Here is a 53,191-nt window from a genome sequence, read left to right as displayed (position 1 = left end):
ATCAGGAAATTTCATGGAAAATCAACCTAAGTTGAATAGCAGTAAAGAAGTCATCGCGTTTCTGGCCGAACGCTTCCCGCAGTGTTTTAGTGCTGAAGGCGAAGCGCGCCCACTGAAAATTGGCATTTTTCAGGATTTGGTAGAGCGTGTTGAGGGTGAAATGAACCTCAGCAAGACACAGCTCCGTTCTGCCTTACGTCTCTATACTTCCAGCTGGCGCTATCTGTATGGCGTAAAATTGGGCGCAACGCGTGTTGATCTCGACGGCAACCCATGTGGTGAGTTGGATGAGCAACATGTTGAACATGCTCGCAAACAGCTGGAAGAAGCTAAAGCTCGCGTTCAGGCGCAACGTGCAGAGCAACAGGCGAAAAAACGCGAAGCGGCCGCTGCTGCCGGCGAAAAAGAAGACGCACCGCGTCGCGAGCGTAAGCCGCGTCCTGCTCCGCGTCGTAAAGAAGAGGCTGAACGTAAACCTCGCGCTGAAAAACCAGCAGCCAAAGCACCGCGTGCTCCTCGTGAAGAACAGCATACCCCGGTATCTGATATTTCAGTGCTGACGGTAGGGCAGTCTTTGAAGGTGAAAGCAGGTAATAATGCGATGGATGCCACCGTATTAGAAATCACCAAAGATGGCGTCCGTGTACAGCTGAATTCGGGTATGTCTTTGATTGTACGCGCAGAACACCTGGTGTTCTGAAACGGAGGCCTGGCCTGGCATGAACACTTTTTTTAGGCTTACTGCGTTAGCTGGTCTGCTTGCATTAGCAGGCCAGGCACTTGCTGTAGAAGACATCACGCGTGCCGATCAAATCCCCGTTTTAAAGGAAGAAACCCAGCATGCGACGGTGAGTGAACGTGTAACATCACGTTTTACACGTTCACACTATCGCCAGTTCGATCTGGATCAGGCGTTTTCGGCAAAAATTTTTGACCGCTATCTGAATCTGCTCGACTACAGCCATAACGTGCTGTTGGCGAGCGATATCGAACAGTATGCAAAAAAGAAAACTGTCCTCGGCGATGAACTGCGCACGGGCAAGCTGGATGTCTTTTACGATCTTTATAATCTTGCGCAAAAACGCCGATTTGAACGATATCAGTACGCACTAAGCGTGCTGGCACGTCCAATGGATTTTACCGGTACCGACACCTTTAACCTCGACCGGAGCAAAGCTCCGTGGCCGAAGAGCGAAGCAGAGCTTAATGCGCTGTGGGACGGCAAAGTTAAATTTGACGAACTCAGCCTGAAGCTGACCGGTAAAACCGATGCGGAAATTCGCGAAACGCTGACGCGTCGCTATAAATTTGCCATTCGCCGTTTGGCGCAGACCAACAGTGAAGATGTGTTCTCACTGGCGATGACGGCTTTTGCTCGTGAAATAGACCCGCATACTAACTATCTTTCTCCGCGCAACACTGAACAGTTTAATACTGAAATGAGCTTGTCTCTGGAAGGTATTGGCGCAGTTCTGCAAATGGATGATGACTACACCGTTATTAACTCCATGGTAGCGGGCGGCCCGGCAGCCAAGAGTAAAGCGATAAGCGTTGGCGACCGTATTGTCGGCGTGGGCCAGACCGGAAAAGGCATGGTCGATGTGATTGGCTGGCGTCTGGATGACGTTGTAGCGCTGATCAAAGGACCTAAAGGCAGCAAAGTTCGCCTCGAAATCCTGCCTGCCGGTAAAGGCACCAAGACGCGCATTGTCACGCTAACGCGTGAACGCATTCGTCTCGAAGACCGCGCCGTTAAAATGTCCGTGAAAACCGTTGGCAAAGAGAAGGTCGGCGTACTGGATATTCCTGGCTTCTATGTTGGCCTGACGGATGACGTCAAAGTTCAGCTGCAGAAACTGGAAAAACAGAATGTCAGCAGCGTGATTATCGATCTGCGTACCAACGGCGGTGGCGCACTGACCGAAGCGGTCTCGCTTTCCGGTCTGTTCATTCCTTCCGGCCCGGTGGTACAGGTTCGTGACAATAACGGCAAAGTGCGTGAAGACAGCGATACCGACGGCGTGGTGTATTACAAAGGTCCGCTGGTGGTATTAGTTGATCGCTTCAGTGCCTCGGCATCGGAAATTTTTGCCGCGGCAATGCAGGATTATGGTCGTGCGCTGATCGTCGGTGAACCGACCTTTGGCAAGGGCACCGTACAGCAGTATCGTTCCCTGAACCGTATTTACGATCAGATGCTGCGTCCGGAATGGCCAGCGCTGGGTTCTGTTCAATACACGATCCAGAAATTCTACCGTGTAAATGGTGGCAGTACGCAGCGTAAGGGCGTTACGCCGGATATCATCATGCCGACAGGTAATGAAGAAACTGAAACCGGTGAGAAGTTTGAAGATAACGCGTTGCCGTGGGATAGCATTGATGCGGCGACCTATACCAAGTCTGATAACCTGACGCCGTTTGGACCTGAATTGCTAAAAGAGCACAATGCCCGTATTGCGAACGATCCTGAGTTCCAGTACATCATGAAGGACATTGCGCGATTCAATGCGATGAAGGATAAGCGCAGCATCGCTTCTCTGAATTACGCTCAGCGTGAGAAAGAGAATAACGAAGATGATGCACTGCGTCTGGCGCGCATCAACGATCGGTTTAAGCGAGAAGGCAAACCGTTGCTGAAGAAACTGGACGATCTGCCCAAAGATTACCAGGAGCCGGATCCGTATCTGGATGAAACGGTAAAAATCGCGCTCGACCTGGCGCATCTTGAAAAAGACAAGCCAGCGGAACAACCCGCGAACAGTCAATAACCTCCAACAGGCACAAGAAATTGTGCCTGTTTTTTTAACAAGCGCATGAAGACGTCAGTCTGATACGATAAAATGTAAAGTTGTGTCTTTCTGGTGACTTAGCACCTATGGATGCTTGAAAATAGCCATAAGACCCATACGATATGGGTAATCGCATAGTGCGTTTTGTTAAATTGAGGTTAAAAGAAAATTATGATGCGAATCGCGCTCTTCCTGCTGACGAACCTGGCTGTGATGGTCGTTTTCGGGCTGGTATTGAGCCTGACAGGGATTCAGTCAAGCAGCGTTCAAGGCTTGTTGATCATGGCACTGCTGTTTGGTTTTGGTGGTTCCTTCATTTCGCTGCTGATGTCCAAATGGATGGCGTTAAAGTCCGTTGGCGGGGAAGTGATCGAACAGCCCCGTAATGAAAGAGAACGCTGGCTGATGAATACGGTAGCGAATCAGGCCCGCCAGGCCGGTATTGCTATGCCGCAGGTTGCAATCTACCATGCGCCAGATATTAACGCGTTTGCTACCGGTGCGCGCCGGGATGCTTCGCTGGTGGCTGTGAGTACTGGCCTGTTGCAAAACATGAGCCCGGACGAAGCCGAAGCGGTTATCGCGCACGAGATCAGCCATATTGCCAATGGCGATATGGTGACCATGACCCTCATTCAGGGTGTGGTGAACACCTTCGTTATCTTTATTTCCCGTATTCTGGCGCAAATTGCCGCCGGGTTTATGGGCGGTAACCGCGATGAGGGCGAGGGCAGCAACGGCAACCCATTAATCTACTTTGCGGTGGCGACGGTGCTGGAACTGGTGTTTGGTATTCTGGCCAGCATCATTACCATGTGGTTCTCACGTCACCGTGAATTCCATGCGGATGCCGGTTCTGCCAAACTGGTCGGTCGTGAGAAGATGATCGCCGCGCTGCAGCGTCTGAAAACCAGCTATGAGCCGCAGGAAGCGACCAGCATGATGGCGTTCTGCATCAACGGTAAATCTAAATCGTTGAGTGAGCTGTTTATGACTCACCCGCCGTTGGATAAGCGTATTGAAGCGCTGCGTAGTGGGGAATACCTGAAGTAACCTGCGGAAGTCCAGAAGAAGCGCGTCGTCAGACGCGCTTTTTTTATGCCTGAACGCGCGGCTGCGTGATACGTAAGCCGCTCACTATGGCGGCAGCCGTTGCCAGTACACCCGCGGTTATTAGCGACATATGTGTTCCGCTGTCACCAAACTGATTGAGCATTAACGCCACCAGCGCCGCGCCGGTACTTTGCCCTAACAAGCGCGCGGTCCCCAGCATCCCGCTTGCTCCGCCGCTGCGTTCACGTGGTGCAGAGGTGATGATGGTGTGGTTATTCGGTGACTGGAATAGACCAAAGCCCGCGCCGCACAATATCATCGGCCAGATAATATTAAAATCGGAGGGCGCAGAGGGGAGTAGCACCAGGGCAAATAATCCGCTTGCCATCACGCCCATACCCAGTGCACCCAACAATCCCGCGTGGACGCGTTCGATAAGATATCCGGCCAGCGGCGCCATCACCATGGTTGCCAGCGGCCATGGGGTCAGTAGTAGTCCTGTTTCGACTTCGCTACGACCGAGCACGGTTTGTAGAAAGAAGGGCAGAGAAACCATCGCCAGCATTTGTGCGCTGAATGAACAGATTGACGTGCAAATCGAGAGTGAAAACAGCGGAATACGTAGCAGGTCAACCGGTAATAACGGTACCGGCAACGCCAGCTGGCGGCGGATAAAGAAAAAACCGACCACGATAAGCGCCACAAGCTCGGCACCAATCAGTTTTAGCGACTGTCCTTGCGCGAACCCACTGAGTGCTGTAATTAACAAGCCAAACGTTAAGGCATTCATTACCGCACTGGGCAGGTCAAAGCGTGGTTTATTGCTGCGGGATGAATTTGGTGGCAGAAAGCGCATGGCCAGCAGCAGGGCAATAATCCCCAGCGGGACGTTAATCAGAAACAGCCATTTCCAGGACGAGATAGAGAGGATCGCCGCGGCAATGGTGGGTCCTGCCGCTGAGGAGACCGCCACGATGAAGGAGTTGATTCCCATCCCCCGGCCAAGCTGACGCTGGGGATAAATAAGTCTAATTAAAGCTGTATTCACACTCATCAGCGCCGCACCGCCAAACCCCTGAGCCACACGAGCCAGAGTTAGCATTTGTAGCGAGTCTGATAAAGCACAGAACAGCGAGGCAAGCAGGAATACGACGAGACCACACTTATAAATGCGTCGATAGCCAAACATATCACCCAAAAAGGAGAGTGACAGCAGTGAAACGACAATGGCGATTTGATAGGCGTTAACGATCCAGATTGAGCTGGCGGGTGAAGCCTGAAGGTCGGTAGCAATCGTCGGAAGCGCCACGTTAGCTATTGCGCCGTCGAGTACTGCCATAGAGATGCCAATAACAATGGTTAAAATTGCACCATATCGCTGGGGCAATGGCAGGCCATCAGCCTGAATTTTTTCCATAAGGGGTCATTTTATCGGGAATGATGATGAGAATAATAATCTTAGCATTGATATACAGGCGTTAGGTCGCAGATTTGTAACTAAGTAAGCAAAGAGCGATTGCGAGGGCAGGTTCGTGAAATTATAATAAAAACCGGTTCTGATTTTTATAAAACACTCGTAATGAGGTGATAAATGGCAATCGCAGATCTGGATAAACAACCTGATTCTGTATCTTCCGTGCTGAAAGTTTTTGGCATCCTGCAGGCGCTGGGTGAAGAGCGCGAAATTGGTATTACCGAGCTGTCGCAACGCGTCATGATGTCAAAAAGCACCGTTTATCGCTTTTTGCAGACCATGAAAACGCTGGGTTATGTGGCACAAGAAGGAGAGTCAGAGAAATACTCTCTGACCCTGAAATTATTCGAGCTGGGTGCGCGCGCGTTACAAAACGTTGATCTGATCCGTAGTGCTGACATCCAGATGCGTGAACTTTCACGTTTGACCAAAGAGACCGTACACCTTGGTGCGCTGGATGAAGACAGTATCGTCTACATTCATAAAATCGACTCCATGTACAATCTGCGTATGTATTCCCGCGTCGGTCGTCGTAACCCATTGTACAGCACGGCTATTGGTAAAGTTCTTCTGGCATGGCGTGACCGCGAAGAAGTGAAGGAAATTCTTGGCGGCATCGAGTATAAACGCAGCACCGACCGTACTATCACGAATACTGATGAATTGCTGGTACTGTTAGATAAAGTGCGTGAACAGGGGTACGGCGAAGATAACGAAGAGCAGGAAGAAGGCCTGCGCTGCATCGGTGTTCCGGTGTTTGACCGTTTTGGCGTGGTGATCGCGGGCTTGAGTATTTCATTCCCGACGCTGCGCTTTTCGGAAGAACGTTTACACGAATATGTGGCGATGCTGCATACGGCAGCGCGTAAGATTTCTGAACAAATGGGCTATAACGACTATCCGTTCTAATCAGAAAAATTGCCTAAGTGCAAAACCCCAGGTATTGCGTACCTGGGGTTTTTTAATGAATAAAATTAGCGCTATTTTGCGCAAATAGCATAGAGAATGTACTACCGCTATCTTAACCGTTATCGATAACGACAGTACTTTTGCGTAATACAGGGCAATCTGAAAGGCCAATAAGGCCGCTGTTTGTGTGGACATATTGTGCGGTGCTGGTCCCGCGAGCGGTCAGATATTGGCATTGCAGACCCAGACCGGCCGCATTCTCTTTACTCCCAATCAAAACTCCATAGCCGCTCAGTAATAAACCGATCCAAACCAGAGCTAACAACACAATAGCGCGGATTATCAGACGCATTACAACCTCTTATCTTTTCTCGTTATTAGTAGATTAGCCTGTACATGGGCTGAAACAAGTCAATCATTCCTAAAAAGATGGAATGCCGTTACAGTTAACGCTGGGTTTAGGTAACGCATGATAATTTATAGACATAAGATGTAGAGTCGAAGAGTGGAGCTGGAGTGAAAAAAATACGCTGGGTGGTACTGATTGTTGTCGTGCTGGTATGCATATTGATGTGGGCGCAGGTGTTTAACATCATGTGCGATCAGGACGTACAATTTTTCAGCGGTATTTGTGCCATCAATAAATTTATTCCCTGGTAAGCGCATTTTTACAACAGTTGATTACCTTCTTGTGCGGCAGTGGTAAACTACGCTGTCTACATTGAGGTGGTGAAATGAACGAAGTTTTGAATTCTGGCGCGTTGAGTTTTGCGTCTTTAGCGGTATCGGTGGTGGTTTTGGTTGTTGGGCTTGTGTTGTGGTTTTTCATTAATCGGGCAAGTTCGCGTACTAACGAGCAGATAGAATTGCTTGAAGCATTGTTAGACCAGCAAAAAAGACAGAACGCATTACTCCGTCGCCTTTGTGAAGCTAACGAACCAGAAAAAGCGGCAGAACCTGCAGCGGTCACCGCGAAGGATGACGATGATGATATCATCCGCCTGGTAGCTGAGCGCTAAAAACAGTATGTCAGGATGAAGGTCTGCTGATGCTGTGCGCAGATACTTCATCCTGTCGTCAACATGTCAGATCATTTTCTTCTGCTCTGCCCGCGTAATTAGCGCTCCGGAGTCGCCTGTAATCTGAGTATTTTCAGATACTCTAACCAATTAATATCTTATGTCCGGTCTGTTATAAATATATTTTGCCATACGTTAAAAATATGATTATGTCATTTTTGTGATAACGATCGTCTTATTAACAGCGAAACGTTTCTCTTACTTTTTTTGTGCATTGTCATCATTCTTTCATTATTTTGGTGCAAAAACAGAAGGCGGATCTCATTTTTACGCTTGTGACATTTTATGCATTACTAAGCATAAAAAATGATATCCGCCAGACCCTGTGACAGATAACCTGGAACAACCGAAGCTATTGAGCTATGGTAGAAATGTCCCTGTGACGGTGCAAGCCTGACGGGGCAAGGGGAGAGAGGTGACAATATAACTCTGCTCGGTCTGGCGCATAACTGTGCAGTCGTTGTTTGATGAAAGACAGGATTTGTGCGACCGATCGAGACACGTTTAAAAATGGCTTGCCATTATTTACGTTGTATGTGATAACACGTTTTGGGTTAAACGAGGTACAGTTCTGTTTATGTGTGGCATTTTCAGTAAAGAAGTCCTGAGTAAACACGTTGACGTTGAATACCGCTTCTCTGCCGAACCTTATATTAGTGCCTCAAGCAGTAATGTCTCAGTTTTATCTATGTTATGCCCACGGGCGAAGAAAATACTCTAAGGAATTTTGCAAATGGCAAAGATTAAAGGTCAAGTTAAGTGGTTCAACGAGTCTAAAGGTTTTGGCTTCATTACTCCGGCTGATGGCAGCAAAGACGTGTTCGTACACTTCTCCGCTATCCAGGGTAACGGCTTCAAAACTCTGGCTGAAGGCCAGAACGTTGAGTTCGAAATTCAGGACGGCCAGAAAGGTCCGGCTGCTGTTAACGTAACAGCTATCTGATCGACACCACTGATTTGATGCGCTCATGCGCAACCATCTCAGATATAAAGCCTCGCTTATGCGGGGCTTTTTAATTCAAATTACGTCAAAATATTTCTGAAAGCCCATCCATTAGCGCTTTGTTGCAAAGGCGTGATGTTCGTAGCATAGTTTTCCCCGCATTCTCGCAGCATTTCTCGTTAAATCAGACACCTGAAAAACTATCATGCGGGAGTCCAGGTGAAAAAGAAAAACGACATAGATGCGCGCAATTTTACTCCCGTACGTTTTGCCCTGCTTTGTGTGGCGATATTATTAAGTCTGGGATTGCTGCTGGGTCGGGTGGCGTGGCTACAAATTGTCACGCCGACAACTCTGGTAAAACAGGAAGACATGCGTTCGTTACGCGAGGTAACCATAGCCTCGCCACGCGGAATGATTACCGACAGAGAAGGGCGACCGCTGGCGGTAAGTGTCCCGGTGAATGCCGTCTGGGCAGATCCTAAAACCATTATTAGCAAGGGTGGCGTGGGCTACAACGAACGTTGGCAGGCGTTAGCAAAGACTCTGAACATTTCGCTCAGTTCTCTGGCTGAGCGCGTTAACAGTAATCCTGCGGGACGCTTTATTTATCTGGCGCGCCAGATCTCACCTCAGCAGGCTGAGTGGGTCGATAACCTTAATCTTCCGGGGATCAATCTGCGTGAAGAATCCCGTCGCTTTTATCCCGCCGGACATGTTGCGGCTAATCTCATTGGTTTCACTAATATTGATGGCCAGGGTATTGAAGGTCTGGAGAAAAGCTTCAATAGCCAGTTGATGGGCAAACCCGGCTCCCGTCTGGTCCGTAAAGACAAATTTGGTCATGTCATCGAAAATATCACCGAAGTGATGCCGGTGCCTGCACACGAATTACAACTCAGTATTGATGAGCGTTTGCAGACGGTTACCGAAGACGCGCTGGATAATGCCGTGACGTGGAATAAAGCGGAGTCAGGGGCAGCTGTACTGGTCAATATCGCTACTGGCGAAATTCTCTCCATGGCAAGCTTCCCCGATTTTAACCCCAACAATCGTGACGGCGCGGTACTGGATGATTTTCGTAACCGTGCCATTAGCGACACCTTTGAACCCGGCTCAACCGTTAAGCCGCTGGTGATTATGACCGCGCTCCAGCAGGGGATTGTGCAACCGGACAGCGTAATTGATACCCATCCTTTTAATGTCGACGGACATCGTATTCGTGACGTCGGATTTTACCCTGAGCTGTCGCTTACCGGCATTTTGCAGAAATCAAGCGATACGGGTGTATCACACCTGTCGTTAGCTATGCCTGTGCAGAAATTGCTGGATACCTATAAGCGTTTTGGTTTTGGCGATCCAACCGGGTTGGGATTAACTGGTGAAAGCAGTGGTTTAATGCCCCAACGCCGCTACTGGAGCGATTTGGATCGCGCGACCTTCGCATTCGGTTATGGACTTATGGTGACGCCGCTCCAGTTGGCGCATGTCTACGCCACCATCGGTAGCTTTGGCATCTATCGGCCTCTTTCTATAACGCGTATTGATCCGCCGGTAATAGGAACGCGGGTGATGCCGGAGGCACTGGTTCATCAGGTTGAACATATGATGGAAAGCGTTGCGTTACCCGGCGGTGGGGGAACTAAGGCGGCGGTCAGGGATTATCGGGTTGCGGTAAAGACCGGGACGGCGAAAAAAATCGGTGATGATGGTAAATATGTTGATAAATACGTGGCCTATACGGCAGGCGTTGCGCCAGCGAGTGACCCGAAATTCGCGTTAGTCGTGGTTATTAATAATCCACAAAACGGTGCTTACTACGGGGGGGCTGTCTCCGCGCCGGTATTCAGCCAGATTATGGGAGATGTCCTGCGCCTGGAAAATGTTAAGCCAGACGGCATGCCTGCCGACTCCGATCATCTGCTGGTGATGCATGGCGACAGTGGATCCTCGCCAGCGCTGTAAGTTATTTTCCCGGGGCGCAATTCGCGTTACACTTGCGCCCTCAAATCACCTGCCGGAGTTGTCATGTCGTTTTCCTGTCCTCTTTGCCACCAGCCTCTTACTCAAACGAAAAACAGTTTTATTTGCCCTGAGCGGCACCAGTTTGACGTGGCGAAAGAAGGGTATGTCAACTTACTGCCAGTTCAGTATAAGCGGTCGCGCGATCCGGGTGACAGCGCTGAGATGATGCAGGCGCGCCGGGCGTTTCTTGATGCCGGACACTATCAACCACTGCGCGACGCGATTGTGAAGGTGCTCACAGAGAGGCCAGGTTCAGCGAACGCGGCGATTCTGGATATCGGCTGTGGAGAAGGGTATTACACCCATGCCTTTGCCGATACGCTGACTGGCGGCAAAACCGTTGGCCTCGACGTCTCTAAAGTGGCGATTAAGGCCGCAGCCCGCCGTTATCCGCAGGTCACCTTTTGCGTGGCTTCCAGCCATCGTCTGCCGTTTGCCGATGCGTCCATGGATGCCATCATCAGGATCTACGCGCCCTGTAAAGCGCAAGAGCTGGCTCGCGTGGTTAAACCGGGTGGATGGGTAATCACCGCCACACCAGGGCCGCGGCATTTAATGGAGCTGAAAGGGCTGATTTATGATGAGGTGCGTTTGCATGCGCCACATACCGAACAGCTGGAAGGTTTTGTTCTGCAGCAGAGTATTGCGCTGGGCTATCAGATGCAGCTCCAGGGCAGCGAAGCCGTTGCATTACTGCAAATGACACCGTTCGCCTGGCGGGCAAAACCGGAAGTGTGGGAAACGCTGGCAGGAAAGACGAAGTTTGACTGCCAGACAGATTTTAGTATTCATATCTGGCAGCGCCTGAATTAACCGTGGAAGTGTGCCCAGAGGATCTGGGCTCCGATACCAATCAGTACCACCCCGCCCAAAATTTCAGCTCGTTTGCCCAGCATCGGACCAATAAAACGACCGATCATCATGCCGAGCGTGGACATAATTAACGTGGCGCAGCCGATGGCCAGCGCAGTCGCAATGATGTTAACCTGCAGGAATGCCAGACCCACCCCGACGGCCATCGCATCGAGACTGGTGGCAATGGCGGTGGTGACCAGCAGCCAGAATCCATGACGGCGCTGCGGCTCTTCATCTTCATCACCGTTGTCGCGAAAACCTTCGATTATCATTCGCCCACCTAAGAAAATCAGCAGAATGAAAGCGATCCAGTGGTTCCACTCCAGTACAAATTTGCTGGCCAGCATACCCATACCCCAGCCAATCAGCGGGGTCAGGGTTTCAACTGCGCCGAAAATAAGACCGGTGCGCAGCGCTTCAGAAAATTTGGGTTTATGCAGAGTGGCACCTTTGCCAATTGACGCAGCGAAAGCATCCATCGACATGCCAAAAGCGAGAAGTACAGTAGCGGTGAGATTCATAACAGCGTCCTGACCGGGGTATCCATAAAACACATCACTGCCCCCAGTAACCATGCATACAGATTGAAAACACGAAATATATCGTGCCATTCAGGTATGCATTGCAGTTGATGTGCCTATGGTCTCGCCTGACTGAAACTGTATGTTCAGTCCGTACGCGCCACGTTTTTCAACGAGTATGTTGACACGTACATTTCCGGAGTCTGGAAATCGGCTACTCCCCAACGACGGGCGCAACCTTAACATATTTTGAGAATATAAAACAAGAAACAGGGAAATAATATTTGACTTTTAATTGAAAACGATTTTCATTTAGATTTATTTATAAATAGAACGTTAAAATAAATAACATTACGGGCGGGGTAATATAGCCTTAGCTATGTTTTGTTTTCATTAATATATGAAAAACATAGTTCAGGCTATCTTGTTAACTTACTGATTTGAAATAAGAAGCTTATATATTTTTTCGAGGTCGTCTATATTTCGTACGCGAACAAGCAATCTACGCTGTTCTAATTGCATCACCAGCACGCCGTCTTCTGATAAATTCATCTCTTTAATGCGGTTATATTCAATCCAGACGTTAGCAAAGAAAAAACCTTTTTGCTTGAAGATGATTTTCGGCGTACGGATCCAGAACAGATACAACCCCATCAACACCAGTGCACATAATAACCATGTGGTGAATTGCGCCCCGTGGCTGGTGACGTTGTTGTAGATAAGAATAGCTACCAGGCCAATGAAGATAACACTGTCAACACGGCTGCGAGGAAGCAGGGCGACCGTCAGCAGAGTAGGGCCATTACGGCGGGGCATGATGAACTGATCGTAAATGGCATACGCCAGCAGCGAAAAGATAAAAAGAACCAGCACCAGGTCCGTGATAGTCATGAATCCTCAACCCTCTAAATAGAAAAACCGGGGGCAAGCCCCCGGTGATGTACAACAGTCTTACAGGCCGAGCAGGCCGACAGCGTAGCCCGCGATACCGATGACGAAGAAGCCAACGATAATCCACAGCGGGTTCACTTTCTTACGCAGTAGCCACATACAAGCGAAAGTCAGCAGCAGAGGAACCAGGCCCGGCATCAGCTGGTCAAGGATAGTCTGCACGGTGGTAACGCGAGTCTGGCCATCCTGACCGGTGATAGTGGAGACCACCAACGGGATGTTCACGTGCGTCCACTTGTTAACCAATGCCCCCATGACAAACAGGCCGAGGATTGACGCCCCCTCAGTCAGTTTCTGCAGGAAGCCGCCGCCCATATCTTTAACGATATCGACACCTTTACGGTAGCCGTATGCCACACCGTAGTAACGGGTAGCCAGACGCACCAGGTTAAACAGGATGAAGAACAGCAGTGGCCCAAGCAGGCTGCCGCTCATCGCGATACCTGCACCAAGCGCGGCAAATACCGGACGTACGGTACCCCAGAAGATTGGATCGCCAACGCCTGCCAGCGGTCCCATCAGACCCACTTTGATACCGTTGATAGCACCATCGTCAATCTCTGCGCCGTTGGCACGCTGCTCTTCCATCGCCAGCGTAACGCCCAGCACAGGTGCGGCTACGTACGGATGGGTGTTAAAGAATTCCAGGTGACGCTTAATAGCCTGCTTACGTGCATCGTTGTTTTCCGGGTACAAACGGCGGATAGCCGGTACCATGGAGAAACAAAAACCCAGCGCCTGCATACGTTCGAAGTTCCATGAACCCTGAAACAGGTTAGAACGAATGAACACGCCACGAATGTCACTCGGAGTGAGTTTTTTCTCGGTGGTAGTTTTAGTCATATCAACCATTTCGCTCACCTGCTAGTCCAGTTCGTTATCAAGATCGTTGTTACCAGCTGCCTGAACTGGCGCACCGGCGACGCGGTTATATTTCGGGCTCAGCTGAATGTAGAGGATTGCCATCACAGCGCCAATCACACCCAGAGCAACCAGGTTGAAGTTAGTAAATGCCGCGGTGACGAAGCCGAGATAGAAGAACGGCATCAGGTAGCCCGCGCGCATCATATTGATGACCATCGCATAACCAACCACTACGATCATGCCACCTGCGATGTTCAGGCCGCCGGTGACGACTTCCGGAATGGCGTTGAGCATGCTCTGAACTTCACTGGTACCTACAGAAATCGCCACGATTACCGCCGGGATAGCGATACGCATAGCCTGCAGGAACAGTGAGGATACGTGCAGCCAGGAGAGCGCCGTCAGGTTGCCGTTTTCGGCTGCCTTATCCGCTGCGTGCTGGAATGCTACGGTGATGGTACGAACGATGATGGTCAGAACCTGGCCTGCTGCTGCCAGCGGGATAGCCAGCGCGATACCGGCACCAATACTTTGGTGACCCGCGATAACCAGAACGGTAGAGATAATTGACGCCAGTGCGGCATCTGGTGCAACCGCAGCACCGATGTTCATCCAGCCCAGGGCGATCATTTCCAGGGTACCACCGATGATAATACCGGTTTTCATATCCCCGAGAACGGCGCCAATAAGCGTACAGGCTACCAACGGACGGTGGAACTGAAATTCATCGAGTACCGACTCCATACCCGCGATACATGCGACGATGAACACCAGCACAATCTGAAGAGTGGTAATCTCCATTGTACTTCTCCTATTGCTATACAGACTTAAGTGTGAAAACTAAGTAAATGCCAGGGAATTATTTCGCCTTGGCAATCAAATCCATCATTTTCAGTTTCTGATCGGTTGAAACTTTACGCGCTTCGAGCTCAATACCGCGTTCGTTGAGTTTTTTGAAGGCTTCGATGTCTTTTTCATCAACAGAAATTGCGTTGTTTACCTGGGTTTTACCCTGACGGAAAGCCATACCGCCAATGTTTACAGAGGTAATTTTCACACCACCTTCAACGATACGTTCCACATCGGTCGGGTTGGTGAACAACAGCATCACACGCTCGCCTGCATATTTCGGGTTGTTGTAGACGCGGATCATTTTCGCGACATCAACCACATGCGCCGTCACACCCGGAGGTGCTACCTGAGTCAGCAACGTTTTACGCACGGTATCGGCGGCAACTTCATCGCTGACGACGATAATGCGCGTTACGTTGGTTTCTTTGGTCCAGCGAGTGGCTACCTGACCATGAATTAAACGGTCATCGATACGCGCCAGGCCGATCTGCATATAATCGTTGGGGCCCATCGGTTTCGCCGGTGCTGCTGCTTTGGGTGCCGCAACGGGGGCAGGAGCGGCTTTTTCCACTGGTTTCGCTTTCAGCGCTTTCACGCCTTCGCTACCGGTTTCAACGGCCAGTGCCACTAATTCATCGAAGCTCGGGTTGTCATCACGCGCCATGAAGGTCTCGACCAGCATGGGAATGTTCACACCGGCGATAACTTCGTAATGCTCTTTATCGACGACAATGCGGCTCGCAGCGTTAAACGGGCTGCCTCCCCATGTGTCAACGAGAAACAGCACGCCTTTACTGGTATCGAGTTTTGCCAACTGAGCGTTGTACTTTTCGATCAGCGTTTCGGCATTTTCACCTGGAACGAAATCGATCCAGCCGACATTTTCCTGCTCGCCTAACAGCATCTCTGCTGTCTTAAGTAACTGCTCTGCAGCCCAACCATGTGTGCCTATTACAATAGCAATGGTCACTTGCTACCTCCTTTATTATCGTTAACACATCAACGTGAAGATGTATTTGAATCGTCGTCCGCAATCGAATCGATTCAGATAAGGGTTACAAAGAAAAACCTATGATTTTCGTGAATTATTTTAGATATCGAAAAAAATATTTTATGTGATGAAGATCCGTAATTTAACTTCCGATGAAAAGAAATTTCGAAGGGTAAAATATCTCCGAAACAACTTATTGCAAAGGAAGGTAAATCTTTGCTAAAAACCGGTTGTCTCTGTTATGTTTAGCATCTGTTTAATTACTCAGGAGTATAGGGCAGTAGCCCACCATATGGATCGTCACCGACGTCATTTCACCCTCAGGCCGCTTTGCGCCTGTCAGATTGGCACTTTTTGCCACAAATTTTCTCTGCATAATGCTTTAACGCCTGAGATCCTCAGCGCGCAGTTTGGTCATTCCTTAAGCAGGAGCTTGTCATGGAATTATTAATGGACCCGCAGATTTGGGTGGGTTTGCTCACGCTTGTCGTTCTCGAAATTGTTCTGGGTATTGATAACCTGGTCTTCATTGCGATCCTGGCTGATAAGCTGCCGCCGAAACAGCGAGATAAAGCGCGTTTAATCGGTTTATCACTGGCACTGATTATGCGTCTGGGCTTGTTGTCCGTGATTTCGTGGATGGTGACGCTGACAAAGCCGCTGTTCACGGTAATGGACTATGCGTTCTCAGGGCGCGATCTGATTATGCTGCTGGGCGGTATCTTCCTCTTGTTCAAGGCTACGACAGAGCTGCATGAGCGGCTTGAAAACCGTGAACATGATACCGGGCAGACGAAAGGGTATGCGAGCTTTTGGGTTGTCGTAACGCAGATTGTCATCCTCGATGCGGTGTTCTCGCTGGATGCGGTGATTACTGCGGTCGGTATGGTCAACCATCTGCCGGTCATGATGGCGGCGGTCGTGATTGCTATGGCCGTGATGCTGCTGGCGTCCAAGCCGTTGACGCGATTTGTGAACCAACATCCGACGGTGGTGGTGCTGTGTCTGAGCTTCCTGTTGATGATTGGTCTGAGTCTGGTTGCCGAAGGGTTTGGCTTCCACATTCCGAAAGGCTATCTGTATGCGGCGATTGGCTTCTCGATCATTATCGAGTTGTTTAACCAGATTGCGCGTCGTAACTTTATTCGCCACCAGTCGACACTACCGCTGCGTGCACGGACTGCCGATGCAATCCTGCGTCTGATGGGGGGTAAACGTCAGGCCAGCGCGCAGATGGAATCCGACAATCCGGTACCTGTGCCCGTTCCGGAAGGCGCATTCGTGGAAGAAGAACGCTATATGATCAACGGCGTACTCTCCCTGGCCTCGCGTTCATTACGTGGCATTATGACGCCTCGTGGCGAGATTAGCTGGGTTGATGCGGACCTGAGCGTAGCGGAAATTCGTGAGCAATTGCTTTCGTCACCGCACAGCCTGTTCCCGGTATGTCGCGGTGAGCTGGACGAAATTATCGGTATCGTCCGTGCCAAAGAACTGCTGGTAGCGCTGGAAGAGGGTGTGGATGTGGCGGCGATTGCCTCTGCTTCTCCGGCTATCGTGGTCCCGGAAACGCTGGATCCGATCAATCTGTTAGGTGTTCTGCGTCGTGCCCGCGGCAGTTTCGTGATCGTCACTAACGAATTTGGTGTCGTGCAGGGGTTGGTTACTCCGCTGGACGTATTAGAAGCTATCGCCGGTGAGTTCCCGGATGCCGATGAAACGCCTGAAATTATTGCTGATGCAGGCGGTTGGTTGGTGAAAGGCGGTACCGATCTGCATGCGTTGCAACAGGCGCTGGACGTGGATACGCTGGTGAATGAAGACGAAGATATCGCGACGGTGGCAGGTTTAGTCATCGCGGCTAACGGTCATATTCCACGCGTCGGCGATGTTATCGAGGTTGCGCCGCTGAGCATTACGATTGTCGAAGCGAATGACTATCGTGTGGATTTAGTTCGCATTGTTAAAGAACAACCCGCTCACGACGAAGACGAGTAACCGGGCTAGCGAAACGGCATAACGGGCATACTATGTCGCCCGTTATGCCGGGCGGGCGGCGGGGTGCTGCCCGCCAGCCATTTTGGAAAATCGCGGAGCGGCATTGGCTTCGCATACAGAAAACCTTGCAATAAATGTACACCGTGCCGGCGCAAATGCTGTGCCTGCGCCTGCGTTTCAACCCCTTCTGCCACCAGTTCTATATTCAGTCTTTTTCCCAGCGCGATGATGATGTCTGTAACGGTTGAGTTCACGGCATCGGTACCGATCGCAGAAGTAAATGATTTATCAATTTTCAGTACATCCGGGCGGAGTTTTTCCAGCCAGGAGAGCGAGCTGTTGCCGGTGCCAAAATCGTCAATCGCCAGTTTTACGCCAAGGCGATTTAGCTCGCGTACAATCCGATAATCCACATCCAGTAACGCATCTCGTTCGGTAAGTTCGATGACTAACTGCTGAATGGGATGCTGGCTAAACCAATACTGGTTGAGATCTTTTAACAGCGTGCCATGGCGAAAATGGCTGGCGGCGACATTGATCCCGATATGAAACTGACTGCTCATGGGGAATACGTGTCGCTGCTGAATGGTTTCTGCGATGACATGACGCGTCAGGGGCACGATCAGGTTGTGCTCCTCGGCGATGGGAATAAACACTTCGGGAGAGATCCAACCCTGACGCGGATTATTCCAGCGTAAAAGGATTTCCACCCCCATGCATTGCTGCGTTTGCGCATTGAGCAGCGGCTGGCAGAACAGCTCGAATTCTCGGGCGGCAAGGGCCAGATTAATCTCCCAGGAGAAACTCATTCTGTTGGCGGTTGCCAGCCACGCCAGGTACCCCATTAACAGACTGAGGATCACCGCCAGCGGCAGCTGTGTGGGCAGATGCTTAATCGCCAGTTCGCTGGCGCCCGGACCGGTAACGCTGATAGTAAACGGGAAATGCTGTGATGAAAGCTGGTAGCGTTTTTCATTCTTTAGCTCAGGTAGCGTATCGACAACACCTTGTCCGTAGAGCAGATGGCGATTGCCGACGCTTAAGCTGGCATGGGTGATTTGTGGCGGTTGGGGTTCAAGCAGCATCGACGACAATAAATCAATATTAACGATCTCCAGCACGCCATCTTCACCATCGGCAGAGGATGGATACCATTGCGCCAGAATCGGGCTGCCTTTAATTAGCGAATGGTCGGTAGACAGCAGCAGCTGCGGCTCCCGGCTGGGTAATTCAGGCTCCAGTTGACGAACAGGCACATTGCGATAACCAAAAATACTGGAGCAATACAGAATCCCGCTTTGAATAAGGCTGATAGAGCGTACCGTTTGCAGCCTGGCAGCATGCTTGCTCAGCGGTAAACGCGCAACTGAGCAGGGAAGACCAATCAATGGCAACAGCACATCGCGTCCGGTCTGTAGGGGCAAAAGTACATGATCCAACTCTTCAACGGCGTGGTTGGCAAAGGTTACGGTATTCCGATGATTTAAATTACGCTCCGAAATAAATCGGGCCGTTAAAGTGAGGATAAGCGTCAGTAGGGCACATAGTGTGCAAACAATTAAGCGATTCCGGCGATAGTTTTTAATGATCCGTTGTGCTGTATGCATGCGGGCCGCCCGATAAGCCGTTGGTCACAAAAGCCAAAAGCAACAGAGCAAGTGTAGTGGGGAAAATTACAGTAGACGAGGAAGGGGAGATAAATTCGCCCATCCGTCGCAGATGGGCGAAAATTAAGTATTAGTCACATTGAACTTTGATTGCCAGACCACCACGTGACGTTTCGCGGTATTTGGCGTTCATATCTTTACCCGTTTCGTACATGGTCTCAATGACTTTATCCAGCGAGACGCGTGGCGCACTGGTACGGCGCATTGCCATACGTGCGGCGTTAATCGCTTTCACGGAAGCAATGGCGTTACGTTCGATGCACGGAACCTGAACCTGACCGGCAACCGGGTCACAGGTTAAACCGAGGTTATGCTCCATACCGATTTCTGCCGCAACACACACCTGTTCAGGACTTGCACCCAGCAGTTCAGCCAGACCGGCAGCCGCCATGGAGCAGGCCACGCCCACTTCACCCTGACAACCTACTTCTGCGCCGGAGATTGAGGCGTTCATTTTGTACAGCGCGCCAATTGCACCGGCCGCCAGGAAATAGCGGGTGTAGATATCCGGGCTGACGGACTCAATGAAATGATCGTAATAAGCAAGGACCGCAGGCACGATACCGCAGGCACCGTTAGTTGGCGCAGTGACAACGCGACCACCCGCGGCGTTTTCTTCGTTAACAGCCAGCGCAAACATGTTCACCCAGTCGATTACGTTCATCGGATCGTTGGAGAGCTTGTCGCTGGAGACCAACATACGACGCAGGGCAGAGGCGCGACGCGGAACGCGTAGCGGACCTGGAAGCACACCTTCGGTGTTCATCCCACGATCGATACAGGCCTGCATGGTTTGCCAGACATGGCCAAAGTACTCTTCAATCTCTTTTTTGCTGTGCAGAGCAAGTTCGTTCTGCATCGCCATGCCAGAGAGAGACAGGCCGGTGCTGTTGCAGTATTCCAGCATTTCGGTCGCGGATTTGAACGGATAAGGGACGCTGACCTCGCCCGCGGTATCCTGACCAAAATGTTCTTCATCAACGATGAATCCACCGCCGATTGAGTAGTAGGTTTTGCTATAAATGACGGTTTCGCCATTGTACGCATGGATCTGCATGCCGTTTTCATGCAGCGGCAGGTTGCCGTTGTGAAAACGCATTCCGTCATTCTGCGGGAAATCCACTTCGTGTTGACCCTGCGCAAGCAGCAGGCGTCCACGCGTTTCTACGTCGCGGATAAATCCGGGAATGCTGTCAATGTCCACGGTAGCAGGCTCGTTGCCCGCCAGACCCATAATAATGGCGATATCGGTGTGGTGACCTTTACCCGTGAGCGACAGTGAACCATACACGTCGACGGCAACACGAGTAACGCTGTCCAGTAATCCTTTTTCGACCAGGTCATCGACGAACTGTTTACCCGCCTTCATAGGCCCTACGGTATGGGAAGATGAGGGACCAATCCCCACCTTAAACATGTCGAATAGACTAATCACGATAATACTCCTACAGGGCGACTGGGCTTTCCAGTAACGATGTTATAACTGCGCATAGTGTAAGAGGGAACGCGGCGATCGGCTTAACTATTCACATGAATTAAACTAATAGATAACCGCGGTTTTACTAATGTTGTGACCTGAGTTTCAAGTTGTCTATGGCGTGCGTAAAGATAAGTATAGTCAGGGCTTGACGCCAATTTGCAGAGCCAGCTCACGAATTATTCCGGCGGTCATTCCCCAGACGAAATATTGCTCATACCAGGAAAGCCAAACGCGGTGTGAATCACCACGGCGATAAATATCAAGCGGATGGTAACGCCCTAAATGCAGAGCCTGCGCCAGCGGCATTTCAAACACCGCGGAAACCTCATCTTCACTGGCGCGATACGGCAGATTAGGCGGGATAATGCCGACGACCGGGGTAACCTGGAAACCGGTGACGCTGTCGACCGGCGGCAGGACGCCGATCACCTCAACGCATGACGGCGGAATTGCCACTTCTTCATGCGCCTCGCGAAGGGCGGCGGCGATCAACGAGGCATCAGTGCTGTCCACCGCGCCGCCGGGAAAGGCGACCTGGCCGGCATGTTTGCGTAGATGAACGGATCGCTGGGTTAGCAGCAGACCCGGCTGTGGTCGGCGGACGACTGGGATCAGTACGGCCGCCTGACGCTGGTTTAACGCGGCATGAGTGACCTGCGGGCGCAGGAGTTGGAAGCGCGATAAAAAATCATCAAGCGTCAGGCTGCTGTATTCCACGTGTCAATTCTCCAGTTGGTGCAAAATACGATTCACTTTATCAAATGTTTCCTGATACTCCGCGTCTTCCTGACTGTCCGCCACAATGCCACCACCTGCGGAACAATAAATGTGTCCGTTTGTGGCCGTCAGGGTGCGAATGGTGATGCTGGTGTCCATATTGCCGCAAAAGCTCAGGTAACCAATGCTGCCACACCAGGCATTACGTCTGTGCGGCTCCAGCTCATCTATAATTTCCATCGCCCGCACCTTCGGCGCGCCGGTAATGGAGCCGCCGGGGAAGGCGGCGCGCAGCAGGTCGCTGGCGTGCAAAGATTCTGGCAGACGTGCGGTAATGGTGCTGACTAAATGATGAACGGCAGGGAACGGCTCGATCACAAACAGCTCCGGAACCTGTACCGAACCCGGCACGGCAACGCGACCGATGTCATTGCGCATTAAATCGACGATCATCAGGTTTTCCGCACGATCCTTCGGCGAATTCGCCAGCAGTTGGGCCTGCTCACGATCGGCATCAGCATCTTCACGTCTTGGCAGCGTCCCTTTAATAGGACGCGTCTGGATGTGCTGGTTTTCCAACAGAATAAACCGTTCGGGTGAAAGGCTGAGGATTGCGCCTTCCTCAAGACGAATGAACGCACTAAACGGCGCTCGATTAGCGTGATTGAGTCGTACAAATGCCAGCCACTCATCGCCCTGATAATGCGCCTGAAAACGCTGGGCGAGATTGACCTGATAACAGTCGCCGCTGTGCAGATAGCGCTGTACCTGGCGGAATTTTTCGCCATACTGCGCGCGACTCATATTGGATTGCCAGGCAGAGGTTAAGGCAAACGGTTCACGCGTTGGCGGTTGTTGTGCGTCGAGCCACTTCTGCCGCGCCTCGACATCGGTATGGCTGAGCAGGGATACGGTTTGCAACTGATGATCGACAATCAGCGCCCAGTCGTAAATGCCGACGGCCATATCCGGCAGGGCAATATCGCGCGTGGCAATCGTGGGCAGCGATTCAAATCTTCTGCCAAGATCGTAGCCAAACAGACCTAACGCGCCGCCCTGAAACGGCAGATTGGGGTGATTGCTCGGCTGAATCCCCCGTGCGCTGAGCGCTGAATGTAATACCGTCATTGGGTCATCAAGCGTGCGTACGGTTGCGTGTCCGTCATGGACAACGGTCTCTTCAGCGCGCGTAACCAGCGTGGCGACGGGATCCGCCACCAGAATATCAAAACGGTTATGTGGATGGTCAGCATGACCCGAATGCAACAGCATCGCCCAGGGGAGATGGCTTAAGGTCGAAAAATAGCGTTCAGCGGCGTCCTGACGCCAGGGTAAAGTGATTACAGCGGGAGATAACGTCTTCATCAGTCCTGACTCGTTGCTACTTTACTGGCTAACTGCCCGGTAGCATGAAATAATTAGCGCAGACAATTTAGCAGGAGTTAACAATGTTTGCAGGTTTACCTTCACTCAGTCATGAGCAGCAGCAAAAAGCGGTCGAGCGTATTCAGGAACTGATGTCGCAGGGGATGAGCAGCGGACAAGCGATTGCTCTGGTAGCTGAAGAGTTACGCGCCAGCCATACCGGCGAGCGGATCGTGGCGCGTTTCGAAGATGAAGACGAGTAACGTTGCTTAAACTGCAGCGATAATCTTGATCTCTACTTTGTATTTCGGGTTCATCAACCCGGCCTGGACCGTACAACGTACTGGCGCATGACCGGCAACGACCCACGCGTCCCAGGCTTTGTTCATCGCGGCAAAGTCACTTTTGTCTGCCAGAAAAAGGGTGGCATCAAGAATACGTGACTTGTTGCTGCCCTGTTTTTCCAGAACTGCGTCAATTTGCGCCAGCGTATTCGCCGTTTGTTCAAAGGCGTCAGCATCCAGGTTTTCCGGTACACCGGTGTAATACAACGTGTTGTTATGGATAACCACGTCGGACCAACGCGCTTCGGCATCAATGCGCACAATCGTCATAAATCATTCCTCATTTACGTTTTTCATAATGGCTTCAGGTTGCGCCAAGACTGCCATAATGTTGCGCCTACGTCACCTCTTCAACTGGCGAAAGACCCGCTGGCCTGACATAATCCCTGTTCAAATGAACAGGGGGCAGTGTGACGGACGATTTTGCAGCAGACGGTCAGTTGGCTAAAGCGATACCGGGTTTTAAACCGCGTGAACCACAGCGGCAGATGGCCTTCGCCGTTAGCCATGCCATTGAAAAATCACAGCCGCTTGTTGTCGAAGCCGGAACCGGAACGGGGAAAACCTACGCTTATCTTGCACCTGCGCTGCGTGCGGGTAAGAAAGTCATCGTCTCTACCGGTTCAAAAGCGTTGCAGGATCAGCTTTACAGCCGCGATCTCCCGACCGTCGCTAAAGCGCTTGAATTTACCGGCAAACTGGCGCTGCTGAAAGGGCGCTCCAACTATCTGTGTCTGGAACGGCGGCGACCTGCCGGTACAAACTTTAAGCGACGTCATCCTGCTGCGCTCCTGGTCAAATCAAACCCTTGATGGCGACATCAGTACCTGCGTCAGCGTGGCGGAGGATTCTCAAGCCTGGCCGCTGGTAACCAGCACTAACGACAATTGTCTGGGCAGCGACTGCCCACTGTACAAAGAGTGTTTTGTCGTCAAAGCGCGTAAAAAAGCGATGGATGCAGATGTGGTAGTGGTCAATCACCATCTGTTTCTCGCTGATATGGTGGTGAAAGAGAGCGGGTTTGGCGAACTGATCCCCGAAGCTGACGTGATGATTTTCGATGAAGCGCATCAGTTACCGGATATCGCCAGCCAGTATTTTGGTCAATCGCTCTCCAGTCGTCAGCTGTTAGACCTGGCGAAAGACATCACCATTGCCTATCGCACCGAGCTGAAAGACACTCAGCAGTTGCAGAAATGCGCCGACCGCCTGGCGCAAAGCGCCCAGGATTTCCGCCTGCAACTTGGCGAGCCGGGCTATCGCGGCAATCTGCGCGAACTGCTGGCTGACCAGCGCGTACAGCGCGCGTTTTTGCTGCTCGATGACACGCTGGAACTGTGTTACGACGTGGCGAAACTGTCTCTTGGGCGTTCGGCGTTGTTGGATGCCGCGTTTGAGCGCGCCACGCTTTATCGCACCCGTTTGAAGCGCCTGAAAGAGATTAACCAGCCAGGCTTCAGCTATTGGTATGAATGCACCTCCCGCCATTTCACCCTCGCGCTGACGCCGCTCACCGTGGCGGATAAATTCAAAGAAGTGATGGAACAAAAGCCGGGCTGCTGGATTTTTACCTCCGCGACGCTGTCGGTAAACGATGATCTTCATCATTTCACCGCGCGGCTGGGTATAGATGACGCCGAATCGATGCTGTTGCCGAGTCCTTTTGATTACACACGTCAGGCGTTGCTCTGCGTGCCGCGCAATCTTCCGCAAACCAACCAGCCGGGAGCCGCGCGCCAGTTAGCGTCTATGCTGCGTCCCATTATCGAAGCAAACAATGGTCGCTGCTTTATGCTGTGTACCTCACACGCGATGATGCGCGATCTGGCAGAACAATTTCGCGCCACCATGACGCTGCCGGTCCTGTTGCAGGGTGAAACCAGTAAAGGGCAACTGTTACAGCAGTTTGTCAGCGCAGGGAATGCGTTACTGGTTGCCACCAGCAGTTTCTGGGAGGGGGTAGACGTGCGTGGCGATACGCTGTCGCTGGTGATTATCGATAAACTGCCGTTCACTTCGCCGGATGACCCGCTGTTAAAAGCCCGGATGGAAGACTGTCGCCTGCGTGGCGGCGATCCCTTCGACGAGGTTCAACTCCCGGATGCGGTGATCACCCTGAAACAGGGGGTAGGGCGACTGATTCGTGACGCAGACGATCGCGGTGTGCTGGTAATTTGCGACAACCGCCTGGTGATGCGGCCCTATGGTGCTACCTTCCTGGCGAGTCTTCCGCCTGCGCCACGAACGCGTGACATTGCGCGCGCGGTTCGTTTTCTTGCCATACCATCGACTGAGTAATTTGTTACGGAGTGTGGTAAGATGCGCGCCAAATTTATTGATCTGATCACAAACACCCATGCGAATTCTGGCTATCGATACCGCCACAGAGGCGTGCTCTGTTGCCCTGTGGAATGACGGTACTATCAAGGCTCATTTCGAGCTTTGCCCACGAGAACATACCCAACGAATTTTACCGATGGTTCAGGAGATCCTGTCCGCTGGCGAATTAGCCTTATCCGATATCGATGCCCTGGCGTTTGGTCGCGGTCCCGGCAGTTTCACCGGCGTACGTATCGGAATTGGCATTGCTCAAGGGTTGGCGCTAGGCGCGAATTTACCGATGATCGGCGTCTCCACCCTGGCGACCATGGCGCAGGGGGCCTGGCGTAAGTCTGGCGCCACCCGCGTACTGGCGGCGATTGATGCGCGAATGGGCGAGGTTTACTGGGCCGAATACCAGCGTGATGAAAATGGCATCTGGCGCGGTGAAGAAACTGAAGCCGTGTTAACGCCTGAACAAGTACATGAACGCTTGCTGCAACTATCTGGCCAATGGGTCACTGTCGGGACGGGCTGGCCTGCCTGGCCTGAACTCGGTAAAGACAGTGGCCTGACGCTGAGCGATGGCGGTGTTCTGCTGCCGGCGGCTGAAGACATGCTGCCTGTCGCCACGCAAATGCTGGCTGCCGGTAAGACCGTGGCGGTTGAACATGCTGAACCGGTTTATTTACGTAACACCGTAGCGTGGAAGAAACTTCCCGGTAAAGAATGAATCTTAGTAGTACATCCCCGGTTAATTCGCGCAGTCGTCAGTGACCCGCATTGTGAGTTTCCCGGGGCAGGCGCTAAGAAGAGGGAGTCGCAATATGGCGGTGCAAAAGCAGGTAGTGAAAGGTGTGTTGGCGGGCGTATTGGCGTTAATGCTAAGTGGCTGCGTCACCATCCCGGATGCGATCAAAGGCTCAAGCCCTACGCCGCAGCAGGATCTGGTGCGGGTGATGAATGCGCCGCAGCTGTATGTCGGACAGGAAGCGCGCTTCGGCGGCAAAGTGGTGGATATTCAGAACCAGCAGGGGAAATCCCGTCTGGAAATCGCCACCGTGCCTCTCGATAGCGGTGCGCGACCCGTGCTGGGTGAAGCCTCTCGCGGGCGAATTTATGCTGATGTAAACGGCTTTCTCGACCCGGTGGATTTCCGGGGTCAACTGGTTACCGTCGTCGGTCCGATTAGCGGTACAGTGGACGGAAAAATTGGCAGTACGCCGTATAAATTCATGCTGATGCAGGTAACCGGTTATAAACGCTGGCATATTACTCAGCAGATTATTATGCCGCCTCAGCCGATCGACCCCTGGTTCTACGGTGCGCGTGGCTGGCCTTACGGTGGCTACGGCGGCTGGGGATGGTACAATCCCGGCCCGGCACAGGTTCAGACCATAGTAACCGAGTAACTCTTTGTTTTATTAGTAAAAGAAACAGCGGCTCGTCCGCTGTTTCTGCATTAACGTGGATATAAGAAAAATAAATAGTGACGTGCTTCGCAACCTTGTCGTTGTGTAATAAACAAACTGGTACGCTGAGTTAATATTATGTTAATAGTTTGTTTATTGCCTGGGGTTGTGATGACGACGAATATGCATTTTAGAGGTGATGTATTGAAAAAGGTTTGGCTTAACCGTTATCCCGCTGGTGTCCCTGCGGAGATCAATCCTGACCGTTATCAATCCCTGGTGGAACTCTTTGAACACTCAGTAAGGCGCTATGCCGATCAGCCCGCGTTTGTAAACATGGGGGAGGTGATGACCTTCCGCAAGCTTGAAGAGCGCAGCCGGGCGTTTGCGGCCTATTTGCAACAAGGGCTCGGGCTGAAAAAGGGCGATCGCGTCGCGCTGATGATGCCGAACCTGCTGCAATATCCGGTCGCCCTGTTTGGGATTTTACGTGCCGGCATGATTGTCGTGAACGTGAACCCCCTGTACACGCCTCGCGAGCTGGAACACCAGCTCAATGACAGCGGCGCGTCGGCGATTGTCATCGTGTCTAACTTTGCTCACACGCTGGAGAAGGTGGTCGATAAAACGTCGGTGCAACACGTGATCCTGACGCGTATGGGCGATCAACTTTCTACCGCCAAAGGGACGCTGGTTAACTTTGTCGTGAAGTACATTAAGCGCCTGGTGCCAAAATATCACCTGCCGGATGCCATCTCGTTTCGCAGTGCACTGCAAAACGGTTATCGCATGCAGTATGTGAAGCCCGAAGTGGTGTCGGAAGATCTGGCGTTCCTGCAATATACCGGCGGGACAACCGGTGTGGCGAAAGGCGCGATGCTCACGCACCGCAACATGCTGGCTAACCTTGAACAGGTTAACGCCACCTATGGACCGTTGCTGCATCCGGGTAAAGAGTTGGTGGTAACGGCCTTACCGCTGTATCACATTTTCGCGCTGACAATGAACTGCCTGCTGTTTATTGAGCTGGGTGGTCAAAACCTGCTGATTACTAATCCGCGTGATATTCCGGGACTGGTAAAAGAGCTGGCGAAATACCCCTTCACCGCGATGACCGGCGTCAACACGCTGTTTAACGCGCTGCTGAATAACAAAGAGTTCCAGCAACTGGATTTCTCCTCGCTACATCTTTCGGCAGGCGGCGGCATGCCGGTTCAACAGGCGGTGGCCGAGCGTTGGGTGAAGCTGACGGGTCAGTATCTGCTGGAAGGCTATGGCCTGACGGAGTGCGCCCCGCTGGTGAGTGTTAACCCTCACGATATCGACTATCACAGCGGCAGTATCGGTTTACCGGTTCCTTCCACCGAGGTCAAGCTGGTGGATGACGACGATAACGAAGTGCCGCCGGGAGAGCCGGGCGAACTGTGCGTGAAAGGTCCGCAGGTGATGCTGGGTTACTGGCAGCGACCGGATGCGACCGATGAAATTGTCAAAGACGGCTGGTTGCACACTGGCGATATTGCGGTGATGGATGATGAAGGCTTCCTGCGGATTGTCGATCGTAAGAAAGATATGATCCTGGTGTCAGGCTTTAACGTTTATCCGAATGAAATTGAAGACGTAGTGATGCAACATTCTGGCGTACAGGAAGTCGCTGCGGTTGGCGTTCCATCGGGCAGCAGCGGTGAGGCGGTAAAAATCTTCGTGGTGAAGAAAGATGCCTCATTAACCGAAGAAGCGCTGGTCACTTTTTGTCGTCGCCATCTGACGGGCTATAAAGTACCGAAGCTGGTGGAGTTTCGTGATGAGTTGCCAAAATCTAACGTTGGTAAGATTTTGCGACGAGAATTACGTGACGAAGCACGCGCCAAAGTGGACAATAAAGGCTGAGCGTTAAGTCAGCCAGCAGAAAACGCCGGGTAATCCGGCGTTTTTTTTGGCGTAAACCTAAGAGAGCACGATTTGAATTATCAAATGATCACTACGGACGACGCGTTGGCCACGCTGTGCGAAGCCGTCCGTGAATTTCCGGCGATAGCCCTGGATACCGAATTTGTTCGCACGCGTACCTATTATCCGCAGTTGGGGTTGATCCAGCTGTTTGATGGCAAACACGTTGCTCTGATTGACCCACAGGGGATCACTGACTGGTCACCACTACGCGATATTTTACGTGATACGGCGATAACCAAGTTTCTGCATGCCGGTAGTGAAGATCTGGAGGTGTTTCTCAATGCCTTTGGGGAACTCCCTCAGCCATTGATTGACACACAAATCCTCGCCGCTTTTTGCGGTCGTCCGCTGTCGTGGGGGTTTGCCGCGATGGTGGAAGAGTTTACCGGCATAGCCCTGGACAAAAGCGAATCCCGTACCGACTGGCTGGCCAGGCCGCTGACCGAGCGCCAGTGTGAATATGCGGTGGCTGACGTCTGGTATCTGTTACCGATCACCACAACGCTGATGGCTGAAACCGAAGCCAGCGGTTGGCTGCCCGCCGCGCTGGACGAATGTCGCTTAATGCAGCAGCGTCGCCAGGAGATTCTGGCACCCGAGGATGCCTGGCGCGAGATCACCAACGCCTGGCAACTGCGTACCCGTCAGTTGGCCTGTCTGCAACTGCTTGCCGACTGGCGGCTGCGTAAAGCGCGCGAGCGCGATCTGGCGGTAAACTTTGTGGTGCGTGAAGAACACTTATGGGCGGTGGCGCGTTATATGCCGGGCAGTCTGGGCGAACTGGACAGCCTGGGTCTTTCCGGCAGCGAAATTCGCTTCCACGGCAAGACGCTGATTTCCCTTGTCGAGAAAGCACAGGCTTTACCGGAAGCGTCGCTGCCGCAACCGCTACTGAATTTGATGGATATGCCAGGCTACCGCAAGGCGTTCAAAGCCATTAAGGCGCTGGTTGCCGAAGTCAGTGCGGAGCAAAATCTCAGCGTCGAGCTGCTGGCTTCACGCCGCCAGATCAACCAGTTGCTCAACTGGCACTGGAAATTAAAGCCGCAGCAATCCCTGCCTGAGCTGATTTCCGGCTGGCGTGGCGAACTGATGGCTGAGCGTCTCAACGCGCTGCTGTTGGAGTATCCGCAGTAAGCAAGCTAAAACGGGAGCCAGGTGCTCCCGTTTTTAATGGCACGGAGGTTAACCGCGCAGTGCCCGACTAATGGCCTCGCCAACCTGCTGTGTGGTGGCGTTACCTTTCATATCTGGCGTTTTCGGACCGCTGGCAATAACTTGCTCAATTGCCGCCAGAATGCCGTCGTGGGCGGCCTTATAGTTGGCATCACCGTTGCCAAGAAAGTCGAGCATCATCGCGCCAGCCCAGATTGTCGCGATTGGGTTGGCGATATTTTTACCGTAGATATCAGGGGCTGAACCATGTACCGGCTCGAACAGTGACGGAAAGGTGCGTTCCGGGTTTAAGTTGGCAGATGGCGCAATGCCAATTGTACCAGTACAGGCCGGACCGAGATCGGAGAGAATATCGCCAAACAGATTGGAAGCAACCACGACGTCAAAACGTTCCGGCTGCATCACAAAGCGGGCACAGAGAATATCAATATGCTGTTTATCCCAGCGGATCTCGGGATAGTTAGCCGCCATCGCTTCGACACGCTCGTCCCAGTAGGGCATGCTGATGGCAAGACCGTTTGATTTAGTCGCTGAAGTTAGCGTTTTGCGCGGGCGGCTTTGCGCCAGTTCAAAGGCGTAACGCAGTATACGGTCGACACCACGACGAGTGAAGACCGACTCCTGGATCACCATCTCGTGTTCGGTACCTTCGCTCACGCGTCCGCCGAGGGAAGAGTACTCCCCCTCGGTGTTCTCACGCACGACGTAGAAATCAATGTCGCCCGGCTTTTTGTCTGCCAGCGGACAAGGGACGCCGGGGAACAACCGCGCCGGGCGCAGGTTAACGTACTGATCGAATTCACGGCGAAACTTAAGCAGTGAACCCCAGAGTGAGATGTGGTCCGGGACGGTGTCCGGCCAGCCCACGGCACCAAAATAGATAGCATCGAAGGATTGCAACTGTTCACGCCAGTCATCCGGCATCATCTTGCCGTGATGTGCATAGTATTCGCAACTGGCCCATTCCATTTGTTCGAAGCTGAGCGACAAACCCCAGCGTTCGGCGGCTGCCTGTAACACATGAATGCCTTCAGGCAGGACTTCTTTACCAATGCCATCTCCGGGGATAGCGGCAATACGACAGGTTTTCTTCATAGCAGCTCTCACTTGTACGCCATCAAAATTGACTTTCCCCTCATCCTATAATTGACTGAACGATAGTTAATCCCCCTAACTGGTGAAACATAAAACACAGATCATGAATAATCTGCCGCTGTTAAATGATTTGCGCGTCTTTATGCTGGTTGCGCGTCGCGCGGGTTTTGCTGCCGTCGCCGAAGAGTTGGGTGTATCACCGGCTTATATCAGTAAGCGTGTAGCGATGCTGGAACTGACGCTGAACGTGGTGCTGTTACACCGGACAACACGGCGGGTGACCATCACAGAAGAGGGGGAGCGGATATACGAATGGGCGCAGCGGATCCTGCAGGATGTCGATCAGATGATGGATGAGCTGTCCGATGTCAGGCAGATCCCGCAAGGGATGTTACGTATTATCAGTAGCTTTGGTTTTGGCCGCCGGGTGGTGGCTCCTGCGTTGTCTGCGCTGGCGAAAGAGTACCCACAGCTGGAGCTGAGGTTCGATGTTGAAGACCGTCTGGTGGATCTGGTGAATGAGGGCGTCGATCTCGATATTCGTATCGGGGATGATATCGCACCTAATCTGATTGCCCGTAAACTGGCGACAAACTATCGCATTCTTTGCGCCTCGCCGGAGTTTGTGGCGCAGCATGGAATGCCGAAGCAACTGAACGATCTCTCTACTTTTCCCTGTCTGGTCATTAAAGAGCGTGACCATCCGTTTGGTATCTGGCAAATGCGCAATAAAGAGGGGACTCACTCAATTAAAGTCACGGGACCTCTGTCATCTAATCATGGCGAAGTGGTGCATCAATGGTGTCTTGACGGTCAGGGAATTGCTCTGCGTTCGTGGTGGGATGTCTGTAACAACATTGCCAGCGGACATCTGATACACATATTGCCTGAGTATTATCAACCAGCAAATATTTGGGCGGTTTATGTTTCACGTCTGGCAACGTCGGCAAAAATCCGTATTACCGTTGAGTATTTACGCCGCTATTTTGCCGAAAACTACCCGAAGTTTACTTTGGAATAAATGTGTTGCAGGTTGGCAAAGGACTGAAATTAAAAAAGGCAGAATACTCTGCCTTTTTTGCAATCATGACGCAGTTACACAAAAGGTTATTTAGACTCTTCTGCTTCCGGTAATGTCACGTTGAGTTCAAGGATCGAAATATCGCCGTCTTTTTGTTCAAGCTGTACGGTGACCATTTCTGGATCGATTTGTACATACTTGCAGATAACGTCGAGAATATCCTTCCTCAGCTGCGGTAAATAATGTGGCTCGGCGTCACTACGACGGCGTTCCGCAACAATAATCTGCAGTCGCTCTTTAGCGATGTTTGCTGTGCTCTTTTTCCGCGAGAGAAAAAAATCCAGTAATGCCATAACTTATCCTCCGAACAGGCGTTTGAGGAAACCTTTCTTCTCTTCTTCAATGAAGCGGAAAGGACGTTCTTCTCCCAACAGACGGTCTACGGTATCAGCATAGGCTTTACCGGCATCAGCATTGATGTCGAGAATAACCGGCTCACCCTGGTTAGACGCGCGCAGGACTGACTGATCTTCAGGAATCACGCCAACCAGCTTGATTCGCAGAATTTCCAGTACGTCTTCCATGCTCAGCATGTCACCTTTATTTACGCGGCCAGGGTTGTAGCGCGTAAGCAACAGATGTTCTTTAATCGGCTCTTCACTGTTTTCTGCGCGACGGGATTTCGACGCCAGAATACCCAGAATACGGTCAGAGTCACGTACAGAAGAGACTTCCGGGTTAGTGGTGATAATGGCTTCATCGGCAAAATACAGGGCCATCAGCGCGCCGGTTTCAATACCCGCCGGGGAATCGCAGACGATGAAGTCAAAGTCCATCGCTTTCAGATCGTCCAGAACTTTTGCGACGCCTTCACGGGTCAGCGCGTCTTTATCGCGGGTCTGTGAGGCCGGAAGAATAAAGAGATTCTCGGTACGCTTATCTTTGATTAACGCCTGATTTAACGACGCATCGCCCTGAATAACATTGACGAAGTCGTAAACGACGCGGCGTTCACAACCCATAATCAGATCAAGGTTACGCAGGCCGATATCAAAATCAATAACGACAGTTTTCTTTCCCTTCTGGGCCAAACCTGTAGCGATGGCCGCGCTGGAGGTGGTTTTGCCAACGCCCCCTTTACCCGAAGTAACAACAATAATGCGTGCCATAGAAATTCCTTGTTAAAAAGGGATCAATTCAACGGTTGAACTGTCAAAGCGTTCTCTGCTAATTGCAGACGAGCCGCTTTGCCATAAAATTCTGCTGGGATTTTATCACTCAGCCAATAAACACCTGCGATAGACACCAGTTCTGCCGTCAGATGGGTACAAAAAATTTGCGCTTCCCGGTCACCGCTTGCCCCTGCCAGCGCACGGCCTCTCATCATCCCATAAACATGAATATTGCCATCAGCGATAAGCTCTGCGCCCGCACTGACGTGGCTTGTAACAATCAGATCACATTGTGGAGCATAAATGCGCTGACCGGAACGAACCGGTACATTTATTAATCGTGTTTTTGTGACGGGAGTAACGTTTTGCGGCGGCGGGACGGGAACGGGAGCCTCAACAGGCGCGGGACGAAGAGCTTTTTCTTTACCTTCAGTCAGTAAAGGAAGTCCCATTTCGTCAATTTCAGCCTTTAATCGAGCGTCTTTGCATCCGCTAACGCCGATAATGCGCAAGCCGGTAGACGCGACAACTTCCTGCAGCGCCGACCAGTTTACCGGGCTTTCGAGACCACTCACGTTAATCACCACGGGAGCATGTTTTAAAAATGCAGGTGCCTGCGCGATTTTGTCTTCCAACGCCTGACGAATAACCTCGGGTTCTGCTTCATGTAAATGAACCACTGATAAGGTGAAGCTACTGCCTTTAAGCTCGATTGGCGTGTTTGACATCCTGGCCTTACTCAATTTGCTATTTATCATCCCCAGCGCGGGGTGATATTCCGAAGACTATAAGGCATGTTATAGTCAGTATTATATTGAGGCAAGCCACCATTCCGTGAATTCAGAGTAAAAGATATGTTTTGTGTGATCTACCGAAGCAGCAAACGTGACCAGACTTATTTATATGTCGAAAAAAAAGACGATTTCTCGCGAGTTCCTGAAGAACTGATGAAAGGATTTGGGCAGCCAACGCTGGCGATGATGCTGCCGCTTGATGGTCGAAAAAAACTGGTTAATGCCGATCTTGAAAAAGTAAAACAGGCGCTAACCGAGCAGGGCTATTATTTACAAATACCGCCACCGCCAGAAGATTTACTCAAACAACATCTGGCAGCGGCCAAACAAAATACATCAGACGCTAAACGTTAAACTGCATCCGGCAGCAGCACGTTCCATCGATGCAGTACCTGAAATCTATGACTACGTTAGGGGAAAGTAATGTATCAACATCACAACTGGCATGGTGCTCTGCTGGATTATCCGGTGAGTAAGGTGGTTTGTGTAGGCAGTAACTATGCCAACCATATAAAAGAGATGGGGGGAACCACCCCAGAAGAGCCGGTACTGTTTATCAAACCGGAAACTGCGCTGTGTGATTTGCGTCAACCGCTGGTGATCCCATCTGATTTGGGGGCGGTTCACCATGAGGTTGAGCTGGCCGTACTGATTGGCGCGACCTTGCGTCAGGCGACCGAAGAACATGTGCGTAAAGCCATTGCTGGCTATGGTGTAGCGCTGGATCTGACTCTGCGCGATATTCAGGGCAAAATGAAGAAAGCCGGGCAGCCGTGGGAAAAAGCCAAGGGTTTTGATAACTCTTGTCCGCTGTCAGGATTTATCCCTGTGGCAGAATTTGATGGTGATCCGCAGGATACGATGCTCGGCCTGACGGTAAACGGCGAAACGCGCCAGCACGGCTCGACGGCAGATATGATCCATCCCATTGTTCCTTTGATTGCCTATATGAGCCGTTTCTTTACGCTCAAAGCGGGCGATGTTGTGCTGACGGGTACGCCAGCAGGCGTTGGGCCGTTAAGCAGTGGTGATGAACTGGCTATCAGTTTCCACGGACAAACTCTGACCACCCGCGTGCTGTAATCTCTGCTTGCCGCCTTTTTGGGCGGCAAAACTTGCATCAGCGTGCCAGACTGGTTATAAGGTGCAGCTTTATTACGATAGCGGATACCCTGATGAGCGACATACCTTTCTGGCAAAGTAAAACCCTTGATGAAATGACCGATGCCGAGTGGGAGTCATTATGTGATGGGTGTGGTCAATGCTGCCTGCATAAGCTGATGGATGAAGACACCGACGAAATCTATTTTACCAACGTCGCCTGTAAACAGCTCAATATTAAAACCTGTCAGTGCCGTAACTACGAACGTCGGTTCGAATACGAGCCGGACTGCATCAAGCTCACGCGTGATAATCTGCCTACCTTTGAATGGTTGCCGATGACCTGCGCCTATCGTCTGCTGGCGGAAGGAAAAGGGTTGCCAGAATGGCATCCGTTGCTGACCGGGTCGAAAGCGGCAATGCATGGCGAACGTATTTCGGTACGTCATATAGCGGTGAAAGAATCAGAAGTGCGTGACTGGCAGGATCATATTTTGAACAAACCTTCATGGGCGGACTAACGCCATGAGGTTAAAGGGTTTTATTTCTACTCGTTTTGAGCATGGGGCATCTGTGGGGCATTACCTCCAAAATTAGCGTTCAATATTGCCAGTTGGTTGTCATTGTTGTCTGTCATCCATTTACCGTAAACGCTGTAAACCATCTGTGCGGACGTATGCCCCATTTGAGCAGCAATGAAGTTGGGGTTTGCTCCGGCACTTAATGCCCAGCAAGCATATGTGTGTCGAGACTCATATGACTTGCGGTGGTGAATCCCGCTCCTTCTTAATATGTTGTTCCACGTGCCTGAGAATGACCCGGGCGAGTACCATTCACCTCCTTTTCCATTCCTTGCCGTTAGCCTTGGAACAAAAACAAATGTGCATTCATCCCGGCGAGTTCTGCCAAACTCTCTTAGGTGAACGTCTATCTGGTGTTGTTTCCCCATCCTGGTAAAAGCCATCTGGCTTTTTAGCGCTTCGATAGCCGGAGTGGTGAGGTTGATTGTCCGGTTCCCGCTTTCTGTCTTTGGCGGCGTGAAGTGATCTGAAATTGCAAGGTTCCTGCTGATTCGAATCGTCCAGTTTTTGGTGTCGATATCCTCCCATGCCAGTGCGCATATCTCACCGTGGCGCATGCCAGTATTAAACGCAAGCTTCCACAGATTACGTATCTGTTCGCATGGGCACTTTTCAAGAAAACGATGATACTCATCACGGGTAAGTGGTGAAGGATCTGACTTAGATTTTTTGAGCGGGGTAACTGCAGCAAATGGTGATTTGCTTATGTACCCATTCAATACCGCAAAATCAAACATTCCCTTCATGCAGGTAACGTAGACGTTAACCGTCCTCACAGTCCTTCCCTTCTTCACTGACCTGTTCTTCTGGTGCGCCCCACATATCTGGTAGCCGGTCAGCAATTCCTTTCTTACGTTAAGCACATCCTCATGTGTTATTGAATCGACCATTCGGTTGCCACCGAGGATATCCGTTCCGATCGTGATGTACGATACATATCGTAGATGGGCATTAAGTGTTAAGTCCATCCTCTTAAGCTCCAGCCATTTAGCTGCCAGCTCAGAAACAGTTATCCCCGGCGGCGCGATATTGAACTTCTTCAGGTTTGGTGACTGTGGGAACTGCCTGGCGTAATCGAATGAACCCGTTTTTATAGCGAAACAAACAGAGGCGCGAAGCTCTCCAGCAATGCGCCTGCTCTTCGCAGTATCAACAACGCCAAGGTTTTCCCTGACCCTTTTTCCGTTATATATGAACCATATGCGCAAAGTGCCGCCATGGTTCTCCACTCCAGTTGGATAACCAGACATAAAATCTCCTGCGTTAGTTTAATGGGGAGGGTATTTAAGCAGATTTCTGGCGCGGGATCGCCGGTCGTTGACGTTCAACCCAATTATCAACTTCGTGTCGGTTATAAAGGATAGGTGAGTTATCCTTTGGCTGGCAGTCGCCGGAGTAGTGACGATACTCACGGCCTTCCATCCAGGACTTCTCGCGAGCAGATTTGATCGCGTTCTTCGTCAGGCCGGTCAGGGCGATCAGCAGATCCTCAGAAACCCATTTGTTCGGTACCAGTTGAATAATGTCGCTCATGGTTATCTCCAGGCAAAAAGAAGCCGCCATCAGGCGGCTATTCGATGTGAACGTGTGGAATCTTTCCGGCGGCGATGGCGTCGTAAGCACGGACGGCATAATTCGCTGCTGTTGCCATCCCCGTGTCAGGAACTTCTCCGCAGATTGCATCAGTTAATTTGGCGACTGCCTCGTCGCGCTTCTTTTCGGCTTCTGAGCGGATGGGGCGGAATTTTAAATCCTCAGGAGTGAATGCCTCTTCAGGATCACCATCCCTGGCGGTGCGAAGAAGAACCGTGTATTTGCTTGCGTACAAAACAGAGCGCTTTTCCCACCCTCTTTCATGAGCGTTGAATTCACACTCACAGCCAACCGGTGGCCTCCCCTCACCATCCCATTCTTCCCCACGGAGAATATTCTCCATATGTCGAGTATCGTCGTCAGTAACCAGGCATCCACCATCAACTCTCTCTATGGTGAGGTCAGTTGTCGCGCGATACATGTTGCCATGATATTTGAATCGAACTCCGTAGGCTTTGAAATCCTCGGCGGCGGTCGTGATCATATCAACACCAAACCTCTGAGCGATGATGCCTTTTAACTCAATGACGTTCATACGTTCCCCTATAACAATGTCTTGTACATTTGCGGCCATCTACATCGGCGGGCCTCAGTGCATTCGCACCCAATAGCCGACTCAGTGAATCAGCTATCAGTTGCGTCATTTCAGCAGGCCAAGTTCGTAGTTGAGTTCGTGGAGAATTTCATTGTCGATCCAGAAGCAATAATCACATCGCTCCTGCAGGTGGTATTCGCGAACCAACTGCCATTTCCAGCCGCCAGCGTGCTTCACCCGGCGCACCTTGCGTTTTACAACTGCGTCTATGTCGAAGATGACGCCGCCGCCCTCGCCAATGCCGCTGCGAAGTACGTCCAAGTCAACCTCGATAACCCGGAAAAGCTTCGGCAAAGTCGGTAATTCTTTAATACGCATAATCTCTCCTCATGCCGCACGCTTGGCGCGCAGCTTCTTCAAATGTGCCGCCGTTTCGAGGTCATCCCATATCTGCTTTAACTCCGCACCGTCCACCCATTCGAAGTCCGTCTGAAATCGCATCATGATGGCTATGCAGTTATGACCGTTTCGCTGGTAATGGACTGTTTCGGAGGTGGTGCGGGTTATCTTGCAGGGGGTGCAGTGATGATCAACGTAGTAGGTGTTAGGCTGGATTATCCTGAACATTGGGAACCACCTTAAATTCGATTACCCAGACCCAAGGGTTATTCTTGAAGCTTTGCTCTGGGTAAATGCCATCCCACAAATCGCGAAACCAAAGCCACGGATCGCTATTGCCGCCGTCTGCCTCTCGTTCAGCTGGGTATCCTTCGGTTCGGGCGTCTTCGTTGCTTATAGACGCCAGACGCTCAACCCGCACATCAGTAATCTCCAACAAAATTCGGCTGGCCCAGCGCGGCATGTGGATTGATGGGGTCCAGCGCTTCACTTTGCATTTCGCCCCATCGTCAGTGTCAGCACGGTAAACAAGCCGAGCGCCACAATCACCGAAGGTCTCTCTAACCCAGATGCGATCGCCAGGCAGGCCGTAAGGGCAACAGTGCTCCTGATAGAAAAGATGGCAGTCGGCAATAGGTGAGTTACCCGGAGCCAGGTCAGAAACATGCACCATGCTTTCTAATTTTTTCGAAGAAAACCAAAAATCCCCCGGTCGAGATTTCGATGGCTCCGGCTGGACCTTCATGATCCGCCGGGTCTGCGTCTTCCGGCCGTCCAGAATCGCCCGCACCATCTCACCGTTGAAAATCATTCCGCGCTCTTTCATAGAATCCCCCTCTGCTTATTCCGTAGCTCCAACACAGCAAGGCACTCAACGCACATCGTGCATCCCGGATATGCTTTCCGGCGATCCTCCGGCAACTCATCGTCACATTCGCTACAGTGAGTAGCAGATACCGCATCACGGTTAATCCTGTGGGCACTCAACGCCGCTTCACGCTGTAACTCTTCGGCGGCTGATGCGTCGTCTGCAAAATCTGCCATGGTCAGTGCTCCTTAAACTGGCCGTTGATGCGGCCGATCGTGTAGACGAACAATAAAAAAGGGACGCCAAGTCCCTTTATCTTTTCAAAGTGCTTAGCCAGTAGCGACCTGCTGACAGTGTCGAATTTTGGTTTTGGCTTCTTCGCTAGTTCTGCCTTCAACTCGGCGCTGCAACGCTTTGCGGCGGAAAGCATCACGTTCTCCTGCTCAACGGTCATCTTCTTCATGCGGCCTCCCGCCGGGCGAGAAGTTTCGCCCCGAAAGTCATCAGCTCATCCCGTTCCACAGTTGCGAAGTGGCAGTGTGTACGCGGGAATGGGCGCCAGATGATGAGCATCGACCCTTTGTTATTGCCGCTGACTGGCTTACCGGTGATCGGATTAATGAATGCCAGGCGCCCGGCGGTGATAAATCTCACCTCGCTGGCTGTCTCGATAGCCTCCCGGAACCAGCCGACAGACGTATCAGCCGGAACTAGCATCACGGTACCGATCTGGTTCTTGCTCTCCGCTGCTGCTTTCTTCACAAACGGCGTGATGTCGCTATAAGGTGGGTTCAACCAGGCATAACCGGGAAGGGTGAGGTAGTCGGCCCACGGTGTTTCCAGTGTGTTCTGCTCGGCGGTGATGAACTTGCGGCACAGTGCATTGTGCGGTGCGGCGGCTGAGTCCAGTTGAAAGCAGAATTCAGCATCCAATGCTGCGAAGAGTGCCGGTGGTGTGCGCCAGAGGTCACGCTGATCTGCTGGCGTGTTGCTGCCGGTGTAATCGGTCATGAATCCTCCCGTTCAGGATTTCTCGCATCCCATCCATTCCGCTCGATATTCACAGCCAGCCGCTTATCTCCGACCTCTTCGATACTCCTACCGGTAATCTCTGCTACTTCTGCGTTGGTGTAGCGCATGAGTATTGCTAACTCTTCCGTTGACCATTCACGCATAGTTAATCCTCCGGAGCGGGCCAGTGCGTCACGCTTGCTTCTGACTGAGTAAATGGAACGACCTGTTGCCGTGGCTATCTCTTCCTCTGAGAACCTACCAAAGAGATGAAGCTCGGCTGCCGTCCATGGTCTGCCGGTCATCTTGCTGATAAGTGGTGCGCCGATACGTGATGCCTGGCGAGTGACTGCCGATTCGGAACGCTCAAGCTTTTCTGCGATTACCTGAACCGGCATTGTTCTGCCAACTTCATGCAAGAACAGGTTTTCCCACGGTTGCCAAAGTTCGCTCATCGCTACCTCCATTGCTCACCGAACGTGAAGCCGATCTCCGCCAGTGCCTCATCCATCTTCTCGATGAACTCTGGAACCATTTCGTTGAAATCGGTCATGTACTGCGGATCCCGATCAACTATGACGTGGTGAATGCCCTCTCGCTTCATGCGCGGGTCATAGTTTGCGAAATACCAGGCATCTTTACCTGTCACCCACATGCTGTACTGCACCTGCGCCATGTAAGCAGACTTGATAGCTTCGAAGCCGCCAAGTCTGAATTTCATAAAGTCGCGTGATGTGAATGGGCATTTAAGTTCAAGTCCGAACCCGTCACTGCACAGCCCGTCAGGGGAACAAGCGGTGCGCATGCTTTCGTCACGGAAAAGGATCGGAGACTCCGTGACTGTCACGTCGGTGGTGAACTCGAAGAGGGTGCGTGCGTCTTCCTCGAACTGCTTACCCCATGCCAGCGCCTTTGCATTAACCTCTGGTGCGACTCCGGTACATACCTCGGCTAGAAGGGTGTGAAAGTAGGACATTTTCATGTCTGTCCATTTCTTCCCTGATCTTGGTTTTGAAATGACGTTATGAACTTCTGATGCGGTGATGACGCCGAGGCGCAGCCGGTGCCACGCCTCATCGCCCTGTTGGATAGTGGTTACGTCAATGCCGGTCCGGGCAAGGATAATTTCTGGTGTCATGCTGCCACCTTCTGTTTGAGGAAGCTGAGAGCTTTCACGGCTTCGGTTTGGGTTAGATCTGATGATTCGCGAATATCACGACGGAAGATTTTTGAACAAAGTGGCAGTAGGTCATCGTCCCAGGTTTTATTCATTGAGATAAGAACGTCGTTAATTTCGCTGATTATCTCGCTTTCCGCTGGAGTGACATCGCGCTCTGGTTGGCGCTCTGCTGCGAAGTTAATACCTTCTTCGCCTTCGGTGTTGACGTGATCGATGGCGGCATCCAGACGTTCACGGCGAGGCCAGTATTTTGCTGCCTGCTTCACGACCGTCTTGAGGATCATCTGCTCTTCATCGGTGACCCATGGGCACTTCTTGCTGTTGTCAGATTTGTACTTCTTCCACGCTTCAGACCTGTCACGGATGGAGTAGATGGCATCGATGCGCATCGTATGGGTGAGATAATCACCATCGTCAGTTTTTACCGTTACATACGCACCTACGATGTCCCCGCGTTGCTCTTCGGTATCAAAGTCGTTGTAGATGTGGATCGGCGGCTTATCGAGCCCTTCCCGTCGGAACTGGTCGTTTCTGCGAACAATTGCCGACTGACACCACTTAATGGCGCCAGACTGCTGTGCGATGTGCATCAGGCCCATGTAACTGATGTCGAGGCAAATAGCCCCTTTACGCGGTACCAGGTAAGCCAGCTTCTGCGCCGGGTTTAGCGAAATGCCGATAGCCGCAACGTTGATGATTGCGTTCTGCGTGCTGGTCTGGTTCTGGAATGCAACTTTGGCGAGGTAGTCGTTGTTCTGAAATAGTTGGATGGCGAACTGGCTTTCCTTCGCCCACACCATCCGCTCGTCAGTGGCCGCCTTAGTGAAAAGCGGCTCCTGTTGTTTGACGAAATCAACAAGGGTTAAGCTCATAATCCATCCTTAAAACGGGCAGCCGGTACGGTGTTCCCAGTCGTGTTCCGCCTGGGCGTAAGCAACTGCAGAGATGAAGTCGTTGTAGGCCTCGCCAACTTTATCGCTGCGAAGTCCTTCGTATGGGCTGGAATCAATCGGGACCGTGAAGTGGAAGAGGCCGGACGGCTCTTTTGGCATCATGTCGATGATTTGCTGCGCCCGGTCGTCGATCCACTTCTCTTTCTCGTCGGTGATCTGCTGCTCAGCCCAGTGCCGATCTTCGATGCGGTCGTAAGTGAGGTATGCGTTCATGGTTGCCTCAATATTTGATGTGCGCGTCCTGCACTTTGCCGCCAGCGATCGCCAGCACTGCTTTCTGTGCGTATTCTTCTGGGATGCCCTGAGCAATCAGATCTGCGTAGACACGACGATTGACGGTGCGGCGGTGCTCTTTGTCTGCGGCGCGGCGGGCTTCTTCTTCAGCTTTGCGCTGCTCTTCGGCCAGGCGGGCGGCTTCTGCCTCTTCCAGGCGGCGGCGCTCGGCGGCAACGGCTTCTTCTTTTTCGCGGCGCGCACGCTCTTCTGCTTCCAGCTTCTCGCGTTGCGCACGCTGTTCCGCTTCGATGCGCTGACGCTCCGCAGCTTCAGCACGAGCTTTCTCTTCAGCTTCACGGCGCGCTGCGGCTTCAATCTCCGCTTTGTGCTTCGCTTCGGAATCTCGGCGGGCACGTTCAGCTGCTTCCCGTCGAATATTTTCCTCACGTTCCAGTCGAGCTTTTTCTTCCGCTTCTTTACGAAGGCGCTCAAGCTCTGCAGCTTCATGCTCACGCTGTTTTGCGACGATTAGGGCAGCTTCGAGTTGTTGGATGGCGGCGTCTTTAGCCACGCCAGCTTCAGCTGCTGCTTCCTGCCAGCTTTCATCAAGTGCAACGGCTTTTGCTGACTCAATGCGCTGCTGAATTTCAACTGACGGCAGGTAGTTACCAACGCCATCAATCACATCAGCCAGGGATCGCAAATCAGCAAGCCGCTGCTGCAATGCGTCCTTTCTTGCCGACTCGGCGTTTTCCCAGTCAGTGAGAGGTTTACGCACTTCATCCTTCAGCGCGTCCAGCCGCTCACGCACAATGCGGCGGCTTTCGTCGATCTGCTTCGGCAGGGCTTTAAGCTCAGCAACCAGATCCTTGCCGGCGTTGTCGATGTAGGTTTTTGAACGGGCAACCTTATGCGCCATGGATGCGATAGCGTCACGGCCTTTACGGGTCGACACATCCGGTACCAGGCTGCGAGCTTCTTTCTCGATCGCCTCAATAATCGGGTCGAGCTGCTCTTTGGTGGTGAATACCGCCATTGCGTTCTGTTTCTCAATGACGACTAAATCCGTTACTTCGCTCATGGTTTCTCCTGAAATTTGGGTGTGCAGATCCCGCCCGCTTTTAGCCAGGCCGATCGGTTGAATAGGGTGATTAGTGCTGGATAGGGTTTCCGTGACCGTCCAGAAGAACGTCAATCACGCAGTCTGTGAGCCTGATAATCTCTGCATCGGTGTGCAGATACACCCATTTGCGCTCCTGGATGACGGCTGAGACGCGATAAGTTCGGCCCTCATGCAATGCCATCATTCCAGGCATCACGCACTGGCGAATCATTGGTGTCGTTCCGTAGTGTGAAATCATGATTTACCCTCCACCTGCTGCAATAACCCGGCAATGTGCATCTGCCGACTTGTCATTGTGATTTTCTCGCGAGGTTTATCGACTGATGAGAGTTGCCACTCGTTGTCGTTTAACTTCGATGCGGTGTACTGCTTGCCGTTGTGGGTGACTGTCATGAGGCCTCCCGGGCGCGGAGCATGGCGTCTGCTATCAGATATGCAACTTCCGCAGCAGTATCATGGTCACCTGACTTAGGGTTAAATGCAGTGCCGTCGCTCATTGCTCCTGTGATGAATGCCTGCATCGCCTTCGCGGCGAAGTAGTCACGCAGCGTCATGCCTCTGTATTGTGCAAAATCCATCACTGGCTCTGGAAACGCTGGTCCGCCATCATTTTGTTTAATCATAATCATCTCCGCGCTTAAGCCGCGCCGCTGAGCTAAAGACCTCTGCATGCAATTTTCATCGCTGCAATACAATTAAGCGGTGGATAGCCGCCATTCATAACTAAGCGCCCTCTGAGAAGCCGCTGAGGTATGAGGAAATAAAAAACCCGCCTGAGCGGGTTAGTCGTCTTTTCCTCTTTCAACCGTCGTGGCTAAGTCTTGGTTAACCTCCACGGTTTGGATAAAGCATTCATCATCAACGTCCTCATACTGCTCTCTGAAGCTATCAGCTAGGCTTGATACCGGATTCCATCGCTCTCCACCAGCAGCATGCTCAGCATCGCCATCTGATCCGCAATCCCATGTCGTGCCATCAGGATCGCGCTTCACGAAACCAACGCATTCAGTTTTCGATGGATTCCAAACCAACACTATTTTTGCCATGACCTTGCCCTCTATAGTTACCAGTTAAAAAGTCCGCTCAGTGGATGCCTATTGATTCCAGTAATCGAAGTGAGAATTTCCTGCGCAGCAATTCTCGGCACCTCGGAATGCCTCGATTGGTTTGTTGTCATCGTTTTCTACGCAATAAACATCGTTGATTTCTAAAAGCTCATATACATTGCCGACCTGAAAACCATCTCCGCCGTCTTTGGTACAAATGACGTTTCTGTCAAAATACGTCGCCATCGCCTTACCCTCTGTTTGTATCGTGAGCTAATAAAAAGGCCGCCTAACTGGTAGCCTGTTGCTTTTGTGCTTCAAGTTCTCTGGCAATCATCTCCGTGGTTCTAATTGCCCAGCGGTCAACGTATTTACCATCTTCGATGACAAGCGCCATTTCTTCCGGCTTAACCATGCATTCAGCATCGAGTTTGCATCCTTTACACCTATTGAACTGACCACACCATTGATTGGTATCAATAGTCGTATTCATACGGGTAATCCTGGTATTGCTCCATCACGTCAGATGGATGGTCTTCAAATTCTTCAATATCTTCGTCCATTTCCTCACCTCATAAGTTAATTAACGCGCCGTAACCGATTAAATCAGTGGCGTCGATTTACCGCGGGATTTCTGCACCGCATGAATTTTGTTTCCGAACGGGTTCGCATCTTTGTACCAGGTGCGATGATTCTTGCGCTCAACAGCTTCAGCGCGTTTTTCCATCTCTTCCAGATACTCAGCCAGCACCGTTAAATCAATCGGGTTCACAGCGCTTTCTACGCGTGATTTCGGCTTGCGAGTCAGCGACAGAACAGGGCGGTTATTAGGCTTGGCGCTTACCCCAACTAACAGGGGGTTTGCAGCTTTCCATTCGGCCTGTTTCCCTGCGCGGCGTTCGCGGCGGCGTGCTTGTGCATCCATTGTGAATCTCCTGTCAGTTAGCTTTGGTGCAAGCGCCGGTGACTATTTCAATCCCCGGATTTCAAGTCGCTTCTCAGTCCGGCCCGTATGTTGCCAGGCCTAAGCTCCACGACACGCTTGCCCAAAGCTTTCTGCTTTGAATACTGCGCTTTTTCAGCGCCAGATTTTTAAGAGCTTCACCGTCCTGGTGAGTAGTGCGTCCTGCTGATGGGTTAATAGTACAACTTGTACTTATATTTGGTCAATACGATTTGTTCTATGATTTTGCGGAAACACCATAACGTATTGTTTTGTTGGTGTATTTATTTTCTATTTATGGTGATATGCTCAGAAAAACATCAAATAGGACATTGCTATGGGTTTAGGAATGGATATGGGAAGGGATGAACTACTAGAAGATCGTGCAGCTTTCATCGCTGGCGAGATCGGTGGTGCGGTTGTTGAGCTGATTATCGGTGGGATAGCGATTAGTCAGGATGCGATTGTGGATAGCCTGGAGGCCAAGAGAAAGGCGGTGGGTAATGTTATTCACAAGGGATTGCTGAGGGATGCTGCGGAGTTCGTGAGGAAAGGGCAGTAAAAAACCCGGCGCGGTGTCCGGGTGAGATATAATGTGTTCTGGATTGTAGGTTACAGAAACTATTGCGCTTTAATGTAATTCTTCAGCTTTGCTGTCTGCTCAGCAGCGCCCGGGATACATCCAAACATATTTGCACATGCCGTTTGAACTACTATTTCGCTCTTATCTCCACCAAGAGGCGTCTTAACTACCTGATAGCCAAGAACGGCACTGTTACCGACAGGGCTATATGTTGAGATAACCGTCTCGTCAGCCATTTGAATTTTCCACCCAGAGTTCATGGCTATCCATGCTTTTGCTCTTGACCAATATGCGTCGCACTGATCTTTACCCTGGCAGTAAACTGGTTGTTGTGCTTGAGCGGCAATTTGTGGGTCAACCTTCTGAGCACATCCTGATAAGCCGATGGAAACGAGGAATATTGCTAATATTTTTTTCATCTAACATCCTTGCTGTATATAATTTACAAAAAATCGTAAACACTTAAACTCGTAATTTTTATGATTTAGGCAATTACCCAAACGTCTCTTCTGGCCACTGAGAAGCAACGACTTTTCCAACAACCCTACAGTGTTCATTACACGGCATCATAGGGAATTGAGGGTTCAATGGCTGGAGAAATATCTGCCCACTGTCCTTGATCAGTTTCTTAAATGTGAATTCATCACCACCTAATCTGGCGATACAGAAATCACCAGGGTCAACCGGTTCCTCTGGATCTACAAGAATTAGCATTCCTTCAGGGAAACTAGGCTTTGAACCAGCTGGAGCCGTCATAGAATGACCATCAACTTCCAGCCAGAAGGCATTATCGCTGGCTTTTTTAGTTGTGCTTATCCATCTTTCCGCATCTCGTTCTGTGAACGTCCTAAATTCAGGAGAGAACATTCCTGCCTGCACATGGGAAAATACTGGATAATCATATTGTTTTTTTACGGGAGCATTAGATACTTCACCGGTTATTGAGAATGTACCGTCATGGTTAAATGAAACGTTAGAAATCCCAAGATATTGGAAAATAACCCCGATTTCATCTAGTGATGGATGTCGAGATCCACGCAACCAGTGACCAACGCCACCCTGCGTCATTCCAAGCTCTTCAGCCAGCATTTCTTGCGTTATGCCAAGCTCTTTCATTCTGACTCTCGCCAGTTCGTTCCATTTCATATTCATACCACCATTATTACGCTTTGTACTAACATCATCCATGCACGTTCTGTATTTTTTGTCTTGCTTTGTCAAAGTACATATTGTATTGTTTCTGTATGGTTACTATGGAGGATGTATGAGCAACCTAAAAATGTATCGGGAATCTTTAAAGATATCCCAAACGGCATTGGCTGATATCGTCGGGTGTACGCAAGGAGCAATAGGTCATTGGGAAGCTGGTAGGCGACACCCAGACCTTAAAACTTGCCGAGCACTGGTCGAATGCCTAAACAAGTTAGGCGCGGCAGTTAATCTCGACGATGTTTTTCCGCCAGAAAACAACGCAGCATAAGAAACACCCCGCTCTTATCACATCTAAGCCCTGAAAAAGGGCGATTCAAAACAACAAGTCTTAAAGGCTATGCGTGTCTGCGCATGGGCCTATTTAACTATTTAACACTCTAGGAATTTAACAAATGGAAAACTCAATTAACCGCAACAAGGTCAATGCCCGTCGCATTGAGTCCTGGTTGCTTAACCGTATCGCTATGAAAGGTGGCAACAACGTAGCTAAAGAGATCGGCGTCGATAAAGCACAGATAACCCGCTGGAAAGAAACGTGGCTGCCGAAGATGGCAATGCTGTTGGCAGTTCTGGAATGGGGTGTCGTTGATGACGATATGGCGCGATTGGCAAGAGAAGTTGCTGCGGTGCTCACAAAGAAAAAATCCCCGACGGTCGAGGTCGAGGATTCCGATCAAATCACCATGAAATTCTAGCCGAATAACTGGATCAATTCACAGGAGTAATTATGCCTAAGAAAACTCGTTTTTACCAGGCGTCAGTACATAAAAATATTGCTCGTGACCGGTTCATCAAATCCTGTAACCCGGCTGTCGGTACAAAGCTGAGAGCCATCATCGAAGAACTAAAGCGGAAGGAGAACGGTCATGAGTAGCCCTGCAACAGTAACACCAATAAGACCGTATCTGGCGGTCGTGGAGCGTCGCGTGGCAGAACTTGAAGATGGATACACCCGTCTTGCAAATGCCCTGTATGACGAGCTTATCGGCGCAGATTTAACGAAGAATCAGAGCAAGGTAGCTCATGCTATTTGCCGTAAAACATACGGCTTTGGTAAGAAGCTGGATCGCATATCTGACAGCCAGTTAGCTCAACTTACCAGGCTGCCAAGACAGAAGGTCAACAAGGCCAAGAATGAGCTTATTGCAATGAAGGTAATCATTCGTGAAGGTAGTCAAATCGGGCCAAACAAGAACATCACAGAATGGGAAATCGAAGGATGTCACTACTCTGGTGATAATGTCACTACATTGGTGACAAAAAATGTCACCAAAACGGTGATAGCCATGTCACCAAAACAGGGACACACAAAAGAAACTATTACAAAAGAAAAGAAAGAAAGTAAAAACACTCTGCCCGAACAAGTTCGAGCGGATGAAGAAAAATCACTTCAGCCTACAAACAAACACCAGGCAACTGACGAAGCATTCGAGTCGATTTTCTGGCTTGCAGGAATGCACAAGACAGGGAAGAAAAACGCTAAGTCTGCATTCAGAACTCAGTACCAGGAGTGGCGTCGCGCTAAAGGTGGCACCCCTGAGCAATTCGCCATGTTCCTTGCAGGTGATATCTCTTCCCGAATTGGCAAACAGTTCGGCTTCGATAAGCTTCACCCGACCACCTACCTGAACGGCAAGCGGTGGGAGGACGAGAAGCCATTAGCAGGTCCTGATTCCTCCGGACAGAAACCGACCGTGACCGTCAGTAAGAGCGGATACGTTTACTACTGAGGTGACGATGAAATCACGACTCAAGGCATTGCTGATCGCCGGTTATAACCACGGTTTGCTGAGTGATGGTTTTGTCCGGTACTGGTTCAACAAGTTTGATTTGAGGGCATCATGATGACGCCAAGTGAACTCAGCGACCAGTTATGGAATCAGGTCGAAAGGGTAGCGAAGTACCTTTTGCCAAACGGCAAGCGAGAAAGTCACGAGTGGGTGGCTGGAAGTATTAACGGAGAGTCAGGAAAGAGTCTCAAGGTTAACCTGGCAGGGAAGAAAGTATGGTCTGATTTTGCTGAAGGAACCGCTGGTGATCTTCTGGATTTGTGGGTAGCTGTCAGGGATTGTGGATTGCACCAGGCGATGACAGAAGCCAAAGAGTTTTTGGGCATCAAGGACGACGATCACCACTTCTCAGCAAAGCAGCAAAAGAAATTTTCCCGACCAGACCGCAAGAAAGTAGCCCGTTACCTCACCAAAACCGAAAAGCACATCGAATATCTAGCCACTCGAGGGATCTCCGCAGAGACGGCGAAGCTGTACGAAGTTGCTTCGGCTAAGGTCTGGAATGGAGAGCGTGAACTGGAAGCACTAGCATTTCCCTACAAACGTGACGGTGAGTTGTTGCAGGTTAAGCGCATCAGCACCGAACGGCCTGACGGGAAGAAGGTCATCATGGCTGAGGGTGATTGTGAGCCGTGTCTTTATGGCTGGCAGGCTATACCGAAGAACATGCGGATCGTCATCCTATGTGAAGGTGAAATCGACTGCATGAGTTACTACCAGTACGGCTTCCCTGCGCTTTCCGTTCCGTTCGGCGGGGGGAAGGGGGCAAAACAGCAGTGGATAGAGTTCGAGTATCACAACCTCGACCGGTTCGACGAAATCTGGATCAGCATGGACAGCGACGAAGTAGGCCAGGCTGCCGCCAGAGAGATTGCAACTCGTCTCGGTGAACACCGCTGCCGGCTGGTAAAACTGCCTCACAAAGATATCAATGAATGTCTGATGGCTGGAATCTCTTCAGACGACATCGTTGGATATCTTGAACGGGCATCATTTTTTGACCCGGAGGAACTTTACAGTGCCAGAGAGTTTTATCAGGACACTATCAACGCCTTCTACGGAAAAGAGCAAAGCCTGTTTTACAGCCCGTGGGAATGCCTGAATCACAATTTCGCCTTCCGCCAGGCTGAGTTGTCACTGGTTAACGGCGTTAACGGGCATGGAAAGACTGAAGTAGTTGGTCATATATCTCTGGAAGCCATGCGTCAGGGGGTTAAGACCTGCATCGCCTCGCTGGAGATTAAGCCCGGCATTTTACTTAAACGCCTTACCAGACAATCAACTTGCCTGAAACTTCCCCCGCAACTTGAAATTGAATCTGCCTTCAAATTTTACGACGACAGGCTATGGCTATTCGGCCTGACGGGAACCGCAAAGGCTGATCGGCTGATCGAAATCTTCACCTACGCATGGAAGCGATACGGCATTGAGTTGTTCATTATCGACAGCCTGATGAAGTGCGGAATAGGGGATGATGACTACAACGGACAGAAAGCCTTCGTAGACGCTCTGTGTGACTTCAAAAACAAAACCAATACCCACGTCCTACTCGTTACTCACAGTCGCAAAGGTGATAGCGAGGAGAAGCCTACAGGGAAGATGGACGTTAAGGGGTCAGGGTCGATAACCGACCTAACCGATAACCTGTTCATCATCTGGAGAAACAAACTTCGTGAGAAGGCAATTCAGAAAGATCAGCAGGGTGAAGAACTGGATGACAAGGAACGTAAAGCGTTAGCTGCACCTGCTTCAGTTTTGATGCTTGAAAAGCAGCGTAATGGCGAGGGATGGGAAGGTGGAATTCCGCTGTATCTCGACCCTGCATCACACCAGTTTTTACCAACCGAAACCGCATCTCCATTTAGCTACATCGCCAATATGCCGCAGTCGGAATATGACGAGGTATGGGCAAGCAACAACATAAGGTGACGAACATGAAAGAAGCACGTAACACCCGGGAAATTATCGAAGCTGAGTACCCGGAATTCCCTGAAACCATCCTCCACGCTGAACTATGCCGCGCATGTGCTCGCGTAGATGGTAGAAGCATCAAGCAGTCGCTCAAGGCCTTTGCTCTGGCCCGTATCGAAAAGGTTGAGAGCAAGCCACTTAAAGGCGCATTGGAGCAGATGGCATCCAGCATGTTTCCAGAGACAGAGATAGCCCGTATCCGCTCCTGTGTAGGTCGCATGGAGTCGGCACTGGTTAAGACATTCGGAGTGAAGCGAGCATGACTGAGCCAAAAGCAGGTGACGTAATCAGATGGACTCGTGACGACAGTTGGAGAGGGATTGAAGTATTGGAGTACACGTTAGAAGTTTACCGCTTTACGCTGGGGTTCTTTGAAAATAACCAGTGCCGTGAAGCCGGGCAATTCACTCCACTTTGTGACCGTGATTTGTGGGTTGAGGGGCCGGACAGTAAACAGGAATACGTCTGCAACTACGGCGCTTACGTGTCTAATCTCGTACCCGCATTCGACATCATCAAACAATGAAATCACTGAGGCGAGCATGACTGAACCTTACATAGCAGAGCTATCTGCAAGTGTGGCCGTGATAGTCGGCCTTTTTTATGCCCGGAGGAAATGGTGAAAGTTAAAACATCCGATTTGGTCGGAGCGCAATTAGATGTTGCCGTGGCATTAGCTCTTGGCGGCGTAATTACTCGACCACAAGACGCGCAGGTTTACCTGAATGAAATGCACCAACTTTGCGGAGAAAGCGCCAAGAGGCATAGCCGATATGTTTTTTCTCCATCTACAGATTGGTCGCAATGCGGAGAGTTAATGGAAAGCCTGCCTGTAAGTTGCTACCAGTCCAAAGACCCATCTACAGGAAAATTCTTTCACTGGGTAGGTGTCAATGAGTCTGGTCATCCAGGGAAAAGGCGAGAGCTAATTGCAGATAACCCAAGGGTAGCAATATGCCGAGCCGTTGTGTTCTCAAAACTCGGTGATGAAGTCGATTTACCAGACGAATTAACAAATTAACAGGCTCGCATCGCGGGCCTTTTTTATGAGGGTAGGATTATGACTTTATACGAAATGGAAGGTTTTCTCCGTGGCAAATGTCTGCCAGGCGACATGAAAGTTAACGAGAGCAATGCGCAGTATCTGGTGCGCAAATTCTCTGAGCTGCAATCACAAAATGCAGAACTGGCAGTACATCTCGCTAACGCCGAGAGCAAGTGCAGGGAGCTGGCGGAGGAGAATGTAACGCTGAATGACAAAATGAATAAGCTCGCAACCTGGCCTGGTATCGAGTTCTATTCGTCTGCATGGGAGTTCTGCAATCTTGATGGGAACGATGCGCTTGAGTTCATGTGTGATGTCAAAACCCCAGCCACCGACGCTTTCCTGGCTGAAGTGCGGGCAAGTGCAATCCCTGAAGGTTACGTGCTTGTGCCTCAACAAATCTTCCTTGAGCCATCCGACATTGAGTCAATTTGCTCGCAATGTGGTGACGGTCATGAATCCGGGTACGGTGATTTTACTGACGGACTACTGTGGGTTGGCAACATTCAACGTGACGACGGCAGTATTGTCCACGGCCTGCATATCTCATCAGCAGATTACACAGAGGAAGGTGGTGTAACAGTTTGCGAGTTCGCCGCCCAACTTCGCAAAGGAGCCGCGCTATGAGCAAACCAACCGATGAAGAAATCATCCAGGTGCTGACTGAGCGTGGAAACTGCATGACCTACTTTGTGACTAACGTTCTCCGCCGCCAATTCTGGCCTCTCGATACAGCCTACGTGTTGCGCAGACTGAAGAAGCTGGAAGCAGCCGGAAAAGTTAAGCGCGTTAAGAGCGCATACAAAACTCAACTTTGCTGGGAGTCCGCCCAATGACAGCACTCAACAAACAGGCTCTGCACCAATTAGCAACTGATGCACACGAGCTGGGAATCATCAAGCGTTACACGAAAGGCATTGAGGCCAATAAGAGATTCGCTGCCATCGTCACTCCTTTGACCGTGCTGGCTCTGCTGGATGAAAACGAGAGCATGGCCCGTGATTTGATATCTCGTAACGGAGAAATCGAAGGGTTACGACAGCGCGTAGCAGAACTGGAGGCGCGGACCGTGAAACTTCCAACCGGCACTGAAGTTAATGGATTTCAGATGCTGATTGAAGAAGAAGTAATAGCTCGACTGAGAGAGTCTGGAGTTAACCCAATTGTTGTCCGCGCCGCTGGCATTGGCGTGAAGGGGGAGTGAGATGGCGCTGACGAAAAAACAACGTGCAGAGCTACGCATGAAGTTTGGCGGTCGCTGTGCTTATTGCGGCTGCGAACT

At 51.1% G+C, this 53,191-nt stretch carries 71 protein-coding genes, 2 pseudogenes and 1 riboswitch; of the genes and pseudogenes, 35 read left to right on the top strand and 38 right to left on the bottom strand.

The window, feature by feature from the left end:
* Positions 1-13: 13 nt before the first annotated feature.
* From proQ to htpX, 3 genes are all read left to right on the top strand, one after another.
* A complete protein-coding gene (proQ, locus tag FDX11_RS10565) occupies positions 14-700 on the top strand; it encodes an RNA chaperone ProQ (RefSeq protein ID WP_042307839.1) in 687 nt (228 codons plus the stop codon).
* A 19-nt stretch (positions 701-719) separates the two neighbouring features.
* Positions 720-2,768 (top strand): carboxy terminal-processing peptidase, encoded by a 2,049-nt coding sequence (gene prc, locus FDX11_RS10560; RefSeq protein WP_137397876.1) that lies wholly within the window; start codon positions 720-722, stop codon positions 2,766-2,768.
* Between the two features lie 192 nt (positions 2,769-2,960).
* Positions 2,961-3,842 carry a protease HtpX gene (gene htpX / locus FDX11_RS10555; protein WP_003034964.1) on the top strand — a complete coding sequence of 294 codons (882 nt, stop codon included), beginning with the start codon at positions 2,961-2,963 and terminating at the stop codon, positions 3,840-3,842.
* Positions 3,843-3,885: 43 nt separating this feature from the next.
* On the opposite strand, the gene FDX11_RS10550 is transcribed toward htpX, so the two are convergent.
* A complete protein-coding gene (locus FDX11_RS10550; protein ID WP_137371183.1) occupies positions 3,886-5,259 on the bottom strand; it encodes an MFS transporter in 1,374 nt (457 codons plus the stop codon).
* 174 nt (positions 5,260-5,433) lie between these two features.
* Here FDX11_RS10550 and kdgR point away from each other — a divergent pair, with 174 nt between their 5' ends.
* On the top strand, positions 5,434-6,225 hold the full coding sequence (kdgR, locus tag FDX11_RS10545) for a DNA-binding transcriptional regulator KdgR (protein WP_137348904.1): 792 nt from the start codon (positions 5,434-5,436) through the stop codon (positions 6,223-6,225).
* A 112-nt stretch (positions 6,226-6,337) separates the two neighbouring features.
* Here kdgR and FDX11_RS10540 read toward each other — a convergent pair whose 3' ends face one another.
* Positions 6,338-6,577: a YobH family protein gene (locus tag FDX11_RS10540; protein WP_061381163.1), complete on the bottom strand. Its 240-nt coding sequence runs from the start codon at positions 6,575-6,577 to the stop codon at positions 6,338-6,340.
* 164 nt (positions 6,578-6,741) lie between these two features.
* Here FDX11_RS10540 and mgrB point away from each other — a divergent pair, with 164 nt between their 5' ends.
* The 6 genes from mgrB to rlmA all read left to right on the top strand — a co-directional run bounded on the left by mgrB (position 6,742) and on the right by rlmA (position 11,085).
* On the top strand, positions 6,742-6,885 hold the full coding sequence (gene mgrB / locus FDX11_RS10535; RefSeq protein WP_003034977.1) for a PhoP/PhoQ regulator MgrB: 144 nt from the start codon (positions 6,742-6,744) through the stop codon (positions 6,883-6,885).
* Positions 6,886-6,959: 74 nt separating this feature from the next.
* Positions 6,960-7,244: a YebO family protein gene (locus FDX11_RS10530; RefSeq protein ID WP_061381164.1), complete on the top strand. Its 285-nt coding sequence runs from the start codon at positions 6,960-6,962 to the stop codon at positions 7,242-7,244.
* Positions 7,245-7,881: 637 nt separating this feature from the next.
* Positions 7,882-8,025 carry a DUF2627 domain-containing protein gene (locus FDX11_RS10525; RefSeq protein ID WP_006684179.1) on the top strand — a complete coding sequence of 48 codons (144 nt, stop codon included), beginning with the start codon at positions 7,882-7,884 and terminating at the stop codon, positions 8,023-8,025.
* Positions 8,026-8,037: 12 nt separating this feature from the next.
* Entirely contained in the window at positions 8,038-8,247 is a 210-nt protein-coding gene (gene cspE / locus FDX11_RS10520) for a transcription antiterminator/RNA stability regulator CspE (protein WP_001062678.1), read from the top strand.
* 219 nt (positions 8,248-8,466) lie between these two features.
* A complete protein-coding gene (gene ftsI / locus FDX11_RS10515) occupies positions 8,467-10,212 on the top strand; it encodes a peptidoglycan glycosyltransferase FtsI (RefSeq protein ID WP_061381165.1) in 1,746 nt (581 codons plus the stop codon).
* Between the two features lie 63 nt (positions 10,213-10,275).
* On the top strand, positions 10,276-11,085 hold the full coding sequence (gene rlmA / locus FDX11_RS10510; protein ID WP_137397875.1) for a 23S rRNA (guanine(745)-N(1))-methyltransferase: 810 nt from the start codon (positions 10,276-10,278) through the stop codon (positions 11,083-11,085).
* On the opposite strand, the gene mntP is transcribed toward rlmA, so the two are convergent.
* The 5 genes from mntP to manX all read right to left on the bottom strand — a co-directional run bounded on the left by mntP (position 11,082) and on the right by manX (position 15,285).
* On the bottom strand, positions 11,082-11,648 hold the full coding sequence (gene mntP, locus FDX11_RS10505) for a manganese efflux pump MntP (RefSeq protein ID WP_020996621.1): 567 nt from the start codon (positions 11,646-11,648) through the stop codon (positions 11,082-11,084). The genes rlmA and mntP overlap by 4 nt on opposite strands.
* Before the next feature lie 135 nt (positions 11,649-11,783).
* A riboswitch (yybP-ykoY riboswitch) is annotated at positions 11,784-11,883 on the bottom strand.
* 197 nt (positions 11,884-12,080) lie between these two features.
* Positions 12,081-12,539, bottom strand: a complete 459-nt coding sequence (locus FDX11_RS10500; RefSeq protein WP_042307852.1) for a DUF986 family protein — start codon at positions 12,537-12,539, stop codon at positions 12,081-12,083.
* Positions 12,540-12,599: 60 nt separating this feature from the next.
* The gene (locus tag FDX11_RS10495) at positions 12,600-13,451 is read right to left on the bottom strand and encodes a PTS mannose transporter subunit IID (RefSeq protein WP_003833769.1); all 852 of its coding nucleotides are present in this window, start codon (positions 13,449-13,451) and stop codon (positions 12,600-12,602) included.
* A gap of 12 nt (positions 13,452-13,463) precedes the next feature.
* On the bottom strand, positions 13,464-14,264 hold the full coding sequence (locus tag FDX11_RS10490; RefSeq protein WP_005122174.1) for a PTS mannose/fructose/sorbose transporter subunit IIC: 801 nt from the start codon (positions 14,262-14,264) through the stop codon (positions 13,464-13,466).
* Between the two features lie 58 nt (positions 14,265-14,322).
* The gene (manX, locus tag FDX11_RS10485; RefSeq protein WP_005122176.1) at positions 14,323-15,285 is read right to left on the bottom strand and encodes a PTS mannose transporter subunit IIAB; all 963 of its coding nucleotides are present in this window, start codon (positions 15,283-15,285) and stop codon (positions 14,323-14,325) included.
* Positions 15,286-15,547: 262 nt separating this feature from the next.
* On the opposite strand from manX, the gene FDX11_RS25735 reads away from it, so the two are divergent.
* Positions 15,548-15,757: a hypothetical protein gene (locus tag FDX11_RS25735; RefSeq protein WP_072014731.1), complete on the top strand. Its 210-nt coding sequence runs from the start codon at positions 15,548-15,550 to the stop codon at positions 15,755-15,757.
* Positions 15,745-17,304 (top strand): CNNM family cation transport protein YoaE, encoded by a 1,560-nt coding sequence (yoaE, locus tag FDX11_RS10480; protein ID WP_079223760.1) that lies wholly within the window; start codon positions 15,745-15,747, stop codon positions 17,302-17,304. The genes FDX11_RS25735 and yoaE overlap by 13 nt, the downstream gene beginning before the upstream one ends.
* A gap of 5 nt (positions 17,305-17,309) precedes the next feature.
* On the opposite strand, the gene FDX11_RS10475 is transcribed toward yoaE, so the two are convergent.
* From FDX11_RS10475 to pabB, 4 genes are all read right to left on the bottom strand, one after another.
* On the bottom strand, positions 17,310-18,911 hold the full coding sequence (locus FDX11_RS10475) for an EAL domain-containing protein (RefSeq protein WP_061381168.1): 1,602 nt from the start codon (positions 18,909-18,911) through the stop codon (positions 17,310-17,312).
* A 130-nt stretch (positions 18,912-19,041) separates the two neighbouring features.
* Entirely contained in the window at positions 19,042-20,406 is a 1,365-nt protein-coding gene (gene sdaA, locus FDX11_RS10470) for an L-serine ammonia-lyase (protein WP_042307858.1), read from the bottom strand.
* Positions 20,407-20,589: 183 nt separating this feature from the next.
* The gene (locus FDX11_RS10465; protein ID WP_137397874.1) at positions 20,590-21,168 is read right to left on the bottom strand and encodes a CoA pyrophosphatase; all 579 of its coding nucleotides are present in this window, start codon (positions 21,166-21,168) and stop codon (positions 20,590-20,592) included.
* 3 nt (positions 21,169-21,171) lie between these two features.
* Positions 21,172-22,533 (bottom strand): aminodeoxychorismate synthase component 1, encoded by a 1,362-nt coding sequence (pabB, locus tag FDX11_RS10460; protein ID WP_170975602.1) that lies wholly within the window; start codon positions 22,531-22,533, stop codon positions 21,172-21,174.
* 83 nt (positions 22,534-22,616) lie between these two features.
* On the opposite strand from pabB, the gene FDX11_RS10455 reads away from it, so the two are divergent.
* A complete protein-coding gene (locus tag FDX11_RS10455; protein ID WP_003020986.1) occupies positions 22,617-22,796 on the top strand; it encodes a YoaH family protein in 180 nt (59 codons plus the stop codon).
* A gap of 6 nt (positions 22,797-22,802) precedes the next feature.
* Here the strand turns inward: FDX11_RS10455 and FDX11_RS10450 are convergent, their stop codons facing one another.
* Positions 22,803-23,147, bottom strand: coding sequence for a RidA family protein (locus FDX11_RS10450; RefSeq protein WP_042307863.1), 345 nt, complete (start codon positions 23,145-23,147; stop codon positions 22,803-22,805).
* A 140-nt stretch (positions 23,148-23,287) separates the two neighbouring features.
* Between FDX11_RS10450 and FDX11_RS10445 the strand changes: the two are divergent.
* From FDX11_RS10445 to rnd, 5 genes and pseudogenes are all read left to right on the top strand, one after another.
* Positions 23,288-25,175, top strand: a pseudogene (locus FDX11_RS10445) (ATP-dependent DNA helicase).
* A 58-nt stretch (positions 25,176-25,233) separates the two neighbouring features.
* Positions 25,234-25,929 (top strand): tRNA (adenosine(37)-N6)-threonylcarbamoyltransferase complex dimerization subunit type 1 TsaB, encoded by a 696-nt coding sequence (gene tsaB / locus FDX11_RS10440; RefSeq protein WP_079223765.1) that lies wholly within the window; start codon positions 25,234-25,236, stop codon positions 25,927-25,929.
* A gap of 94 nt (positions 25,930-26,023) precedes the next feature.
* Positions 26,024-26,608, top strand: coding sequence for a Slp family lipoprotein (locus FDX11_RS10435; RefSeq protein WP_042307869.1), 585 nt, complete (start codon positions 26,024-26,026; stop codon positions 26,606-26,608).
* Positions 26,609-26,812: 204 nt separating this feature from the next.
* Positions 26,813-28,498 (top strand): long-chain-fatty-acid--CoA ligase FadD, encoded by a 1,686-nt coding sequence (gene fadD, locus FDX11_RS10430; protein ID WP_123261005.1) that lies wholly within the window; start codon positions 26,813-26,815, stop codon positions 28,496-28,498.
* Between the two features lie 84 nt (positions 28,499-28,582).
* Complete coding sequence (rnd, locus tag FDX11_RS10425) at positions 28,583-29,698, top strand: ribonuclease D (RefSeq protein WP_137397872.1); 1,116 nt, start codon at positions 28,583-28,585, stop codon at positions 29,696-29,698.
* A gap of 48 nt (positions 29,699-29,746) precedes the next feature.
* Here the strand turns inward: rnd and FDX11_RS10420 are convergent, their stop codons facing one another.
* A complete protein-coding gene (locus FDX11_RS10420; RefSeq protein WP_137397871.1) occupies positions 29,747-30,832 on the bottom strand; it encodes a tartrate dehydrogenase in 1,086 nt (361 codons plus the stop codon).
* A gap of 103 nt (positions 30,833-30,935) precedes the next feature.
* On the opposite strand from FDX11_RS10420, the gene FDX11_RS10415 reads away from it, so the two are divergent.
* Complete coding sequence (locus FDX11_RS10415; RefSeq protein ID WP_042307874.1) at positions 30,936-31,853, top strand: LysR family transcriptional regulator; 918 nt, start codon at positions 30,936-30,938, stop codon at positions 31,851-31,853.
* 86 nt (positions 31,854-31,939) lie between these two features.
* Here the strand turns inward: FDX11_RS10415 and minE are convergent, their stop codons facing one another.
* From minE to minC, 3 genes are read right to left on the bottom strand one after another with little or no spacing between them, the layout of a single operon-like run.
* The gene (gene minE / locus FDX11_RS10410) at positions 31,940-32,206 is read right to left on the bottom strand and encodes a cell division topological specificity factor MinE (RefSeq protein WP_003833739.1); all 267 of its coding nucleotides are present in this window, start codon (positions 32,204-32,206) and stop codon (positions 31,940-31,942) included.
* Positions 32,207-32,209: 3 nt separating this feature from the next.
* Positions 32,210-33,022: a septum site-determining protein MinD gene (minD, locus tag FDX11_RS10405; RefSeq protein ID WP_042307876.1), complete on the bottom strand. Its 813-nt coding sequence runs from the start codon at positions 33,020-33,022 to the stop codon at positions 32,210-32,212.
* A gap of 23 nt (positions 33,023-33,045) precedes the next feature.
* Positions 33,046-33,753: a septum site-determining protein MinC gene (minC, locus tag FDX11_RS10400; protein ID WP_042307878.1), complete on the bottom strand. Its 708-nt coding sequence runs from the start codon at positions 33,751-33,753 to the stop codon at positions 33,046-33,048.
* Positions 33,754-33,879: 126 nt separating this feature from the next.
* Here minC and FDX11_RS10395 point away from each other — a divergent pair, with 126 nt between their 5' ends.
* The 3 genes from FDX11_RS10395 (at position 33,880) to FDX11_RS10385 (ending at position 35,441) form a co-directional block, all read left to right on the top strand.
* Entirely contained in the window at positions 33,880-34,173 is a 294-nt protein-coding gene (locus FDX11_RS10395) for a YcgL domain-containing protein (protein WP_006684203.1), read from the top strand.
* Positions 34,174-34,242: 69 nt separating this feature from the next.
* Entirely contained in the window at positions 34,243-34,902 is a 660-nt protein-coding gene (locus FDX11_RS10390) for a fumarylacetoacetate hydrolase family protein (RefSeq protein WP_061381173.1), read from the top strand.
* Positions 34,903-34,994: 92 nt separating this feature from the next.
* Positions 34,995-35,441: a YcgN family cysteine cluster protein gene (locus FDX11_RS10385; RefSeq protein WP_003020944.1), complete on the top strand. Its 447-nt coding sequence runs from the start codon at positions 34,995-34,997 to the stop codon at positions 35,439-35,441.
* 26 nt (positions 35,442-35,467) lie between these two features.
* Here the strand turns inward: FDX11_RS10385 and FDX11_RS10380 are convergent, their stop codons facing one another.
* The 20 genes from FDX11_RS10380 to FDX11_RS10285 form a co-directional block, all read right to left on the bottom strand.
* Complete coding sequence (locus FDX11_RS10380) at positions 35,468-36,751, bottom strand: site-specific integrase (RefSeq protein ID WP_137397870.1); 1,284 nt, start codon at positions 36,749-36,751, stop codon at positions 35,468-35,470.
* Positions 36,752-36,785: 34 nt separating this feature from the next.
* Positions 36,786-37,034 (bottom strand): excisionase family protein, encoded by a 249-nt coding sequence (locus tag FDX11_RS10375; protein ID WP_137397869.1) that lies wholly within the window; start codon positions 37,032-37,034, stop codon positions 36,786-36,788.
* A 37-nt stretch (positions 37,035-37,071) separates the two neighbouring features.
* Positions 37,072-37,629 carry a hypothetical protein gene (locus tag FDX11_RS10370; protein WP_137397868.1) on the bottom strand — a complete coding sequence of 186 codons (558 nt, stop codon included), beginning with the start codon at positions 37,627-37,629 and terminating at the stop codon, positions 37,072-37,074.
* A 105-nt stretch (positions 37,630-37,734) separates the two neighbouring features.
* The gene (locus FDX11_RS10365; RefSeq protein WP_137397867.1) at positions 37,735-38,007 is read right to left on the bottom strand and encodes a hypothetical protein; all 273 of its coding nucleotides are present in this window, start codon (positions 38,005-38,007) and stop codon (positions 37,735-37,737) included.
* Positions 38,008-38,016: 9 nt separating this feature from the next.
* Entirely contained in the window at positions 38,017-38,256 is a 240-nt protein-coding gene (locus FDX11_RS10360) for a DUF4222 domain-containing protein (RefSeq protein ID WP_137397866.1), read from the bottom strand.
* Positions 38,234-38,854: a hypothetical protein gene (locus FDX11_RS10355; RefSeq protein WP_137397865.1), complete on the bottom strand. Its 621-nt coding sequence runs from the start codon at positions 38,852-38,854 to the stop codon at positions 38,234-38,236. Before FDX11_RS10355 ends, FDX11_RS10360 begins: the two co-directional genes overlap by 23 nt.
* Positions 38,851-39,072: a TraR/DksA C4-type zinc finger protein gene (locus tag FDX11_RS10350; RefSeq protein WP_137397864.1), complete on the bottom strand. Its 222-nt coding sequence runs from the start codon at positions 39,070-39,072 to the stop codon at positions 38,851-38,853. Before FDX11_RS10350 ends, FDX11_RS10355 begins: the two co-directional genes overlap by 4 nt.
* A gap of 2 nt (positions 39,073-39,074) precedes the next feature.
* Positions 39,075-39,299, bottom strand: a complete 225-nt coding sequence (locus FDX11_RS10345) for a hypothetical protein (RefSeq protein WP_249360728.1) — start codon at positions 39,297-39,299, stop codon at positions 39,075-39,077.
* Positions 39,296-39,847 (bottom strand): phage N-6-adenine-methyltransferase, encoded by a 552-nt coding sequence (locus FDX11_RS10340; protein WP_137397863.1) that lies wholly within the window; start codon positions 39,845-39,847, stop codon positions 39,296-39,298. The genes FDX11_RS10345 and FDX11_RS10340 overlap by 4 nt, the downstream gene beginning before the upstream one ends.
* The gene (locus tag FDX11_RS25445; RefSeq protein ID WP_249360729.1) at positions 39,844-40,302 is read right to left on the bottom strand and encodes a hypothetical protein; all 459 of its coding nucleotides are present in this window, start codon (positions 40,300-40,302) and stop codon (positions 39,844-39,846) included. Before FDX11_RS25445 ends, FDX11_RS10340 begins: the two co-directional genes overlap by 4 nt.
* Positions 40,303-40,304: 2 nt before the next feature.
* On the bottom strand, positions 40,305-40,985 hold the full coding sequence (locus tag FDX11_RS10330; protein ID WP_137397862.1) for a lambda exonuclease family protein: 681 nt from the start codon (positions 40,983-40,985) through the stop codon (positions 40,305-40,307).
* Positions 40,982-41,899 (bottom strand): recombinase RecT, encoded by a 918-nt coding sequence (locus tag FDX11_RS10325; protein ID WP_137397861.1) that lies wholly within the window; start codon positions 41,897-41,899, stop codon positions 40,982-40,984. The genes FDX11_RS10330 and FDX11_RS10325 overlap by 4 nt, the downstream gene beginning before the upstream one ends.
* A gap of 9 nt (positions 41,900-41,908) precedes the next feature.
* Entirely contained in the window at positions 41,909-42,193 is a 285-nt protein-coding gene (gamL, locus tag FDX11_RS10320; protein WP_137397860.1) for a host nuclease inhibitor GamL, read from the bottom strand.
* A gap of 7 nt (positions 42,194-42,200) precedes the next feature.
* On the bottom strand, positions 42,201-43,277 hold the full coding sequence (locus FDX11_RS10315) for a hypothetical protein (protein ID WP_137397859.1): 1,077 nt from the start codon (positions 43,275-43,277) through the stop codon (positions 42,201-42,203).
* A 70-nt stretch (positions 43,278-43,347) separates the two neighbouring features.
* Positions 43,348-43,557 (bottom strand): cell division protein FtsZ, encoded by a 210-nt coding sequence (locus tag FDX11_RS10310; RefSeq protein ID WP_137397858.1) that lies wholly within the window; start codon positions 43,555-43,557, stop codon positions 43,348-43,350.
* Positions 43,554-43,712 carry a hypothetical protein gene (locus FDX11_RS25115; protein ID WP_170975601.1) on the bottom strand — a complete coding sequence of 53 codons (159 nt, stop codon included), beginning with the start codon at positions 43,710-43,712 and terminating at the stop codon, positions 43,554-43,556. The genes FDX11_RS10310 and FDX11_RS25115 overlap by 4 nt, the downstream gene beginning before the upstream one ends.
* On the bottom strand, positions 43,709-43,942 hold the full coding sequence (locus tag FDX11_RS10305) for a hypothetical protein (protein WP_137397857.1): 234 nt from the start codon (positions 43,940-43,942) through the stop codon (positions 43,709-43,711). The genes FDX11_RS25115 and FDX11_RS10305 overlap by 4 nt, the downstream gene beginning before the upstream one ends.
* Positions 43,943-44,101: 159 nt before the next feature.
* Positions 44,102-44,365 carry a hypothetical protein gene (locus FDX11_RS10300; RefSeq protein WP_137397856.1) on the bottom strand — a complete coding sequence of 88 codons (264 nt, stop codon included), beginning with the start codon at positions 44,363-44,365 and terminating at the stop codon, positions 44,102-44,104.
* 289 nt (positions 44,366-44,654) lie between these two features.
* Positions 44,655-44,858 (bottom strand): antirestriction Ral family protein, encoded by a 204-nt coding sequence (locus FDX11_RS10290; protein ID WP_137397854.1) that lies wholly within the window; start codon positions 44,856-44,858, stop codon positions 44,655-44,657.
* 108 nt (positions 44,859-44,966) lie between these two features.
* Positions 44,967-45,290, bottom strand: coding sequence for an antitermination protein N (locus FDX11_RS10285; RefSeq protein WP_137397853.1), 324 nt, complete (start codon positions 45,288-45,290; stop codon positions 44,967-44,969).
* A gap of 355 nt (positions 45,291-45,645) precedes the next feature.
* Here FDX11_RS10285 and FDX11_RS10280 point away from each other — a divergent pair, with 355 nt between their 5' ends.
* Positions 45,646-45,870 (top strand): hypothetical protein, encoded by a 225-nt coding sequence (locus FDX11_RS10280; protein WP_099531242.1) that lies wholly within the window; start codon positions 45,646-45,648, stop codon positions 45,868-45,870.
* 59 nt (positions 45,871-45,929) lie between these two features.
* Here FDX11_RS10280 and FDX11_RS10275 read toward each other — a convergent pair whose 3' ends face one another.
* Both FDX11_RS10275 and FDX11_RS10270 read right to left on the bottom strand, forming a co-directional pair.
* Entirely contained in the window at positions 45,930-46,310 is a 381-nt protein-coding gene (locus FDX11_RS10275; RefSeq protein ID WP_249360727.1) for a hypothetical protein, read from the bottom strand.
* Positions 46,311-46,383: 73 nt separating this feature from the next.
* A complete protein-coding gene (locus tag FDX11_RS10270) occupies positions 46,384-47,079 on the bottom strand; it encodes a LexA family transcriptional regulator (RefSeq protein WP_137397852.1) in 696 nt (231 codons plus the stop codon).
* Between the two features lie 76 nt (positions 47,080-47,155).
* On the opposite strand from FDX11_RS10270, the gene FDX11_RS10265 reads away from it, so the two are divergent.
* The 12 genes and pseudogenes from FDX11_RS10265 to FDX11_RS10210 all read left to right on the top strand — a co-directional run.
* Positions 47,156-47,371, top strand: coding sequence for a helix-turn-helix transcriptional regulator (locus tag FDX11_RS10265; protein ID WP_137397851.1), 216 nt, complete (start codon positions 47,156-47,158; stop codon positions 47,369-47,371).
* A 124-nt stretch (positions 47,372-47,495) separates the two neighbouring features.
* Positions 47,496-47,798 (top strand): CII family transcriptional regulator, encoded by a 303-nt coding sequence (locus tag FDX11_RS10260; RefSeq protein WP_065944922.1) that lies wholly within the window; start codon positions 47,496-47,498, stop codon positions 47,796-47,798.
* Positions 47,799-47,830: 32 nt separating this feature from the next.
* On the top strand, positions 47,831-47,977 hold the full coding sequence (locus FDX11_RS10255; protein WP_123969710.1) for a DUF2740 family protein: 147 nt from the start codon (positions 47,831-47,833) through the stop codon (positions 47,975-47,977).
* Positions 47,970-48,833 (top strand): replication protein, encoded by an 864-nt coding sequence (locus tag FDX11_RS10250; protein ID WP_137397850.1) that lies wholly within the window; start codon positions 47,970-47,972, stop codon positions 48,831-48,833. Before FDX11_RS10255 ends, FDX11_RS10250 begins: the two co-directional genes overlap by 8 nt.
* Before the next feature lie 114 nt (positions 48,834-48,947).
* Positions 48,948-50,822, top strand: a complete 1,875-nt coding sequence (locus FDX11_RS10245; RefSeq protein WP_137397887.1) for a toprim domain-containing protein — start codon at positions 48,948-48,950, stop codon at positions 50,820-50,822.
* A gap of 5 nt (positions 50,823-50,827) precedes the next feature.
* Positions 50,828-51,127, top strand: a complete 300-nt coding sequence (locus FDX11_RS10240; protein WP_117343705.1) for a hypothetical protein — start codon at positions 50,828-50,830, stop codon at positions 51,125-51,127.
* Positions 51,128-51,192: 65 nt separating this feature from the next.
* Positions 51,193-51,390, top strand: coding sequence for a hypothetical protein (locus FDX11_RS10235; protein WP_137397849.1), 198 nt, complete (start codon positions 51,193-51,195; stop codon positions 51,388-51,390).
* 90 nt (positions 51,391-51,480) lie between these two features.
* Complete coding sequence (locus FDX11_RS10230) at positions 51,481-51,885, top strand: phage protein NinX family protein (RefSeq protein WP_249360726.1); 405 nt, start codon at positions 51,481-51,483, stop codon at positions 51,883-51,885.
* 39 nt (positions 51,886-51,924) lie between these two features.
* The gene (locus FDX11_RS25440; RefSeq protein WP_137397848.1) at positions 51,925-52,536 is read left to right on the top strand and encodes a hypothetical protein; all 612 of its coding nucleotides are present in this window, start codon (positions 51,925-51,927) and stop codon (positions 52,534-52,536) included.
* A complete protein-coding gene (locus FDX11_RS10220) occupies positions 52,533-52,745 on the top strand; it encodes a hypothetical protein (protein ID WP_137397847.1) in 213 nt (70 codons plus the stop codon). The genes FDX11_RS25440 and FDX11_RS10220 overlap by 4 nt, the downstream gene beginning before the upstream one ends.
* The gene (locus FDX11_RS10215; protein WP_137397846.1) at positions 52,742-53,113 is read left to right on the top strand and encodes an ead/Ea22-like family protein; all 372 of its coding nucleotides are present in this window, start codon (positions 52,742-52,744) and stop codon (positions 53,111-53,113) included. Before FDX11_RS10220 ends, FDX11_RS10215 begins: the two co-directional genes overlap by 4 nt.
* 1 nt (position 53,114) lies before the next feature.
* Positions 53,115-53,191 (top strand): annotated as a pseudogene (locus FDX11_RS10210) (HNH endonuclease); the annotation flags it as partial.

It is taken from the genome of Citrobacter sp. wls714, from assembly GCF_005281025.1.
In the GTDB taxonomy this organism is placed as follows: Bacteria; Pseudomonadota; Gammaproteobacteria; order Enterobacterales; family Enterobacteriaceae; genus Citrobacter; species Citrobacter werkmanii.
This window is presented reverse-complemented; position numbering and strand designations above follow the sequence as displayed.

What these genes read in the sequence shown, in the direction of transcription:
- FDX11_RS10495 (WP_003833769.1), bottom strand. Translation starts at nt 13,451, where the DNA reads ATGGTTGATATGACTAAAACTACCACCGAGAAAAAACTCACTCCGAGT.
- FDX11_RS10275 (WP_249360727.1), bottom strand. Translation starts at nt 46,310, where the DNA reads ATGAAAAAAATATTAGCAATATTCCTCGTTTCCATCGGCTTATCAGGA.
- minD (WP_042307876.1), bottom strand. Translation starts at nt 33,022, where the DNA reads ATGGCACGCATTATTGTTGTTACTTCGGGTAAAGGGGGCGTTGGCAAA.
- FDX11_RS25115 (WP_170975601.1), bottom strand. Translation starts at nt 43,712, where the DNA reads ATGACAGTCACCCACAACGGCAAGCAGTACACCGCATCGAAGTTAAAC.
- FDX11_RS10245 (WP_137397887.1), top strand. Translation starts at nt 48,948, where the DNA reads ATGACGCCAAGTGAACTCAGCGACCAGTTATGGAATCAGGTCGAAAGG.
- FDX11_RS10315 (WP_137397859.1), bottom strand. Translation starts at nt 43,277, where the DNA reads ATGAGCGAAGTAACGGATTTAGTCGTCATTGAGAAACAGAACGCAATG.
- FDX11_RS10340 (WP_137397863.1), bottom strand. Translation starts at nt 39,847, where the DNA reads ATGACCGATTACACCGGCAGCAACACGCCAGCAGATCAGCGTGACCTC.
- rnd (WP_137397872.1), top strand. Translation starts at nt 28,583, where the DNA reads ATGATCACTACGGACGACGCGTTGGCCACGCTGTGCGAAGCCGTCCGT.
- FDX11_RS10530 (WP_061381164.1), top strand. Translation starts at nt 6,960, where the DNA reads ATGAACGAAGTTTTGAATTCTGGCGCGTTGAGTTTTGCGTCTTTAGCG.
- FDX11_RS10550 (WP_137371183.1), bottom strand. Translation starts at nt 5,259, where the DNA reads ATGGAAAAAATTCAGGCTGATGGCCTGCCATTGCCCCAGCGATATGGT.
- FDX11_RS10540 (WP_061381163.1), bottom strand. Translation starts at nt 6,577, where the DNA reads ATGCGTCTGATAATCCGCGCTATTGTGTTGTTAGCTCTGGTTTGGATC.
- FDX11_RS10420 (WP_137397871.1), bottom strand. Translation starts at nt 30,832, where the DNA reads ATGAAGAAAACCTGTCGTATTGCCGCTATCCCCGGAGATGGCATTGGT.
- FDX11_RS10450 (WP_042307863.1), bottom strand. Translation starts at nt 23,147, where the DNA reads ATGACGATTGTGCGCATTGATGCCGAAGCGCGTTGGTCCGACGTGGTT.
- FDX11_RS10260 (WP_065944922.1), top strand. Translation starts at nt 47,496, where the DNA reads ATGGAAAACTCAATTAACCGCAACAAGGTCAATGCCCGTCGCATTGAG.
- FDX11_RS10475 (WP_061381168.1), bottom strand. Translation starts at nt 18,911, where the DNA reads ATGCATACAGCACAACGGATCATTAAAAACTATCGCCGGAATCGCTTA.
- FDX11_RS10525 (WP_006684179.1), top strand. Translation starts at nt 7,882, where the DNA reads ATGTGTGGCATTTTCAGTAAAGAAGTCCTGAGTAAACACGTTGACGTT.
- FDX11_RS10300 (WP_137397856.1), bottom strand. Translation starts at nt 44,365, where the DNA reads ATGGCAAAAATAGTGTTGGTTTGGAATCCATCGAAAACTGAATGCGTT.
- FDX11_RS10380 (WP_137397870.1), bottom strand. Translation starts at nt 36,751, where the DNA reads ATGTCTGGTTATCCAACTGGAGTGGAGAACCATGGCGGCACTTTGCGC.
- FDX11_RS10330 (WP_137397862.1), bottom strand. Translation starts at nt 40,985, where the DNA reads ATGACACCAGAAATTATCCTTGCCCGGACCGGCATTGACGTAACCACT.
- FDX11_RS10490 (WP_005122174.1), bottom strand. Translation starts at nt 14,264, where the DNA reads ATGGAGATTACCACTCTTCAGATTGTGCTGGTGTTCATCGTCGCATGT.
- FDX11_RS10385 (WP_003020944.1), top strand. Translation starts at nt 34,995, where the DNA reads ATGAGCGACATACCTTTCTGGCAAAGTAAAACCCTTGATGAAATGACC.
- FDX11_RS10435 (WP_042307869.1), top strand. Translation starts at nt 26,024, where the DNA reads ATGGCGGTGCAAAAGCAGGTAGTGAAAGGTGTGTTGGCGGGCGTATTG.
- mntP (WP_020996621.1), bottom strand. Translation starts at nt 11,648, where the DNA reads ATGAATCTCACCGCTACTGTACTTCTCGCTTTTGGCATGTCGATGGAT.
- FDX11_RS10255 (WP_123969710.1), top strand. Translation starts at nt 47,831, where the DNA reads ATGCCTAAGAAAACTCGTTTTTACCAGGCGTCAGTACATAAAAATATT.
- FDX11_RS10360 (WP_137397866.1), bottom strand. Translation starts at nt 38,256, where the DNA reads ATGTTCAGGATAATCCAGCCTAACACCTACTACGTTGATCATCACTGC.
- FDX11_RS10395 (WP_006684203.1), top strand. Translation starts at nt 33,880, where the DNA reads ATGTTTTGTGTGATCTACCGAAGCAGCAAACGTGACCAGACTTATTTA.
- tsaB (WP_079223765.1), top strand. Translation starts at nt 25,234, where the DNA reads ATGCGAATTCTGGCTATCGATACCGCCACAGAGGCGTGCTCTGTTGCC.
- FDX11_RS10355 (WP_137397865.1), bottom strand. Translation starts at nt 38,854, where the DNA reads ATGAAAGAGCGCGGAATGATTTTCAACGGTGAGATGGTGCGGGCGATT.
- FDX11_RS10280 (WP_099531242.1), top strand. Translation starts at nt 45,646, where the DNA reads ATGGGTTTAGGAATGGATATGGGAAGGGATGAACTACTAGAAGATCGT.
- FDX11_RS10345 (WP_249360728.1), bottom strand. Translation starts at nt 39,299, where the DNA reads ATGAAGAAGATGACCGTTGAGCAGGAGAACGTGATGCTTTCCGCCGCA.
- FDX11_RS10270 (WP_137397852.1), bottom strand. Translation starts at nt 47,079, where the DNA reads ATGGATGATGTTAGTACAAAGCGTAATAATGGTGGTATGAATATGAAA.
- FDX11_RS10390 (WP_061381173.1), top strand. Translation starts at nt 34,243, where the DNA reads ATGTATCAACATCACAACTGGCATGGTGCTCTGCTGGATTATCCGGTG.
- FDX11_RS10500 (WP_042307852.1), bottom strand. Translation starts at nt 12,539, where the DNA reads ATGACTATCACGGACCTGGTGCTGGTTCTTTTTATCTTTTCGCTGCTG.
- prc (WP_137397876.1), top strand. Translation starts at nt 720, where the DNA reads ATGAACACTTTTTTTAGGCTTACTGCGTTAGCTGGTCTGCTTGCATTA.
- FDX11_RS10370 (WP_137397868.1), bottom strand. Translation starts at nt 37,629, where the DNA reads ATGAACGTCATTGAGTTAAAAGGCATCATCGCTCAGAGGTTTGGTGTT.
- FDX11_RS10350 (WP_137397864.1), bottom strand. Translation starts at nt 39,072, where the DNA reads ATGGCAGATTTTGCAGACGACGCATCAGCCGCCGAAGAGTTACAGCGT.
- FDX11_RS10415 (WP_042307874.1), top strand. Translation starts at nt 30,936, where the DNA reads ATGAATAATCTGCCGCTGTTAAATGATTTGCGCGTCTTTATGCTGGTT.
- FDX11_RS10310 (WP_137397858.1), bottom strand. Translation starts at nt 43,557, where the DNA reads ATGATTTCACACTACGGAACGACACCAATGATTCGCCAGTGCGTGATG.
- FDX11_RS10290 (WP_137397854.1), bottom strand. Translation starts at nt 44,858, where the DNA reads ATGAATACGACTATTGATACCAATCAATGGTGTGGTCAGTTCAATAGG.
- pabB (WP_170975602.1), bottom strand. Translation starts at nt 22,533, where the DNA reads ATGAAGACGTTATCTCCCGCTGTAATCACTTTACCCTGGCGTCAGGAC.
- gamL (WP_137397860.1), bottom strand. Translation starts at nt 42,193, where the DNA reads ATGAACGCATACCTCACTTACGACCGCATCGAAGATCGGCACTGGGCT.
- FDX11_RS25440 (WP_137397848.1), top strand. Translation starts at nt 51,925, where the DNA reads ATGACTTTATACGAAATGGAAGGTTTTCTCCGTGGCAAATGTCTGCCA.
- FDX11_RS10455 (WP_003020986.1), top strand. Translation starts at nt 22,617, where the DNA reads ATGTTTGCAGGTTTACCTTCACTCAGTCATGAGCAGCAGCAAAAAGCG.
- minC (WP_042307878.1), bottom strand. Translation starts at nt 33,753, where the DNA reads ATGTCAAACACGCCAATCGAGCTTAAAGGCAGTAGCTTCACCTTATCA.
- cspE (WP_001062678.1), top strand. Translation starts at nt 8,038, where the DNA reads ATGGCAAAGATTAAAGGTCAAGTTAAGTGGTTCAACGAGTCTAAAGGT.
- FDX11_RS10230 (WP_249360726.1), top strand. Translation starts at nt 51,481, where the DNA reads ATGGTGAAAGTTAAAACATCCGATTTGGTCGGAGCGCAATTAGATGTT.
- rlmA (WP_137397875.1), top strand. Translation starts at nt 10,276, where the DNA reads ATGTCGTTTTCCTGTCCTCTTTGCCACCAGCCTCTTACTCAAACGAAA.
- kdgR (WP_137348904.1), top strand. Translation starts at nt 5,434, where the DNA reads ATGGCAATCGCAGATCTGGATAAACAACCTGATTCTGTATCTTCCGTG.
- proQ (WP_042307839.1), top strand. Translation starts at nt 14, where the DNA reads ATGGAAAATCAACCTAAGTTGAATAGCAGTAAAGAAGTCATCGCGTTT.
- minE (WP_003833739.1), bottom strand. Translation starts at nt 32,206, where the DNA reads ATGGCATTACTGGATTTTTTTCTCTCGCGGAAAAAGAGCACAGCAAAC.
- htpX (WP_003034964.1), top strand. Translation starts at nt 2,961, where the DNA reads ATGATGCGAATCGCGCTCTTCCTGCTGACGAACCTGGCTGTGATGGTC.
- FDX11_RS10285 (WP_137397853.1), bottom strand. Translation starts at nt 45,290, where the DNA reads ATGGATGCACAAGCACGCCGCCGCGAACGCCGCGCAGGGAAACAGGCC.
- FDX11_RS10305 (WP_137397857.1), bottom strand. Translation starts at nt 43,942, where the DNA reads ATGATTAAACAAAATGATGGCGGACCAGCGTTTCCAGAGCCAGTGATG.
- FDX11_RS10220 (WP_137397847.1), top strand. Translation starts at nt 52,533, where the DNA reads ATGAGCAAACCAACCGATGAAGAAATCATCCAGGTGCTGACTGAGCGT.
- FDX11_RS25735 (WP_072014731.1), top strand. Translation starts at nt 15,548, where the DNA reads ATGTTTAGCATCTGTTTAATTACTCAGGAGTATAGGGCAGTAGCCCAC.
- yoaE (WP_079223760.1), top strand. Translation starts at nt 15,745, where the DNA reads ATGGAATTATTAATGGACCCGCAGATTTGGGTGGGTTTGCTCACGCTT.
- FDX11_RS10325 (WP_137397861.1), bottom strand. Translation starts at nt 41,899, where the DNA reads ATGAGCTTAACCCTTGTTGATTTCGTCAAACAACAGGAGCCGCTTTTC.
- FDX11_RS10265 (WP_137397851.1), top strand. Translation starts at nt 47,156, where the DNA reads ATGAGCAACCTAAAAATGTATCGGGAATCTTTAAAGATATCCCAAACG.
- FDX11_RS10215 (WP_137397846.1), top strand. Translation starts at nt 52,742, where the DNA reads ATGACAGCACTCAACAAACAGGCTCTGCACCAATTAGCAACTGATGCA.
- FDX11_RS10240 (WP_117343705.1), top strand. Translation starts at nt 50,828, where the DNA reads ATGAAAGAAGCACGTAACACCCGGGAAATTATCGAAGCTGAGTACCCG.
- FDX11_RS10365 (WP_137397867.1), bottom strand. Translation starts at nt 38,007, where the DNA reads ATGCGTATTAAAGAATTACCGACTTTGCCGAAGCTTTTCCGGGTTATC.
- FDX11_RS10250 (WP_137397850.1), top strand. Translation starts at nt 47,970, where the DNA reads ATGAGTAGCCCTGCAACAGTAACACCAATAAGACCGTATCTGGCGGTC.
- FDX11_RS10375 (WP_137397869.1), bottom strand. Translation starts at nt 37,034, where the DNA reads ATGAGCGACATTATTCAACTGGTACCGAACAAATGGGTTTCTGAGGAT.
- FDX11_RS25445 (WP_249360729.1), bottom strand. Translation starts at nt 40,302, where the DNA reads ATGAGCGAACTTTGGCAACCGTGGGAAAACCTGTTCTTGCATGAAGTT.